Annotated in this window: 55 protein-coding genes and 1 pseudogene (2 of these 56 cut by a window edge); 24 read left to right on the top strand and 32 right to left on the bottom strand. The window is 61.0% G+C overall.

Annotation, left to right across the window (positions count from 1 at the left end; translation table 11 throughout):
- The 13 genes and pseudogenes from ACLKMW_RS08470 to ACLKMW_RS08410 form a co-directional block, all read left to right on the top strand.
- Positions 1–1,040: the 3' portion of an AAA family ATPase gene (locus ACLKMW_RS08470; protein ID WP_415723988.1), read on the top strand. It extends 808 nt beyond the left edge of the window; the window shows 1,040 of its 1,848 coding nt (coding positions 809–1,848); the start codon falls outside the window, past its left edge; the stop codon is at positions 1,038–1,040.
- Positions 1,041–1,053: 13 nt separating this feature from the next.
- Positions 1,054–1,365, top strand: a pseudogene (locus ACLKMW_RS08465) (DUF6634 family protein); the annotation flags it as partial.
- Positions 1,366–1,432: 67 nt separating this feature from the next.
- Positions 1,433–2,206, top strand: a complete 774-nt coding sequence (locus ACLKMW_RS08460; protein ID WP_415723987.1) for an ATP-dependent metallopeptidase FtsH/Yme1/Tma family protein — start codon at positions 1,433–1,435, stop codon at positions 2,204–2,206.
- A 1,398-nt stretch (positions 2,207–3,604) separates the two neighbouring features.
- Positions 3,605–3,805 (top strand): hypothetical protein, encoded by a 201-nt coding sequence (locus ACLKMW_RS08455; RefSeq protein WP_415723986.1) that lies wholly within the window; start codon positions 3,605–3,607, stop codon positions 3,803–3,805.
- A gap of 64 nt (positions 3,806–3,869) precedes the next feature.
- The gene (locus ACLKMW_RS08450; protein ID WP_415723985.1) at positions 3,870–4,127 is read left to right on the top strand and encodes a hypothetical protein; all 258 of its coding nucleotides are present in this window, start codon (positions 3,870–3,872) and stop codon (positions 4,125–4,127) included.
- 437 nt (positions 4,128–4,564) lie between these two features.
- Positions 4,565–4,792 carry a hypothetical protein gene (locus ACLKMW_RS08445; protein ID WP_415723984.1) on the top strand — a complete coding sequence of 76 codons (228 nt, stop codon included), beginning with the start codon at positions 4,565–4,567 and terminating at the stop codon, positions 4,790–4,792.
- A gap of 2,014 nt (positions 4,793–6,806) precedes the next feature.
- The gene (locus ACLKMW_RS08440) at positions 6,807–7,412 is read left to right on the top strand and encodes a hypothetical protein (RefSeq protein WP_415723982.1); all 606 of its coding nucleotides are present in this window, start codon (positions 6,807–6,809) and stop codon (positions 7,410–7,412) included.
- 292 nt (positions 7,413–7,704) lie between these two features.
- Positions 7,705–7,854 carry a hypothetical protein gene (locus ACLKMW_RS08435; protein ID WP_415723980.1) on the top strand — a complete coding sequence of 50 codons (150 nt, stop codon included), beginning with the start codon at positions 7,705–7,707 and terminating at the stop codon, positions 7,852–7,854.
- Positions 7,855–7,907: 53 nt separating this feature from the next.
- Positions 7,908–8,516, top strand: a complete 609-nt coding sequence (locus tag ACLKMW_RS08430) for a hypothetical protein (protein WP_415723979.1) — start codon at positions 7,908–7,910, stop codon at positions 8,514–8,516.
- Between the two features lie 26 nt (positions 8,517–8,542).
- Positions 8,543–10,909: a transposase gene (locus tag ACLKMW_RS08425; RefSeq protein ID WP_415723978.1), complete on the top strand. Its 2,367-nt coding sequence runs from the start codon at positions 8,543–8,545 to the stop codon at positions 10,907–10,909.
- A gap of 3 nt (positions 10,910–10,912) precedes the next feature.
- Positions 10,913–12,028, top strand: coding sequence for an ATP-binding protein (locus ACLKMW_RS08420; RefSeq protein WP_415723977.1), 1,116 nt, complete (start codon positions 10,913–10,915; stop codon positions 12,026–12,028).
- A complete protein-coding gene (locus tag ACLKMW_RS08415; protein ID WP_415723976.1) occupies positions 12,025–13,854 on the top strand; it encodes a TniQ family protein in 1,830 nt (609 codons plus the stop codon). The genes ACLKMW_RS08420 and ACLKMW_RS08415 overlap by 4 nt, the downstream gene beginning before the upstream one ends.
- Positions 13,855–14,217: 363 nt before the next feature.
- Positions 14,218–14,502, top strand: a complete 285-nt coding sequence (locus ACLKMW_RS08410; RefSeq protein WP_415723975.1) for an acylphosphatase — start codon at positions 14,218–14,220, stop codon at positions 14,500–14,502.
- A gap of 129 nt (positions 14,503–14,631) precedes the next feature.
- Here ACLKMW_RS08410 and ACLKMW_RS08405 read toward each other — a convergent pair whose 3' ends face one another.
- Positions 14,632–15,063, bottom strand: a complete 432-nt coding sequence (locus ACLKMW_RS08405; protein ID WP_415724105.1) for a CBS domain-containing protein — start codon at positions 15,061–15,063, stop codon at positions 14,632–14,634.
- A gap of 147 nt (positions 15,064–15,210) precedes the next feature.
- Positions 15,211–15,939 (bottom strand): rhomboid family intramembrane serine protease, encoded by a 729-nt coding sequence (locus ACLKMW_RS08400; RefSeq protein ID WP_415723974.1) that lies wholly within the window; start codon positions 15,937–15,939, stop codon positions 15,211–15,213.
- A 390-nt stretch (positions 15,940–16,329) separates the two neighbouring features.
- Between ACLKMW_RS08400 and ACLKMW_RS08395 the strand changes: the two genes are divergently transcribed.
- The 3 genes from ACLKMW_RS08395 (at position 16,330) to lexA (ending at position 18,569) form a co-directional block, all read left to right on the top strand.
- Entirely contained in the window at positions 16,330–16,968 is a 639-nt protein-coding gene (locus ACLKMW_RS08395) for a PAS domain-containing protein (protein ID WP_415723973.1), read from the top strand.
- A gap of 145 nt (positions 16,969–17,113) precedes the next feature.
- Positions 17,114–17,731, top strand: a complete 618-nt coding sequence (locus ACLKMW_RS08390; protein WP_415723971.1) for a PilZ domain-containing protein — start codon at positions 17,114–17,116, stop codon at positions 17,729–17,731.
- A 118-nt stretch (positions 17,732–17,849) separates the two neighbouring features.
- Positions 17,850–18,569, top strand: a complete 720-nt coding sequence (gene lexA / locus ACLKMW_RS08385; protein ID WP_415723970.1) for a transcriptional repressor LexA — start codon at positions 17,850–17,852, stop codon at positions 18,567–18,569.
- A gap of 285 nt (positions 18,570–18,854) precedes the next feature.
- On the opposite strand, the gene ACLKMW_RS08380 is transcribed toward lexA, so the two are convergent.
- Positions 18,855–21,314, bottom strand: a complete 2,460-nt coding sequence (locus ACLKMW_RS08380; protein WP_415723969.1) for a ComEC/Rec2 family competence protein — start codon at positions 21,312–21,314, stop codon at positions 18,855–18,857.
- Between the two features lie 152 nt (positions 21,315–21,466).
- Here ACLKMW_RS08380 and gltX point away from each other — a divergent pair, with 152 nt between their 5' ends.
- Positions 21,467–22,891 (top strand): glutamate--tRNA ligase, encoded by a 1,425-nt coding sequence (gltX, locus tag ACLKMW_RS08375; protein ID WP_415723968.1) that lies wholly within the window; start codon positions 21,467–21,469, stop codon positions 22,889–22,891.
- 180 nt (positions 22,892–23,071) lie between these two features.
- Positions 23,072–24,361: a citrate synthase gene (gene gltA / locus ACLKMW_RS08370; RefSeq protein ID WP_415723967.1), complete on the top strand. Its 1,290-nt coding sequence runs from the start codon at positions 23,072–23,074 to the stop codon at positions 24,359–24,361.
- Positions 24,362–24,409: 48 nt separating this feature from the next.
- Here gltA and lpxB read toward each other — a convergent pair whose 3' ends face one another.
- The 14 genes from lpxB to ACLKMW_RS08300 all read right to left on the bottom strand — a co-directional run bounded on the left by lpxB (position 24,410) and on the right by ACLKMW_RS08300 (position 38,651).
- Complete coding sequence (gene lpxB, locus ACLKMW_RS08365) at positions 24,410–25,579, bottom strand: lipid-A-disaccharide synthase (RefSeq protein WP_415723966.1); 1,170 nt, start codon at positions 25,577–25,579, stop codon at positions 24,410–24,412.
- Positions 25,576–26,478 carry an LpxI family protein gene (locus ACLKMW_RS08360; RefSeq protein WP_415723965.1) on the bottom strand — a complete coding sequence of 301 codons (903 nt, stop codon included), beginning with the start codon at positions 26,476–26,478 and terminating at the stop codon, positions 25,576–25,578. Before ACLKMW_RS08360 ends, lpxB begins: the two co-directional genes overlap by 4 nt.
- Positions 26,453–27,286 carry an acyl-ACP--UDP-N-acetylglucosamine O-acyltransferase gene (gene lpxA, locus ACLKMW_RS08355; RefSeq protein ID WP_415723964.1) on the bottom strand — a complete coding sequence of 278 codons (834 nt, stop codon included), beginning with the start codon at positions 27,284–27,286 and terminating at the stop codon, positions 26,453–26,455. The genes ACLKMW_RS08360 and lpxA overlap by 26 nt, the downstream gene beginning before the upstream one ends.
- Before the next feature lie 13 nt (positions 27,287–27,299).
- The gene (fabZ, locus tag ACLKMW_RS08350; protein ID WP_415723963.1) at positions 27,300–27,767 is read right to left on the bottom strand and encodes a 3-hydroxyacyl-ACP dehydratase FabZ; all 468 of its coding nucleotides are present in this window, start codon (positions 27,765–27,767) and stop codon (positions 27,300–27,302) included.
- Between the two features lie 5 nt (positions 27,768–27,772).
- Positions 27,773–28,819 carry a UDP-3-O-(3-hydroxymyristoyl)glucosamine N-acyltransferase gene (gene lpxD / locus ACLKMW_RS08345; protein ID WP_415723962.1) on the bottom strand — a complete coding sequence of 349 codons (1,047 nt, stop codon included), beginning with the start codon at positions 28,817–28,819 and terminating at the stop codon, positions 27,773–27,775.
- Between the two features lie 51 nt (positions 28,820–28,870).
- Positions 28,871–31,255: an outer membrane protein assembly factor BamA gene (bamA, locus tag ACLKMW_RS08340; RefSeq protein ID WP_415723961.1), complete on the bottom strand. Its 2,385-nt coding sequence runs from the start codon at positions 31,253–31,255 to the stop codon at positions 28,871–28,873.
- 218 nt (positions 31,256–31,473) lie between these two features.
- Complete coding sequence (locus tag ACLKMW_RS08335) at positions 31,474–32,619, bottom strand: M50 family metallopeptidase (protein ID WP_415723959.1); 1,146 nt, start codon at positions 32,617–32,619, stop codon at positions 31,474–31,476.
- A gap of 65 nt (positions 32,620–32,684) precedes the next feature.
- Positions 32,685–33,500, bottom strand: a complete 816-nt coding sequence (locus ACLKMW_RS08330; protein ID WP_415723958.1) for a phosphatidate cytidylyltransferase — start codon at positions 33,498–33,500, stop codon at positions 32,685–32,687.
- 11 nt (positions 33,501–33,511) lie between these two features.
- Positions 33,512–34,231: an isoprenyl transferase gene (locus ACLKMW_RS08325; RefSeq protein ID WP_415723957.1), complete on the bottom strand. Its 720-nt coding sequence runs from the start codon at positions 34,229–34,231 to the stop codon at positions 33,512–33,514.
- 42 nt (positions 34,232–34,273) lie between these two features.
- Positions 34,274–34,834: a ribosome recycling factor gene (gene frr / locus ACLKMW_RS08320; protein WP_415723956.1), complete on the bottom strand. Its 561-nt coding sequence runs from the start codon at positions 34,832–34,834 to the stop codon at positions 34,274–34,276.
- Positions 34,835–34,879: 45 nt separating this feature from the next.
- Positions 34,880–35,602: a UMP kinase gene (pyrH, locus tag ACLKMW_RS08315; RefSeq protein WP_415723955.1), complete on the bottom strand. Its 723-nt coding sequence runs from the start codon at positions 35,600–35,602 to the stop codon at positions 34,880–34,882.
- Positions 35,603–35,765: 163 nt separating this feature from the next.
- Positions 35,766–36,689: a translation elongation factor Ts gene (gene tsf, locus ACLKMW_RS08310; RefSeq protein WP_415723954.1), complete on the bottom strand. Its 924-nt coding sequence runs from the start codon at positions 36,687–36,689 to the stop codon at positions 35,766–35,768.
- 131 nt (positions 36,690–36,820) lie between these two features.
- Positions 36,821–37,603, bottom strand: a complete 783-nt coding sequence (gene rpsB, locus ACLKMW_RS08305; RefSeq protein ID WP_415723953.1) for a 30S ribosomal protein S2 — start codon at positions 37,601–37,603, stop codon at positions 36,821–36,823.
- A gap of 220 nt (positions 37,604–37,823) precedes the next feature.
- Positions 37,824–38,651: a cell envelope integrity EipB family protein gene (locus tag ACLKMW_RS08300; protein WP_415723952.1), complete on the bottom strand. Its 828-nt coding sequence runs from the start codon at positions 38,649–38,651 to the stop codon at positions 37,824–37,826.
- 137 nt (positions 38,652–38,788) lie between these two features.
- Between ACLKMW_RS08300 and ACLKMW_RS08295 the strand changes: the two genes are divergently transcribed.
- The 3 genes from ACLKMW_RS08295 to ACLKMW_RS08285 are packed head-to-tail and all read left to right on the top strand — an operon-like array spanning position 38,789 to position 41,289.
- Complete coding sequence (locus ACLKMW_RS08295; RefSeq protein ID WP_415723951.1) at positions 38,789–39,253, top strand: RidA family protein; 465 nt, start codon at positions 38,789–38,791, stop codon at positions 39,251–39,253.
- 9 nt (positions 39,254–39,262) lie between these two features.
- Complete coding sequence (locus tag ACLKMW_RS08290; protein WP_415723950.1) at positions 39,263–39,991, top strand: glycerophosphodiester phosphodiesterase; 729 nt, start codon at positions 39,263–39,265, stop codon at positions 39,989–39,991.
- A gap of 53 nt (positions 39,992–40,044) precedes the next feature.
- The gene (locus tag ACLKMW_RS08285) at positions 40,045–41,289 is read left to right on the top strand and encodes a GNAT family N-acetyltransferase (protein WP_415723949.1); all 1,245 of its coding nucleotides are present in this window, start codon (positions 40,045–40,047) and stop codon (positions 41,287–41,289) included.
- Here ACLKMW_RS08285 and ACLKMW_RS08280 read toward each other — a convergent pair.
- Complete coding sequence (locus ACLKMW_RS08280) at positions 41,258–41,593, bottom strand: DMT family transporter (protein WP_415723948.1); 336 nt, start codon at positions 41,591–41,593, stop codon at positions 41,258–41,260. The two genes, ACLKMW_RS08285 and ACLKMW_RS08280, sit on opposite strands and share 32 nt — an antisense overlap.
- Positions 41,594–41,668: 75 nt before the next feature.
- Between ACLKMW_RS08280 and ACLKMW_RS08275 the strand changes: the two genes are divergently transcribed.
- Entirely contained in the window at positions 41,669–42,091 is a 423-nt protein-coding gene (locus ACLKMW_RS08275) for an HIT family protein (protein WP_415723947.1), read from the top strand.
- 80 nt (positions 42,092–42,171) lie between these two features.
- On the opposite strand, the gene clpA is transcribed toward ACLKMW_RS08275, so the two are convergent.
- The 3 genes from clpA to ACLKMW_RS08260 form a co-directional block, all read right to left on the bottom strand.
- On the bottom strand, positions 42,172–44,631 hold the full coding sequence (clpA, locus tag ACLKMW_RS08270) for an ATP-dependent Clp protease ATP-binding subunit ClpA (RefSeq protein ID WP_415723946.1): 2,460 nt from the start codon (positions 44,629–44,631) through the stop codon (positions 42,172–42,174).
- Positions 44,632–44,639: 8 nt separating this feature from the next.
- On the bottom strand, positions 44,640–44,969 hold the full coding sequence (gene clpS / locus ACLKMW_RS08265) for an ATP-dependent Clp protease adapter ClpS (RefSeq protein ID WP_415724104.1): 330 nt from the start codon (positions 44,967–44,969) through the stop codon (positions 44,640–44,642).
- 268 nt (positions 44,970–45,237) lie between these two features.
- Positions 45,238–45,564: a phasin family protein gene (locus ACLKMW_RS08260; RefSeq protein ID WP_415723945.1), complete on the bottom strand. Its 327-nt coding sequence runs from the start codon at positions 45,562–45,564 to the stop codon at positions 45,238–45,240.
- Between the two features lie 260 nt (positions 45,565–45,824).
- Between ACLKMW_RS08260 and ACLKMW_RS08255 the strand changes: the two genes are divergently transcribed.
- Positions 45,825–47,207, top strand: a complete 1,383-nt coding sequence (locus ACLKMW_RS08255; RefSeq protein WP_415723944.1) for a D-alanyl-D-alanine carboxypeptidase — start codon at positions 45,825–45,827, stop codon at positions 47,205–47,207.
- 42 nt (positions 47,208–47,249) lie between these two features.
- Here the strand turns inward: ACLKMW_RS08255 and ACLKMW_RS08250 are convergent, their stop codons facing one another.
- From ACLKMW_RS08250 to ACLKMW_RS08210, 9 genes are all read right to left on the bottom strand, one after another.
- Entirely contained in the window at positions 47,250–47,948 is a 699-nt protein-coding gene (locus ACLKMW_RS08250; protein ID WP_415723943.1) for a DnaJ domain-containing protein, read from the bottom strand.
- Positions 47,945–48,679 (bottom strand): VWA domain-containing protein, encoded by a 735-nt coding sequence (locus ACLKMW_RS08245; protein WP_415723942.1) that lies wholly within the window; start codon positions 48,677–48,679, stop codon positions 47,945–47,947. Before ACLKMW_RS08245 ends, ACLKMW_RS08250 begins: the two co-directional genes overlap by 4 nt.
- 107 nt (positions 48,680–48,786) lie before the next feature.
- Complete coding sequence (locus ACLKMW_RS08240; protein WP_415723941.1) at positions 48,787–49,230, bottom strand: DUF1489 family protein; 444 nt, start codon at positions 49,228–49,230, stop codon at positions 48,787–48,789.
- A 75-nt stretch (positions 49,231–49,305) separates the two neighbouring features.
- Positions 49,306–50,706, bottom strand: coding sequence for an L-serine ammonia-lyase (locus ACLKMW_RS08235; protein ID WP_415723940.1), 1,401 nt, complete (start codon positions 50,704–50,706; stop codon positions 49,306–49,308).
- A 179-nt stretch (positions 50,707–50,885) separates the two neighbouring features.
- Positions 50,886–51,014, bottom strand: a complete 129-nt coding sequence (locus ACLKMW_RS08230) for a hypothetical protein (protein WP_415723939.1) — start codon at positions 51,012–51,014, stop codon at positions 50,886–50,888.
- Between the two features lie 266 nt (positions 51,015–51,280).
- Positions 51,281–52,075 (bottom strand): YdcF family protein, encoded by a 795-nt coding sequence (locus ACLKMW_RS08225; protein WP_415723938.1) that lies wholly within the window; start codon positions 52,073–52,075, stop codon positions 51,281–51,283.
- 32 nt (positions 52,076–52,107) lie between these two features.
- A complete protein-coding gene (gene gatA, locus ACLKMW_RS08220) occupies positions 52,108–53,589 on the bottom strand; it encodes an Asp-tRNA(Asn)/Glu-tRNA(Gln) amidotransferase subunit GatA (protein WP_415723937.1) in 1,482 nt (493 codons plus the stop codon).
- 46 nt (positions 53,590–53,635) lie between these two features.
- Positions 53,636–53,923 carry an Asp-tRNA(Asn)/Glu-tRNA(Gln) amidotransferase subunit GatC gene (gene gatC / locus ACLKMW_RS08215; RefSeq protein ID WP_415723935.1) on the bottom strand — a complete coding sequence of 96 codons (288 nt, stop codon included), beginning with the start codon at positions 53,921–53,923 and terminating at the stop codon, positions 53,636–53,638.
- Between the two features lie 97 nt (positions 53,924–54,020).
- Positions 54,021–54,728 carry a metal-dependent hydrolase gene (locus tag ACLKMW_RS08210; protein WP_415723934.1) on the bottom strand — a complete coding sequence of 236 codons (708 nt, stop codon included), beginning with the start codon at positions 54,726–54,728 and terminating at the stop codon, positions 54,021–54,023.
- A 53-nt stretch (positions 54,729–54,781) separates the two neighbouring features.
- On the opposite strand from ACLKMW_RS08210, the gene ruvX reads away from it, so the two are divergent.
- A complete protein-coding gene (gene ruvX / locus ACLKMW_RS08205) occupies positions 54,782–55,291 on the top strand; it encodes a Holliday junction resolvase RuvX (protein ID WP_415723933.1) in 510 nt (169 codons plus the stop codon).
- On the opposite strand, the gene ACLKMW_RS08200 is transcribed toward ruvX, so the two are convergent.
- Together ACLKMW_RS08200 and ACLKMW_RS08195 are read right to left on the bottom strand one after the other, a co-directional pair.
- On the bottom strand, positions 55,258–55,569 hold the full coding sequence (locus tag ACLKMW_RS08200) for a DUF6105 family protein (protein ID WP_415723932.1): 312 nt from the start codon (positions 55,567–55,569) through the stop codon (positions 55,258–55,260). The two genes, ruvX and ACLKMW_RS08200, sit on opposite strands and share 34 nt — an antisense overlap.
- Positions 55,570–55,845: 276 nt before the next feature.
- Positions 55,846–56,336, bottom strand: partial view of an acyl-CoA dehydrogenase family protein gene (locus ACLKMW_RS08195; protein ID WP_415723931.1) — the end only. 1,135 nt of this gene lie beyond the right edge of the window; the window shows 491 of its 1,626 coding nt (coding positions 1,136–1,626); its start codon lies off the right edge, out of view — the gene reads right to left on this strand; it ends in the stop codon at positions 55,846–55,848.

Here is a 56,336-nt window from a genome sequence, read left to right as displayed (position 1 = left end):
CCATGCGCGCGGTATTGGGTCAGGTGCCTGAAGGCGATATCCCGCACGACCATGCCTCGGCGCTGACGCTCGCCGATCTGGCGCTGGCAATCCGGTCGGGAACATCGGCGAAACGGGCTCTTGCCGTCCTGGATGACCTTGCCCGCATACGAATGGCATTGGCGGCCGAGAACGAGAACGACGACGGCGCTGCGAGCGGGAAGGATTCCGGCCGCAAGGAAACAGGCAGCAAGACTGGCAAGAATTCCGGACGCGGCAATCCCGGTTCGGGAAGCGAGCGGATCGAGCCAGCTGTGCCGACCGGCACCGAGACTGACCGCTTCATTCCCCGCGTCGAGACATTGTCGGGATATGGCAAGGCCGGGGACTGGGCGCTCGACCTGAAGGAAGACCTGGCGCTGTGGCGGGCCGGTTCGCTTCATTGGGAAGACATGAGCACGAAGCTGCTCCTGTCCGGCCCTCCCGGCACGGGCAAGACGACATTCGCCAAGGCGCTCTGCAACACGCTGCGGGTTCCACTGATCGCAACGTCGGTCGCGACCTGGCTGGAGCCGGGCTATCTCGGCGACGTGCTCATCCGCATGAGCGCCACCTTTGCCGAGGCCGAGGCGGCGAAGCCCGCCATCCTGTTCGTCGACGAGATCGACGGCATCAACACGCGTGGCAGCGCAGGCGAATGGACCACTTACTGGGACCAGATCGTTAACAGGCTGCTCGAGCTTCTGGACGGCTCCGCGCGATCGGACGGCGTCGTCATCATTGGCGCCACCAACAATCCCGACCGGATCGACAAGGCGCTGCTGCGCTCCGGCAGGTTGGAAAGGCACATCGTCATTCCAAAGCCCGACACGGAGGCGCTGGTCGGCATCCTGCGCCATCATCTGAAGGGGGATCTCGACGCCGTCATCGCCACGGCTCCGGAACGCGAGACGGGCCGGACGGACACCGCAACCGCCGACAGCACCGAGGCGGACACTGCCTCTATCGCCACAGGAGAGCCAGCCGCAGCCGCACCCCGCCGAAACGAGCCGGCAGAATAAGGACCTTTCCACCATGGTGACGTTCTACCCCCGCAAGACCGACCACGGTGCCAGTTTCGACTATCAGTTGGCACGTCTCATCGCCCTTGCGGACGACATGAAGGAAATCCGCGCGGGCGTGCCGCCCGAGCGCCTTGCCGCCGATCCGCCGATCCTGGAGCGCTGGATAGTGGCCAACAGGCCTGCCCCGTGTCTCGCCGGGCTGTCGTTCGGACACCCCTTGCTACCTGGCCAGGCCCGGCCGATCGCCACCTCCGACCTTTGCCTGATCGCCGACGACCATAGCTGGGCGCGCACGCTGTCGCGCTGGTACCGCCTCGGCCGCCCGGCCGACAGCCCGCTCGGCGATTCATGGCCTGGCACATTACGATGGATACAAGCAGGAGGGTCTCATGGCAATGATCGAGCAGGGCTGTCAGGATGGAGCAGCTGGCGATGCCGTCCTGCGCACCCTGGCGCTGAAAGCGCGCGGCATGAGCGGCGCCGATGTCGAGCGGCTGGTCCGCGAGGCGCGCCAGAAGGCGCGGCGAGAACGCCGGCAACTGGTCTTCTCCGACGTTTTCGACATTTTGGCCTCCGCCCGACCGGAACGGACGCAGGCCTTGCGCTGGTGCATGGCCGTCCACGAGGCCGGGCATGCGGTCGCCAGGCTGGTCCTCGACCTGGGGCACATTACCTCGATCGGCATCGATGGTCCAGCCGGCGGCTATACCGAGGGGAAAACAGCAACCACGGGTGCCGAGACGGAAGCCGTTTTTGATGGGCTGCTTGCCGTCAGTCTTGCCGGGCGCGCGGCCGAGGAAGAACTGCTCGGCTGCGTCAGCGCAGGTGCTGGCGGATCGCCGGACAGCGACATGGGAAAGGCGACAACACTGGCGCTCGCCATGGAGACCGAACTCGGCTTTGCCGGAACATGGCCGCTGCTCTACCGCCATGCCGACAACCAGTCTGCGCTGCTCGCTTACAATCCCCTGCTGGCCGAACAGGTCAATGCTCGGCTTGAAACTGCCTATGCCCGGGCCCGTGACCTGATCCGCCGCAACGAGGATGCCGTCCGGTTATTGGCAGACGCCATGATGCAGCATGACGCGCTCGAAGGGACGGCTCTCGTTGCCGTGCTGCGGGAGGTGAAGGCGCAGATGGCGTCAGAAGAATCCCATCAATGACACTCTCATGGGCAACAGGCAGACAACACGGTGAATCGTCATCAGGCCCCATTAAAAGAGGTGTTACGATGTGTCTCTGCCACATCTTGGCCACATTTCGCTCGCGATCCGTCGTTTTTGGTAGTCCGGAAAAAGGTGACATCGGCAAGGATTCCTGTTCCAGACAGGTTTCAACGCGATACGGGATTGGTTTGCACTTCGCCCTCCTATATCGCGCCAAATGGCAATCCTTGGCGTTCCCGTATTACACCTCTTTTGTTCATATTCTGGTCCTTTCGAGAGGCTACCCGCTCAACGCGCGGCACAAGAATTCCGTTCAAGGATTCCCCAGCCGGCATCATTCTTTTCATTAGGCTCGAATAGCTAAAAGATTAATTCAATCAAATAGCTAACATAATTCAGAATTTGCCGCGCGGGCGGACGGCACCTAAGCTGGCTTCGTTGATCTACCCTAGCGACGACACCGAAAGGATCACATCATCGGCAAACTAGAGGGCAATGGAGCCTCCGAACCGCCTGAATGGTAACTGCCGGTGCGGCGCGCGCACCGCTGGCCGGTGGAAAGGCAATACGCAAGGCATGAAGCCATCGCCGCTGCACAACCCTTCATCTGGAAACAGCGGAGGCGCCCACGGGCGCGAGAAAGAACGTGCAGTTGGGCCGAAAAGCAGAAGTAGGAGTATGGAAATGAGTAAAATACCAGTTCAAACGCCTCACCTAGGGGAGGACGATCTCGCTCCAGACGAGATTCCAAACATCTATCCCGAGGACCTGAAACGGTTGGGAATTCCATGGTGCGCGGAGTATCTTCGTCTTAAAATCAAACGTGGTGAATTCCCCCCACCTTATTACATCTCGCCGCGTAAGCCTTCATGGACGCGGAAAGTGATAAACCGGTTTCTCCGACAGCAAATGGGACATCCCATCCCACCGTCGGAAAACGGGCGGGATGTTTAGCACTCATGACGTTCCTCGAAGCAGGCCCCCATGGGTGCAACACCCCTTGGGCGGTGTCTAAAAAGGTGCCTAGATGAGGGTCGCGATTCGGGAGGCATGAACGCAAGCCTCATAATTCTGGCTAACTTATTGAAAGTGATGGTGGGCCAGGAGGATTTCCGACAATCCCGGTTTTCTGCGGTTTTTAGGTTAAAGTGGGACAACTCCCCTACCCTGCAATCATTAGGTTTTTCGCATCAGATGTCCCACCGGCCAGGCTAATCCGTTGCCCGTTTGAGCCGCACGCCAGGCCCGCCACGACGCCGAGGAGAGACGAGATCGCAATACTCAAGAGCCTGGTGCAGGAGCTGGAGCGGATGGCTGGACCAACTGCCCCGGATTGACGGCCTGGCCTGCCCGGGCAATGGTACGGCACGCTTGGGAGGCCGAGGCAAAGGTAGAATGTGGATCGAAGCTCAATCACGCAGGGGCGAGAAGGTTTTCGTGAACTTCGATAACGTTCTCTATGCCTCCCCCAGCGATACCGGCCACTGGACATTGCATTTCGTGGACGAAGCCAGCCGGAAACCATTGGACATCAAGGCAACGGATTCTGATTTGCGCGGATGGTTGTCGTCGCGCAGTGCTAAGCCGCCATCCTGAACACGTAGTCGAAGGCCGTCGGCTTCGAGCCAGCGGTGTTGTTCGGTGACGTGCCGGATATGGAATGACTCGCTTTGCAGTCAGAAAGGCGCATGATACCGCGATGACCCGAAAAAAGCTGAACGACAAGCTCGATTGCAAAGCCTGCGGAACGATCCAGATGGATATCCCGGAACATGCGGAAGAGCACACGCCAATTCATCGCGCCAATTGTGGAGTCTATCTGGGTCAATGGGGTGAGCTCCAGGATGACCTTGCCAAGCAAATCCGTGACGCTGAGGTTCTCGACCTGGATCAGGGTACGATCACCAAGACGTCATAAGGAGCGTTTTGGCGGCGCCCATCAAAGCCCGAGACGACATCTTCGTTGGACGCTTCGCCACCTCCGCGGATAAAGCTTCTCTGGCGGTCTGCCGCGCTGGCTCAGCTAGCGGGATTTCTTCAGAAGGCGCGCTTCGCGAACGATCGAGCCCCGATCTGTGCCCACCATGTTGATGATCATCCGAATGTCTTCGTCGCTCACGCCTGTTTCCTAAGCGAGTGCGTGAATCCGCTCTGCCTCTGAAGCAAAGCGCTTAGGTGTGTCGGTCATTGTGATACCCCTTCCCTAGTCCCGAATTCGCCTGCGCCGCTATAGTTCCATCGTGACGCCGTTTTTCTGCTTTGACCTGATTTGCGTTATGGACAGCCGGGCGTGGGCCGAATGATTCGACAGCCCTGACAGGTTGAGTCATTCTCCTTTCGGAGGAGGAGCGCGCCATGACCAGCTACCCGAAAGGAAACCTTCTGCCCGATCACGTCCGCAATGCCATCAGAGCATATCTCAGGAAAGCCTCACCAGAGCGGCCAGTGGTCATTTCCAGCGCGATGAGAGAAATCCGCCCTCTTTCGGAACCGGAAGTGCCGGATGACGAATTGAAGATCAGTATTGCCACAGAGGCACTCAAGGCGGGCCTGAACATCCACTTTGACGGGCCCGATAACTGAGCCCTTTACAAACGCACAAAATAGCCCGCCGCCTCAGGCGAAAGAGACGGCGGGCGTCTGCAGGGTCCACGTGGAGGGGATAGACGTGGATGGATTTAAACCGGCATCACAGGCATTCGTTCCTTGGCAAAACAAAAAGCCCACCCAAGAGCGTGACTATTGGGCGGGCAATTGTTCGGCAACCTCCCGGTCGGAGTTGCCATGGCCCAAGCTTAAACTGATTGACGACAGTTTTGTCCCTAAACGCAAAAAGCCCGCCGACTCCCGTGCAGGGGAGACGACGGGTCCGTCTACGGCGTCCACGTTTCGGGGGGCACGCGTGGACGGTCTAATCCTCAGGCCAATGAAGTCGTCCCCCCGGCAGCGACGATGTTCGGCAATAATGGTCATTTGACTCCATGAGCCATCCGCAAGGATGTCTTGGGGTCGAAGATGATTATGCAGGCGCTGCTCGATCCTACCGTCTCGGCTTGAGGAGTTACGACAAGTCGTAGTAATGGCTCCCCGCCGCACTGATCCGGCCCCGCTTCCGCCTCAGACGACAAGCGCGACCCGGATGCTGGACAAAAAAGTTTGCAGGCCAGCGAATATAACGTGACCCACTAATTTTGCCACATTTGGAGAGAACGGCAGCGGCGTACCTATGGGACATATCCGGGGTGGGGAACAATGTACGCGCGAGATGTTCGAACCGGATCCTCAGAACTATTCTGGCTGGAATCCAGCGGGCGTGATGCCAATGGAGCAAGCAAGAACTGCGCGGTAGAGCGGCGCTTCCGGCGGCGTCTCTACCATGACGATCCCGTGGCATCTGTGCCCCGCTAGCGCATTCAGACCGAACGAGTCCTTCCGGACAAGGCAGGCTCGAGCGAAGGAAGGTCTTTGAAGACTCCAGAGGAGTGCGGTGGCTGAAAAAACAATGTCAACAATTACGATGCTGTTTGTGTCGATGACCGAGCAGCATTCTGAACTCGGTTCTGCCAGATCGGCGCTTCCAGCGGCGTCTCTACCATGACGATCCCGTTGCATCTGTGTCGCCGATAGCGCATGCCGAGTCCTTCCGGAGAAGGCAGGCTCTGAGCGAGGGAAGGTCTTTGAAGACTCCAGAGGAGTGCAGTGCTGAGAAACCAGTGTCAACAATTACGGTGCTGTTTGTGCCGATGACCGAGCAGCACTCTGAACTCGGTTCTGCCATACCTCGGCGTCACTCTATCAATCAGCCTCCCAGTCGGGAGCAACACCGGCACAAGTGATGTAGTCCAAGAATCTCCTTCAGTCCGGCCCAAATTCTTAGCGCTGTCAGGTTGGCGGAGAGTGACGCCATGTGAGCCTGCGCCAATCCGTTCTACGGCTATCGCGCGCCTAAAATCGCACAGGGACCCGTGCTTCAACAATGCGGTTGTTTCTCGCCCGCAGTGCTGCCTGTGAGGCCGGGATTCGTTTCATGGGTGATCCTGCCAGTCGAGCCGCCAAACACGCCAAAGGTCTGGATTTCGATTTGCGGTTTGCCCTGCCAACTTCGACTGTGGGCGGCGTATCCGGCCCCCGCGCACACAAACACCGACCAAGAATTAAGATCTTAATCACAATTTTTCGTAGAACTAATATATAAAACAAGGATTCAAATTCAAAGATTCAAGAAAACTCACTAGTTTACGCTAACTTCTATTTCTAATCACGAAGGACACGCAATAACATTTATTAGTTTCAATTTATTTTTATCAGATCTGAATGAAACATACTGTGATTGGCGTGCTACTCTCACTTGCGCTTTCCTCTGGCGACAATGCAGTCCGAGAGAAAGGCCACTACGATGCAATTAGAAAATGGCGCACACCAGTCATCCGTCATCCGCTTTAGCCCTGTTAGGCCATGCTTGACCCCTAGCAAAGAAGAAGGAACCCAAAGCCACGGAATCATCGTCGACGCGACCTCAGTTAGTGAGATCGCGCCATACAAAATTCCAACTCCAGCTCGCGAGTGGATGGAACGGATACCTCGAGAAACCATACTGTTGCCAGAAGCTGTCCTTCAGGTCATCCAACAAGGTATCGATGCCCTTTGGGAGCAAAAGCCAGCCAAGGCCGACGAGCTTAGCCGCTGGAAGGCGTCCATTGCCAGCTCCATGCAGGTCGTTCCTGAAGAAGAGATTCGCGAGACGTTGGATGCAATGATGGCCACCAGGCAGCTCAAGCATCTCTGCATCACTAACCCCAAAACTACGAAACCGAGAATCCCCCATATTCTCCACGTCGCAGCAACCGCCATCATCAAGCAGCTCCCCATAGCGTCGCTAATGACCAACAACGCGTTTGCGACGATCCACCTGCACTTTCCGCTGCCTGGGGTGATTAACCCGGCCACTGCGGAATGGACACTTGGATGCGAGTACATCGTTGGCCGACTGAACAGATGGCGACCGCCCACGCAAAGACCTCGCAGAGCCGTAGTCTGTTCGATACCGTTTCGACCACACTTCCATGGACTACGTACCAGTTCGCATGGCGAGCGCGGCTCAGCATGCAAGCCTGTCCCTGGAGCCGGAACATCGCGGGCCATTCCCTCGAAGAGAAAGGTTCCCTGCGTTGTTGTCCGCTTCGGCGGCTTCGGAGGAGAATGAAGGCACAATCATCGGATGAAGTGGGTACACAGGAAGAACCGCGGGGCGGCCGATCCGCCTCCTCCTTTTGGTGCCAGCCGTTCCCCAGTCGGTTTAAAGCCGCCCTGCAGCTCCCACGGGCAAGGTGCGTACGAAATCACTTTGTTCGCGGCCGTGCTAACAGCTCGCGAGCATGCGAGAACGCCCTGTCGTGCCGACTGTCCACGCGCGATATTCTGCCTGGCCTAGATTATCACCAACATGGCAACCACTTCGGTTTCGGAATGGTCGCCCACGAAAGAAAGAATTCGACATGCGCAAGAAGGTTTCAATCGACCGTTTCATTCCGCTGGCGCCACTGCCTTCGGAACTCCGTCCGGACTGGCTGTCCTCGGCCGCCCCGCTCGACCGCGCGGGGTGTGACGGCAACGCCGCCGAAAGGAGCTTGTCTATAGCGAGCTGAACGCTCGCGCCAGGTCCTGGACTCCACCGGAGCCGAGCCGTGCGTCTCGTCAAATGCCGCTGCGCTCGACTGCTTCGTTCCGGGGCTCCGTCGTGATCGGCAACCGGGAGTACGTCTACGAGAGCAAGCCTGAACGCGGCTTTATCTACATCTCGCTGGCAAGCGATCTCGTGGTGGATTACCTCGATCAGCCACCGTCGGTTACCTTCAGGTGGCCTGACGGGCGGAAGGGCGAGCACACGTTCGATGCGCTTCTGACCCTCAGGGACGCCACTCGCGTTGCGGTTGACGTGAAGCCGAAGAAGAAGATCACCAAGACACAAATCCTCGAGGTGCAGCGGCTCATAAAGGAACAGGTCGGGACGGCGTTCGCCGACATCTACCTGCTCCGCACTGAGGACCACATCCATCCCGATGATGTTTACGACGCACAGCTCCTGCTGCGCGCGCGGCGGCTCGCCTGTGGCGCGTCTGATGCCCTGGTCGCTAAGATTGCGAGCGGCCTCCATGGCTGGTGCCGCCTCCGCGACCTGGTCGCCGCTTCCGGCATCGGCGGAGCCGCCTTCAACGCTGCCGTCCGTTTGGTCGGCGACGGCATGCTCGAGGTCCGCGACGGTGCCCGGGTTTCGTACGAATGCTTCGTGAGGCGCGCCCGCGCCTAGCCTTCATCAAACACAGGGAGATCATCATGACTATCTTCAACGGCAACGCATTCCGCTCTTCGGCTCCGACCACCTACGGGTTCGAGCCGGGCCACGTCTTCGCGATCAGGGAGGGCTTCGACGAGGTCCTCTACAAGTACATCAGCCACGATAGGCATGTGCTTACTGCCAGTCCGTTGGCGAACTCTGAACTTCGTCAGGTCTTCCCCCAGAAAGACCTCCGCGAGCTTGTGCAGGCAGGCAAGCTCGATCCGCGCATCGAGCAGAACAAGGAGTCGCGCCAGAAGCTTCTCGCCCGCTCGCCCGACATCAAGTCGCTCCGGGACTTGCCGGATAACGACCGGGAGGAACTGGCTTTCTACTGGCAGCTTTGCCGCCATGTCGTGCAGATGTACGACGACCGCAAGACCAGCCTGTGCGACAAACCGCTCAGACGGACGATCAGCAAGGTCATGGCGAACCTGGTCTACGGCGTGGACGAGGAAGCGGTCAAAGGCTCCGGATGGGCGCGTCAGGCGTCGGCGGGCGGGTCATCCGACCGGAAAATCAATGCCCGGAAATCCGAAGTAAGCCGGAAGGCGCCGTCTCCCACGACCATCCGCGGCTGGATTCGCGTCCTTGAGCAGCATGAATGGGACATCCTGGCGCTTCGCGACCACCGCAAGGGCCGTGCCGGCTATCATGCTCCGAAGATCACCGACCCGCATTCCGTCGCCCTGATGGCGAAATGGGTGCAGGCGGACCTTGACCGCAGCCGCGGGTCCGGTGCGATGCTGTACAAGCTGATGACGGGTTCGGTCACGCTCGAGGAGGAAAACGCCCGCAGGGAGGCCCAGGGCAAACCTCCGCTCCGTGGAACGGATGCTCCTTCGTTCGCCGCGACCAACGTGGCGCGGGCAGCGCAAGGCCTCCCTCCCCTCCCCATTCCCTCGAAGAGCACCTTCGAACGGGCAATCCGGAAGCTGGACAGTTATGCTGTCGCCGCGGCCCGACGTGGCGAAGCCTACGCACGCCGGACGCACAAGGTGAGCGGCCGCATCCAGTCCGCCATGTTCCCCGGCGAGCGTGTCGCGCTCGACTGCTGGCGCGTGCAGCTCAGGACCTTGAAGCTCCCGCAGGAATTCTGGGAGGGCATGCCGGAGGAACTCGTCGGCAAGCTTGGCAAGGTTAGGCTCGTCTTCTGCGCGGCGGTCGACGAGGCGACGAAGGTGGTATTGGGCGCGCGGCTCAACTGGAACGCGGACGCAGACACCGCGATCCGCACACTGGAGATGGCGTGCCGCGACAAGACCGATGTCGCGATGGCGGCAGGCTGCCGCTCCACCTGGGACCATGCTTGCACGCCCGGCATGGTGCCGACCGACTCCGGCTCCGAGTTTATCGACGCAGGGTTCCGTTGCGCGGTGCGAGACATCGGCTCCGCCAACGAAATCGGCCCGGCTTCCCATCCTGACGCGCGCGGCGTCGTTGAGCGGTTCTTTCAAACCATCGACCTGCAACTGATGCAGTTCTTCCAGGGCCGGACGTTCTCAGGTGTTGACGACAAGGGCGACTATGACGCGGACGCGGTCGCTCACATGGTCACGGAAACGCTTGGGAAGGCGTTGGTGCGCTACATCGTCGATGTCTACCACAACTCGCCGCATGCCGGCTTGGGCGGCCAGACCCCGAACGACGCCTGGGAGGAGCGGGCGGCGCTCTACAAGGTGCTGCCGCCGCCTGCACCGCACGTGATCAGGACTGTGTTCGGCTTCTCGGACAACAGGCGCATCCAGAACCGGGGCGTGCGCTTCCTCGGGCTGTATTACCGCTCCACCGACGTTGCCAACCTTCGCAAGTCCATCGGGCAGGCAGACATCCGGATGAGGGCCGACCTGGAGAACCTTGGCACGATCTGGGTTTCCAGGAACATTCCCGGCGCGGAGTGGTTCGCGGTTCCCTGCGAACTCGACATGGAGGGTGTGTCCGCCGCGCTGTGGATGGAGGCAAGCGCTGCCCTACGCCGCAAGCATGCCAGCGTAGCGAAACTCCGGGAGCATATCGTGCTTGCCGCGCTTCGGGACATCCGCGAGGCGGGCCGGCATTCCGCGGCAGCTGCAGGCATCGGCCCGTCGACGATGTCTAACGACCAGCTGCTGAAGCACGAGAAGGAACTGGTGCAGCATTTCGACTACACTGTCGCTGGGGAGCGGGGGCGCGCATTCGAAGGACTGGAAGGCGACGCGCCTGAAGCGCAGGAGGCCGAAGGCAGCAGTCAGGCAGCCGACGACAGCGCCGATCAGGCGGCAAAAGCCGCACCGGGCAATGACGAAGAAGACGATGGCGACGAGCCGCAGCGTCCCGTGGCGCGCCGCCGGGGTCGCCTGGGCTCGAACTTTCTCAGGAGGGACTGACCGATGAACATGATGAATCCCCCGACTGTAGGCAACATCTCCGCCAAATTCCTCAACCGGATCGTGTCCAACCAGACCGACAAGCGCCGGATGGTGAACGAGGCGGTAGGCCGGGTCCTTTCTGTCTACCTGCCAACCGTTTACGACGAGCAGCTCAACGAGCAGATCGACTGGCTTTTGGACTCGATGTTGCTCGAGCTTGGCCAGCAGCCCGGCGTAGCCGCTGCGGAAGGCATGGTTCGCGGGGGCCGTGCGCTGGTTGTCACCGGGAAGGCGGGGGCGGGCAAAAGCCGGGCGCTCGCACATGCCTTCGCAAGCCGTCCCGAGTTCGAGGGCTTCGGCAAGGCAGGCGAATGGTGCCCGCTGCTGTCTGTAGTGGCACCTTCCCCGTTCACGCTGGGGGCACTCGGCAACGAAATCGCCCGCAAGCTAGGCTATCACGGCCGTCGGGAAATCCAGCACAGCAAGGTCTGGCCTGTCGTTCGCGAGCTGATGGCGGAGTTCGGCCTGCGAATTCTGCACATCGATGAGGCGCAACACGGCGACGAGATCAAGTGCGACAGCATGGCCCAGGAGGTGGAGAACACCTTCAAGCGGATGATGCAGGAAGCGGACTGGCCCATCTGGTTGATCCTGTCCGGCCTGCCGGAGCTGTCGCGCTTCTGCCAAAACGACGCTTCGATGAAACGGCGGGTACGCGTCCTTCCTTTCGAGACCCTCACATTCCCTGAGCACGCGACCGATGTTCTTCAGATGATGAGGGACATAGTGGCTCTTTGCCCTTCCGTCGGCTGTAGCGAGCTTCAGTCCGTAGCGTTCGCGCACCGCCTTCTCCACGCGTCCACCTACCAGTTCGGGATCGCCCTGGAGTACGTGCAGGACGCGATCGCGGAATGCCTGATGGTGGAGGGCGGCGGGGAACTCGGCATCGGCCATTTCGCGGATGTGTACGCCATCCGGACGGGAGTGAGGAACGACGATCTCAATCCGTTCCTCGCCGAAGACTGGACCGCCATCCCTGTCGAGTCCGCCCTCTATGAGGATCTTCTTGACGAGGCCGGTAAACCTACCGGAGCACGCAAGCCGAAGGGGCGCTGCACGAAGGGAGTCACGAAATGAAGCTCTCGCTGACCTTGGACCTCGGGAACCACGAGACCCCGCCGGACTTTGCCTCGCGGCTGGCGACGAGGGCCTACCGGGATGACATGCGCGAGTTCTGCCGCGACTTCGGCATCCACCCGCGCGCTATCATCAACGGCGAACCGGAGGCGGTCCGCGCGCTCGCCGACCTCGCGGGCGTGAACCCAGATCGGCTCCTGCGGGAGTCATTCACCCGTGTCGGCGGCCCGAAGCGGCAGTTCCGGCACAAGGGCCAGGACCTCCTGCAGTCGAGCCTCGTCCGCAACCGCGTTCGGATGTGTCCCGCCTGTATGGCCGAGGACGTGAAGCGCCTCGACTGCCGCGTCGCCGCCCGGCCGCACCGCCGGAGCATGTGGCTCATCCGCGGGGTCCGAACCTGTGCCAAGCACGGAATGGCTCTAGCTGAAGTCGGAAAGCTCGATGGCCCGAACGTCATCCACGACACATCTCGAATAGTTGCGGACGCCGTTCCCCGGTTGCAGTCGTTGCTGGACGCTGCGGTACCGCGCTCGCCGTCGCCGTTCGAACGCTATCTCCTCCGGCGACTGGACGGCAGGACTGCCGGATCGTGGCTTGATGGGTTGCCTATGTATGCGGCCCTGCACCTCCCGTTCGTGGTCGGCGCGGTCGCGGCTCGCGGGCCTGGTGTTGTTCTGGATGACTTGGACGACGACGATGCACGGCGCTGTGAGGCCTCGGGCTTCCACATCGTTGACAAGGGCACCGCGGGGATCAGGGCGTTTCTTAACGAGCTTCAGGCTCCTTTCCAGGACAGCCGCTCGGCCAAGGGGCCCAAGGTTATGTACGGGCGCTTGTACGACTGGCTGGCTCACGAATGCCGCGACAAAGCCTACGATCCGGTACGCGACATCATCGTGGACCACTCCCTGGACACGCTGGCCTTCGGGCCCGGCGACGTTCTGTTCGGCCGTCAGATTGCCGTGCGCCGGAAGCACTCGGTCCGGTCCGCGTCGCAGGAATTCGGGCTGCACCCAAAGCGAATGCGCCGGATGCTCCAGCGGGCAAACCTGACAGACAGCGGTGTCAGCGGCCCCGCCAACAACAAGGTCACGTTCGACGCGGCAGAAGCCGAGGCTCTCCTGAAGGGACTGGCGGAGTCCATGAGCATGGAACGGGCCCGAGACTACCTGAACGTTCCCCGCCCACACGACCGTGGCCTAATGGAGCGGGCCTTCATCAAGCCGATGATGGATGGCGGCCGGGTCAAGGGCGCACATGCGTTCCTCAAGAGCGATCTCGACCACTTTCTCGAGCGGCTGCTGCGCGATGCCGATCCGGCCCTCCACGGCGATCCTGAAATGGTCCCGCTGATCGCAGCCGCCAGGCACTCCTGCTGCGCCGTGATGGATGTCGTCACGCTGGTGCTGGACGGGAAGCTCACCCGGGTGGGCCGCGATCCCGGCCAGGCGGGATTCCTTTCCGTCTTCGTGGATGCAGAGGAGGTCCGGCCGCTCGTAACGGGCCCCGCCTACGAGGGGCACTCCTTGCGCGACCTTGAGAAACTCCTTTCCGCGGGGACCTATGCGGTAAAGGCCCTGGTCGAGAACGGATTGCTGACAGCCGAAACCGTGAAGAATCCCGTGACCGGATGGATGCAGCCGATCGTCCGCGAGGAGGACTTGCAGCGGTTCCGACAGGAGTACGTGTCGCTGCACACGTTGGCGCGGGAACGGGGCGAGCATTTCGCGCGGGTGAAGAAAGCGCTTGTCGCCGCCGGAGTGGTCCCGGTCGGCGATCCTGACGAGCTGAAGCAAACGCTCTACCGCAGGTCCGACATCCCGTAGGCACCAGAACGCATTCCGCAGCCTTCCAACCCCCGTCCCCTCCGGGCCGGGGGTTTTCTTACGTTCGCAAGCAGGTAGTCCCAGCCGAAACAAGGATTCTGAGCAGACTTCGTGCGAGTAAGCGATGAGCAGCGTTGACGTGATGCTATAAAATGTATCGCGATTCCAGCTACTTACCTAGCAAGCTGAGCGAGAATTAATGACGCATCAGGGGACTGGACCTTATGATGCTTGCGAGTCCACCAACCGGACGCGCGGTGGACCGCAAAGTGGAAGCCGTTTTCGGAAGAATCCGATGCTCCAACAAAGAGATAGATCGACAGTATGCGTCCGTCAGGACGCACGTCGATCTAGGAGCTAGCAATGAAGGGTGAACGCAAGGCGATGCTGGTGCGCATCGAGGGCCGGGTGCAGGGCGTCAGTTTCCGCGTCTGGACCCGGGACGAGGCGGAGAGGCTCGGTCTGACCGGATGGGTTCGCAACGAGAATGACGGCTCCGTGGCAGCGCTCATCGCAGGATCGGATGCCGCGGTTTCAACGATGCTGCAACGCTTTCGGCTCGGCCCGCCCGGGGCATCCGTCACCAGCGTTACGTCTGACGAAGCCGATGCCGACCAGGCGCCGACCAGCTTCAGGATCACTGGCTGAAGCGGAGCCATCTGGCTCGCCGCCTCGGGCCACCGGAACGATAAGACCGTGCACCTATCCTTAGCGCCTTGCCGCATTCCGGATTGATCGGGAATGCGGCTAAAGCCGATGCGCTCCTCGCGTTAGGGGCTAAGCAGTTGCGATATACGCCCTGATCTCCTCGGCCTCGCGTTCGACTTCCTCGATACGGCGCTTGACCACGTCGCCGATCGAAACGATGCCATCGAGCAGGCCGTTTTTCTCAACCGGCAGATGCCGAAACCTTCCCTTGGTCATGATCTCCATGACTTCGTTGACGGTATGATGTTCGTTGCAGATGTTGACCTTCGGGGTCATCGCGATGCGAACAGCCTGATCCAGCGCGGCCGCGCCTTCCCTGGCGAGGGTCCGGACGATGTCGCGCTCCGACAGTATACCGACGATCTTATGGTCGCCATTGGTGATCACCAGCGCGCCGACCCGGTGATCGACCATGATTCTTACCGCATCAGCCAACTTCTCGTTGGGACCAAGCGTGAAAACATCGTGGCCTTTCTCTTCCAGAATTGCCTTCACGGTCATGGCGACCATGGCGACCTCCTATTCGTAATCTTCAAAGCCGTCGCGGACATCCGCAAAAGCTTGCCCCGTCGCAACCATGGTGCGCCGGGATCGGGATCATTTCAAGCGGCTCCCAATTTGCGGCGTACCGCAGTACACAGGCTTTCCCTAACGCTGCGACATCCGCTTTGGTTCGAAAAATTGGATGCCGAAGAAACCGACCAGAAAGCCGCCGACATGCGCTTCCCACGCGATGCGGTCCGCCTCGCCGGGCGCAAAGCCCACGATGCCGGTGACCAGGTTGACGATCATCCACACGACCAGAAACGTCACGACGGTGCGTGAACGAAAGACGGCTGCCACCGGCAGCGGCAGGCCGGCGAAAGCCGGCTTCCCGGACGAACGATCGATATGAAAGCCGAATCGCGCGGCAGCCCCCATCATGCCCGAAATCGCGCCGGAGGCGCCGACCAACGGTGCCTGGTCCAGCGGATGCAGGCCGTAGTGCAGCCCGGCGGCGGCAAGCCCCGACACGGCCCAGAACAGCGAAAACCGCAGCGCTCCCAGCCGGTTTGCCAGTGGGGAGCCAAAGGCGGCAAGCCAGATCATGTTGACCAGCAGGTGCGCAACGCCGCCGTGCAGGAACGCATAGGTGAAAGGGCTGGTGAAGGCATAGACGTCGATGATGAACTGCCCCGAATAGCGGATCGGGATAAAGGCCGCACGCAACAGAACCCCGATATCCTGCTCCTGCGTCAGCACGTAGACGCGCAGCAGATGGATGCCGACGCAAAGGCCGATGGCCGCGATCACAATGCCGGGCAAATTGAACATCGGCTCGCCGCGGCGGCGAACCTTATCGGCCCCGTCATATTCATTTGGATTCCGCTCGGTCATCTTGTCTCCAGCTACACGGCAACCCTTCGCAGCATCCAAGTCGGGCGCGGGCGCCTGCAGCCTCTAACCCCGGCATGGGCGAATCACCAAGAAAAAAGCCGCCCAGCGTTTCTGCTGGACGGCCGGTCGAGCCCCCCTGCTCTCCCAAAAACCTTGACTGAAGTGCTGCCGATCGCCGCGAGGCGACCGCTGCTGGAGTGGTTTCAACGTGCCATACAGCTCTCTACTCCGCAACGTATACCAATCATTAACCTTAACACATCCGATCGGTTAACAAGCCGGCATACGCTCTGGCACGCAACCTGCTTCGCCCCGCATGTAGTTCCTCGAACAACGCCTTTCTGTTTGTCGATGGAACACCGGACGGCAGATTGTGCGGAGCGGAGCGGTATGAAACAGAACGGATCGATCGACCTGTTCCATTATTGGAATCGACTGCGGGACGGGCGTCCCGCACCGAGGCGGACAGAGGTCGAGCCGGCCGACATCAAGACGCTGTTGGCCGACACTTTCATTCTGGAGCGCGACACGCGCGGTGAAGCGGTATTCCGCCTCGCCGGCACCCGGCTTTGCGCCACATATGGGCGCGAGCTCAAGGGCTTTTCATTTCCCTCCCTGTGGCGCGAAAAGGACAGGCGGCTGCTCGCGCGGCTGGCCTACGGCGTCTTTCATGCCAAGTCCGTCGTCGTCGTCGTTTTCGAGGGCCGCACGCGGTGCGGCAAATCCAATCCGTTCGAGCTGCTTCTGCTGCCGCTTGAAGGTGGCGTGGAAAGCCCGCGCGCCATCGGCATTGTCACTCCAGGCGAGAGGCCGTTCTGGCTTGGCGCCGACCCCATAACCGATGCGCTGATCGAGTCGGTTCGGGTCGTCGATCCCGACTGTGAGCCGATGTTCCTGAAAAACCGTCCAGCCGTCACCGTGCCGCCGCTCGCCCCCAGCCAGAAAACGCTCTCGGAATCGGCTGATTCTCTCCGTGGTGGCCGACGCATACGTCACCTCGTCGTGCTTCCCGGCGGGCTCGACGAGTAGATCCCTGCCCTTGCAGTCCCCTGGCGTGGCCCAATGACGACGGCACGCTGCCGCCCTCGTGGCTACGGCTCGTTAACCAGTGTGGCGTAATTTAGCGGCTAGAAACTGGCGCAGCCATGCGGGAATTCGAGCGAACAGGGGCATCATGAGGGCGGCGGCGATCCACCAGGCGCCAACTGCGGTAGAAAAGCGCGGCTTTCAACGCGTCCGCGTGAAAATCTATGGCCGCTTCATGCTCGAAGATCGCACGGAACACCCCTGCCAGGTGGTCGATATGTCACCGGGCAATGTCGCGCTGCGTTGCGACCGCATCGGCAACCCCGGCGAAAAAGTCATCGCCTATATCGATCATATCGGCCGCGTCGAGGGGGTCGTGACCCGCACTATGCAAGACGGATTTGCGATGACGATCATCGCCTCCGACCGCAAGAAGGACAAACTCGCCGCACAGTTGACATGGCTTGCCAACAAGCATGAACTCGACCTGCCGGAAGACCGCCGCCATGAGCGTGTCGCACCGCGCAATCCAATGAGCACATTGCAACTCACCGACGGGCGACAATATCAGTGCCGGATCATCGATCTGTCGCTGTCGGGCGCTGCGATCGAAATCAGCGTAAAGCCGGCCCTAGGCGTTCAGGTCACGCTCGGAACGATGCGTGGACAGGTGGTACGCCATTTCGAGGATGGCGTGGCTATCGAATTCGCCGTCATACAGCGGCCGGAATCGCTGGATGCCGAGTTCAGCCGAAGCCTTTCCTGATCTGCGCTCCGAGACGCGTCTCTCTCCCACTTTTCACCGATTTAAACGGTTGCGGAACACAACTGGAACAGATAGTGTTTGTTCCGGGTTTGTTTTTCTTTGATTCTTCGGGGTGGCGATGCTCACGCGCAAACAACACGAGCTTCTCGTCTTCATTCATGAACGCCTGAAGGAGTCGGGCATACCACCCTCCTTCGACGAGATGAAGGAGGCTCTGGATCTTGCTTCGAAATCCGGCATCCATCGGCTGATCACCGCCTTGGAGGAAAGAGGCTTCATCAGGCGCTTGCCCAATCGGGCTCGGGCGCTGGAAGTTCTGCGCCTGCCCGATTCCATCGCGCCCGGTCTTGCGCCGCAACGCGCGAAGTTTTCGCCAAGCGTCATCGAAGGCAGCCTTGGGCGCCGCTCGCCCGAGCCTGCTCGCGGGCCTGTGGCGGAGAACGACGATTCAAACGCCTCCGTTTCGATTCCGGTGATGGGGCGCATCGCCGCCGGCGTGCCGATCGACGCAATCCAGCACAAGACCCATTCCATCTCCGTGCCGCCGGAGATGATCGCCGGCGGCGAACATTACGCTCTGGAGGTCAAGGGCGACTCGATGATCGAGGCCGGCATTTTCGACGGAGATACGGTTATCATTCGCAATGCCAGCACCGCCAATCCTGGCGAGATCATCGTGGCATTGGTGGATGAGGAAGAGGCGACGCTGAAACGGTTTCGCCGCAAGGGCGCGTCAATCGCGCTGGAGGCGGCCAATCCGGCCTATGAGACGCGCATTTTCGGACCGGATCGCGTGAAGGTGCAGGGTAAGCTGGTCGGGTTGATCCGCCGCTACTGAGGGTCTTTCGGCGGCAGGTGCGCCTTCCCTGGTCTCGATTGCGTTGAGGCCAGCCCTTCGCTTCCAGATGACAGGGTGAGATTGCGGGAGCTTCTGCGCCCCAGCTTTTACTCCTTGGAGCGCCATGCGCCCCAATCGACACCCAGGAATTCTTTCGGAAACCGGCTTACACTCTTACGGTCATGCCCTGGCCTCGGCTAATCGCTGGCATCACCGGATACCACTTGAGTGCGTTTACGCGAGACCGGGGCGCTTGGGGTGAGATGTGCTGTTGCTCGTGTCCGTTTATTTGAGCGTCCGACTGTCTCCCGAACTGGTTGTTGCATCTGCATTAGACGCATTTGCCCGCCGAGGCGCCTTTCGGCGGTAGGGCGGCAATCCACGAGCCTCGCGCGAGAAGCGCCGTTGAGTATGCCACGGACGATACGGACGGCTAATGGCAAAGCTGATTTCGGCTCGTGAACCAGTCGCTGCCTCGGATAATTGGATTGCAGCGCTCCCATATCTCGCAAGCTCGCGTTTGGTGACCACCAGCGTCCGACGGTTTTCGCATACATTACTCGCCGTCGCATCATCGACCACTACTACGGCCGCCTGTCCGCATGCAGGTTTGGCTGATGCCGCGTCAAGCGCATGTGCAATCACTGCGCCTGAAACATGACGTACGAGGCAAAGTCCGGCATCGCACACGAAACCGTCCGTGACTGGCGGCAAAGTGCCGGCTGCGCTTGGATTGGCCATCTTAAGAACGTCCGGCTTCAGTATCTTTTCTGCCCGAAGCGCACGCTGCCAGTTTTCGATGGTGAATTCGTTCGGGCGTGCGCGATTAACCGCCAGGCGCTGTTCGCCCACCGGCACTGCGACCAGTCGAGCGTCTTCGGACACCAATATGTCGGGCGGGCGGACATTTGCGACCGTGACGAGGCCGACGAGTGCGAATGGCAACGCCGTGACGCGCAACCGGGTTGTGGCCATAGTGGCGATGACGAGAGCCACGGTCCACAGCACGACGGAATGAACAGAAATGAGCCCCACCGCATCAACGGGCGAGTGTTGCGAGAGCCATCGCGAGACCGCGATCATTGCGGCAAGACCCTTGGCCATGACGAAGAAGAACGGCCCATCGAGACCGAATGGCATGGCAATGGAGCCGGCGACGGCAAACGGCATCACGAAGACAGACACGATGGGCATTACCGCAAGGTTCGCCACGAGGCTGAGCGGCGAGACGCGCTGGAAGTGGTAGGCGCCGAAGACGGCCGTTGCCAGCCCGGCGACGATTGACGTCACCGCGAGTGCGGCCATGAAACCCCAGCTTTTTCTCAACATGGCGCTGGTGAGCGGACGATCGGTTAAGGAGGTTCGATGCAGGCTGGCAGACCGACGCTCGGACCAGATCGCATAGGCTCCGACCAATGCCGCAGTCGCCGCGAACGACATCTGGAAGCTCGGACCGATGACCTCATGCGGCGAGATGACGATGACGATGATTGCCGATGTCGCCAGATTGCGCAGGGTGAGCGCCGCACGGTCGAACAGTAGTGCTATCAGCATGATCGCCAGCATGATGAAACTGCGCTGGGCCGCGACCTCTGCGCCTGAGATGAACAGATAAGCAGCTATCGCCGCCAAGGCTGCGGCAGCCGCATATTTTTTAACCGGCCGACGCGATGCAAATGCCGGAAACAACGCGAAGACGACGCGCAACGTGCCCATTACCGTGCCGGCGACAAGCGCCATATGCAGGCCGGATATCGAAATGATGTGATAAATACCGGTTCGGCGCATCGCCTCGCTGATATCGTCAGGAATGCCGGCTCTTACCCCCACGACAAGGGCTGCGGCGATCTCGCCCTCCGGCCCGTCGATACCGTCGCGGATTCGCTTGGCGATGGCATTTCGCGCGTTTTCCACGTGGATCGAAAAGTTGCTGAGACCCGAAGCCGGCGGCATATCCGGCAATAGCTCGGGTCCGCGCATAAAGTAGCCGCTCGCACCTATGCCGTCGAAATAGCTTTCGAAGGAAAAGTCGTAGCTTCCTGGCCGCACCGGCCCCGATGGTGCAATCAGGCTGACAATCCCCTGCACTTGCGAACCGACCCGGATTTCCGGCGGGACCTTTCGCGCGGAGACGCGAACGCGGTCCGGTGCATAGCGCAATACGGGTCGAGCGGTGCTTTCCACGTCGACGGTCAGCCGAACGCGTCCGCTGGCCATCGCTTCGATGGTGACAACCCGCCCGGTCAACTGCGTGGAGATTTCGCCGCCAATGATCCTGGTGCCGGCGCGCCAGGTTTCGGTCTTGGCGAGCAGCGCCCCGGCAATACACAGAAGCATGGCTGTCGCCGCCAGCCGCAAAGTTACGCGCCGCGATGGCAGCAGGAGCAGGAAAAGCGCCGCTACCGTAGCAGCCCCAAGCAAAGGCAAGAAGCCGGGCTCACGCGGCGCGGCGAAATAGACGATAGCGCCGAGCGCCAGAAACACCGGAACCAGCAGGTAGGCTGTGCCGCGTTCCAGCTCAAGTTCGAGCGCGGCGCGCAGGCCAGCCGCCATTCGCTCACGCGACGTGGCAAGCGCTAGCAGCCGTGCCGGATACGAGGCACGCGAAATCGGGAGAGCACCGGAGGCTGTACCGACCGAAGGCACCGCGGCGGGAGCCAAAGCATCGACCGGCGGATATGCAAACTGCGTTCGCTCATCCGCTTCCGCGACAGCCACGTCCACTTCGGGCGCGTCCCGCCTCATCCGCCCTCCCCAACAAACAGGGGTGAGCGGGCGCGCCTTCGCCCGAGCCTCCCCCTTGCACCCTCAACCCTCTATGCTACATGAAGCCCACCGAATTTCCATGTGCGAGGCGGCTGCTGGCTCCGCGACCGCCCATCCATTCCGGAAAAATCATGTCCAAGACCGTCGTTACCCGTTTTGCTCCCTCGCCCACCGGTTTTCTTCACATCGGCGGCGCGCGCACGGCCCTGTTCAACTGGCTTTATGCGCGCCACACCGGCGGCACCATGCTGCTGCGCATCGAAGATACCGACCGTGAGCGTTCGACCGAAGCGGCGACGGCCGCCATCCTCGACGGCCTTTCCTGGCTGGGTCTGCATTGGGAAGGCGAGCCGGTTTCCCAGTTCGAGCGCGCGGCGCGCCACCGCGAGGTGGCCGAGGAGCTGGTGCGCATGGGCAAGGCTTACTACTGCTATGCCTCTCCCGAGGAGCTGACGGAGATGCGCGAGAAAGCGCGCGCCGAAGGCCGGCCGCCGCGTTATGATGGGCGCTGGCGCGATCGCGATCCGTCGGAGGCCCCGGCCGGCGTCAAGGGAGCGGTGCGCATCAAGGCGCCGACCGAAGGCGAAACGATCGTCCGCGACCGCGTTCAGGGCGACGTGCGCTTTCCGAACAAGGACCTGGACGATTTCATTATCCTGCGCTCGGACGGCAATCCGACCTACATGCATGCGGTGGTGGTGGACGATCATGATATGGGCGTCACCCATATCATCCGCGGCGACGACCACCTGACCAACGCCGCGCGCCAGACCGTCATCTACAATGCGATGGGTTGGGATGTGCCGGTAACGGCGCATATACCGCTGATCCATGGCGCGGACGGTGCCAAGCTTTCGAAACGCCACGGCGCGCTCGGCGTCGAGGCTTATCGCGCCATGGGCTATCTGCCGGCGGCACTCCGGAACTATCTCGTTCGTCTTGGCTGGAGTCATGGCGACGACGAAGTGATGACGCTCGACGAGATGATCCGCTGGTTCGATATAGACGACGTCAACAAGGGTGCGGCGCGCTTCGATTTCCAGAAGCTGGAGGCGCTGAACGGCCTGCATATGCGCAAGATGGCCGATGACGAATTGTCCGACATCTTCATCGCAACCCTGCCCTATCTCGAAAATGGCAAGACGATCGCCGCCGGACTTGACGAAACGCGCAAGCAGCAACTTCGCCAGGCGATGCCAGGACTGAAAGAACGCGCCAAGACCCTGGTCGAACTGGCCGATGGCGCCGCATTCCTTTTCGCCGAACGGCCCCTGGCGATGGAAGAGAAAGCGGCAGCGCTTTTGGGCGAACAGCCGCGCACGATCCTGCGCGGCGCGCATGCGGCCCTTCAGGCCATCGGGGAAGCATGGAATGCGGCTTCGACGGAAGCGGCGATTCGCGACTTTGCGACGCAGGGCAACCTCAAGCTGGGCGCCGTCGCACAACCACTACGCGCGGCACTTACCGGCAAAACCACCTCTCCGGGCGTATTCGATGTGCTGGCCGTGCTGGGTCGGGAAGAAAGCCTCGCACGCATAGAAGATCAAATCGATTAGCGCGTCTGCACCCTATGTATTTCACATTGAAACCCGCTTGTTGCGGTGCAACATTAGGACCATTGCCGAACTTGGCACGCCTTGGGAAATGCGTTAGCAAAAGCGCGCATTACGGGACGCTGGCTAAATTGCATTGAACAATACCGCGTGAACCGCGGGATGAACCGAAGGGAGTTTGCGATGACCGAATCGACTGCGAAACTGGAGTTTGGCGGCAAAACTCATGAGTTGCAGGTACGAAGCGGTTCCGTCGGGCCAGACGTCATCAATATCGCCTCGCTCTACAAGGACACCGGGGCTTTCACCTACGATCCGGGCTTCACGTCCACGGCAAGCTGCGAATCCGGCATCACCTTTATCGATGGCGACGAGGGCGTCCTGCTGCATCGCGGTTATCCGATCGATCAGCTCGCCGAGCACGGAGATTTTCTCGAGGTCTGCTACCTGTTGCTTTACGGCGAATTGCCCACCAAGGCACAGAAGGACGATTTCGACCATCGCGTGACCCGCCACACCATGGTGCATGAGCAAATGTCGCGGTTCTTCACCGGCTTTCGCCGCGACGCGCACCCGATGGCGGTGATGTGCGGCGTGGTCGGCGCACTGTCGGCTTTCTATCATGACTCGACCGATATTTCCGACCCGCACCAGCGCATGGTCGCCTCGATCCGCCTGATCGCCAAAATGCCGACGATCGCGGCGATGACCTACAAGTACCATATCGGCCAGCCCTTCGTTTACCCGAAGAACGAATACAATTTCGCGGCCAATTTCCTGCATATGTGCTTCGCGGTGCCTTGTGAGGAATACAAGGTCAATCCGGTGCTGGCCCGCGCCATGGAACGGATTTTCATCCTCCATGCCGACCACGAACAGAATGCCTCGACCTCCACGGTGCGGCTTGCCGGCTCGTCCGGCGCGAACCCCTTTGCCTGCATCGCAGCCGGCATTGCCTGCCTCTGGGGCCCGGCGCATGGCGGCGCCAATGAGGCGGCGCTGAACATGCTTTCCGAAATCGGACATATCGATCGTATTCCCGAGTTCATCGAGCGCGCAAAGGACAAGAACGATCCATTCCGTCTGATGGGTTTCGGCCACCGCGTGTACAAGAACTACGATCCGCGCGCCAAGATCATGCAGAAGACGACGCACGAGGTTCTGGGCGAACTCGGCATCAAGGACGACCCGATGCTGGACGTGGCCATGGAGCTCGAACGGATCGCCCTGACGGATGAATATTTCATCGAGAAGAAGCTCTATCCGAATATCGACTTCTATTCCGGCATCACCCTGAAGGCACTTGGATTTCCGACCACCATGTTTACCGTTCTGTTTGCGGTTGCACGCACGGTCGGCTGGATTTCGCAATGGAAGGAAATGATCGAGGATCCGCAGCAAAAGATCGGCCGCCCGCGTCAGCTTTACACCGGCGCGCCGCAGCGCGATTACGTCCCGATCGCCAAACGCTGAACCGAATACTACCGCATGCCATGAAGAGCGCCCCCCAAGGGCGCTTTTTCATTTGGCTGCAATGTGGGAAAGCACGACTTCCGCGGCGAGCTCGCCTGAAGGGCGCTGCGTCGCCATGCGCCTTGCCACCTCGGCAAAGCCCTCCTTCTGCCATTGCCGCAGAGCGGTGTCGGCAAACAGCGCTTCCAGATGGCGGGCAAGATTTTCCGGGCGCACATAGCGATCGTAGAATTCAGGCACGATCGGCCGGTCGGCTATCAGATTCGGCAGCAGTGCCGACCAGGCCGTCACCATGCCCGCCGCAAGGCGCGCCACCGGGTCGAGCTTGTAACTCGACACCATCGGCACGCCGGCAAGCGCCAATTCGAGCGAGACCGTTCCGGAAGCAATCAACGCGGCATCCGCTTCGCCAAACGCCTGCCATTTGCGCGCCGGCTCGAGGATGATTTCAGGCTTTTGTTCCCAGCCTGCCACCGAGGCGGCCACGAGGCCGACGGCATGCGGGACAGTGGGCAGCAAAAGCCGCAGCCGGTGGCCGCGCGCCCTCAACACCGAAACGGTTTTGCCAAACGGGTCAAGCAGGCTGCGCACTTCGCCTTTCCGCGAGCCCGGCAGCAGAAGCAGCACCTTTTCGCGCGACGGATCCGAATTGCGGGGCAATTCTTGGCCTTGGGCTGCAACCTCGATGCCTGCGTCGCGGGTCAGGCGATGGCCGACATAAGTTCCTGGCGGGCCGCCCAACCGCGCAAGCTCCGCTGCTTCGAACGGCAGGATGCACAGCACGTGATCGATATGGTTCTTCATCGCCGGCGCCCTGCCCGGCCGCCACGCCCAAACGCTTGGGCAGACATAATGTACGATCGGAATGGAAGAGTCGGCAGCGCGCACCTTCCTTGCGACCCGTAGGGTGAAATCCGGGCTGTCGATGGTGATCAGGCAATCGGGCTTTTCGGCAACGATAGTGCGAGCCGCCTCGCCGATACGGCGGACAAGGCGCGGAAGATCGCGCAATATCGCGGTGAACCCCATCAGCGCGATATCGCTGCCGTCGAAGATCGGCCGCAAGCCGAGCGCCTCGAGATGGCGGCCGCCAACGCCGACCAGTCGAACCTCGCGGCCGGTGATGCGCTGCAAGGCACTGACAATATCGGCCCCAAGCAGATCGCCGGATTCCTCGCCGGCGACGATGGCGATTTTCAGCGGGCGAGCGTCGCTCATTGCGGCTTTCCTGCGTGTAGACCGACAATGAAAAGGCCAAGAGCATCGGCCCGCTCCACCATCGAGCGATAGTCGAGGATCAGCGAACTACCTGCCTCTATGCCAATGCCGGCCAGCCCCGCCGCATGGGCGACGTCCACGGTCAGCGGACCAATGGTCGGAAGGTCGGCACGCAGTTCCTGGCCCGGTTTCGAGCTCTTCACCAGCACGCCGCGCTTCTTGCCGGCAATTCGCCCATGGCCGCGCAACGAAGCGACACGGCCAAGCATCTCATCGGTGCCTTCAATGCCCTCCAGCGCCACCACGCGGCCGCCGATCGAGACCGCGCCCTGCCCGATATCGAGCGCGCCGATCGCACGGGCAGCCTGCAGAGCCGCATCGAGATCGCGCCAGTCGGTCTTCAGCGGCTTCGCATTGGTCATGTTGCCCTCAGCGGCCAGCAGGTCGGGGACAACCTGGTGTGCGCCAATAACCTTGAAGCCATATCCTTCCAGCATCCGCACCAGGGCCCTGAGCAGGCCGTCATCGCCTTTTCCAAGTGCTGCAAGTGCCCGCGGCAGAAGGGTCACCAACGAAAGGCGCGGCCGGAAGGCGCGCCAGTTCGGCCGCCGGCCGATGCCGCCCGCAAGGATGACATGAGTAATGGAATGGCGTTTCAGCAGCGGCACCAGGCCGGCAATATCCTCAAGCGGAAGGCTTTGATGCTCGAATGCCGCCAGGTCGGCCTGCTGATCCACCTCACCAGCGATCATGACGATAAACGGGGAATGAGCCGCCGCCGAAAGGCTCTCGGCAACATTGACGGGAAGTCTTCCGCTACCGGCAACGATCGCTATCCTATCGCCGGGTTTCAGGCTGGTGCGTTGCGCGAATTCAGTCCTGATCGTCGGCGTCGTCATCGACGGCACCCTTCAGCGGCGGCACCGCGTAGTGACGCTTGCCGCGCGCGCTGATGAAATCGACGATTTTCATGGCTGCCGGCGAATCCGCGAATTCGACGCGGGCGATTTCGACATTCTCGCTGACGGGCCGCGCACGGTCGAAAATGGTTTGATAAGCGCGCCGCAACGTCATGATCTCGGCTTTCGACATGCCTGAACGCCGCAGGCCGACGACATTCAGACCGCGCAGTTTCGCACGGTTGCCCATGGCGATGGCATAGGGAATGACATCGCCGACGATCATTGAACCGCCCGCGAGGAATGCATTGTGGCCGACGCGCACGAACTGATGCACCGCACTCAGCCCGCCGATGCCGACATTGTCGCCGATCTCACAATGACCGCCTAGTGTCGCGCCATTGGTCAGCGTGACATTGTTTCCGACCGTGCAATCATGCGCGACGTGCGAATAGGCAAGGAAGGTGCAATTGTCGCCGATGATGGTAGCGCCGCGCGCATTGTCGCTTCCGGTATGCATGGTGACGAACTCCCGGATCGTGCAATTCCTCCCGATCGTTAGCGTCGTGCGGCCACCTTTGTGGCTGAGATTCTGCGGCGGGCCGCCAAGCACAACCTGCGGATAAACGGTGCAGCCTTCACCGATCGTCGTCGCGCTCATGATCGTGACATGGCCGACCAGCCTGACACCCTCCTCGATCACCGCATCCTTGCCTATGTGGCAGAAGGGTCCGATGTGAGCGCTGGCGGCAATGTTTGCGCCTTCTTCGACGACTGACGACGGATGAATAAATGCTTGCGACTGCATACGGTCTCGCTGATCAGGATGTGGGGGGCGACATCATCGCGGAAATTTCCGCTTCCGCAGCCTTTGCGCCGTCCACCTTGGCTTCGCAAGCGAAACGCCAGATATTGCCGCGCTTTTTGAGTTTGTTCACATGGATGTGAAGGCGGTCGCCAGGGACCACCGGGCGCCGGAACTTCGCATTGTCGATGGTCATGAAATAGACCAGCGAGGGGCTTTCGGTTTCCTGGCTCCTGATGCAGATGGCACCCGCGGTCTGCGCCATCGCCTCGATGATGAGCACACCCGGCATTACCGGTTGCTCGGGGAAATGGCCCTGGAAATGCGGCTCGTTGATGGAAACATTCTTGATGCCGATGGCGGAGTTGTCGGCATCGATGTCGATGATGCGATCGACCAGCAGGAATGGATAACGATGCGGCAGGAGCTTCATCAAGCCCATGATGTCCACCGCCTCGAGGGTCGACAGCGTTTCTTCAGCCATTGATCTCACTCTTTCGGCTTTGGCTTGGATGAAAGTTTTCGGATGGCGGCGATGTCGCGCATGAATTCCATCATGGGACGGGCCGGCAATCCGCCCCAGACTTCGCCGGCCGGCACATCGTTCATGAAGCCGCTGGCCGCCGCCAGCCTTGCTCCGCTGCCGATCGTCAGATGGTCGGCCAAGCCGACGCGCCCGCCCATCATGACATTGTCACCGACCACGACGGAGCCGGAAATGCCGCAATGCGCGGCGATGACGCAACCACGCCCGATGCGCACATTGTGCGCGATCTGCACGAGATTATCGATCTTGGTGTTCTCGCCGATAACGGTATCGGCCATCGCGCCGCGGTCCACGGTGGTGTTGGCGCCGATCTCGACATTGTCCTGGATGACGACCCGGCCGATCTGCGGCATGCGTTCGGGCCCGCGCGGGCCCGCGGCGAAGCCGAAGCCGTCCTGTCCGATCCGCGCTCCGGGATGGACGATCACGCCATTGCCCAGCAGCGCGCATTGGATGCTGGCGTTCGGGCCGATATAGCAGCCGCGGCCGATCTGCGAGGACGGCCCTATGACCGCATTTGGCGCTATGATGGTGCCACCGCCAATGGCGACATCGGGACCGATGAAAGCACCGGCTTCCACGATGACCCCCGGCTCAAGGCGCGCACTGGGCTCGACATGAGCGCGCGGCGAAATGCCGGTCTCGTCCGTCATTGGGTAGGGCGTCGCTGCCGCCGGAAAAAGTAACCGGCCGATCTGCGCGAACGCCGCCTGGGGCCTGGGAGTAACCAGAACGGCTATGCCTGCCGGCGCCTGATGGGCGATATCAGGCGTGCAGAGAAGTGCGGCGGCCCGCAACTCGCTCAAGCCGCCCGCATTGCGCTTGCCTTCGATGAAGACAAGCGCCTCATCGCCGCCCTCAGTCGACGAAGCGATGGTCGACACGGTCGCTTCCGCGTGGCTCGGATCAAGCAGTTCGGCACCAGTGAGATTCGCGATCTCAAGCGCCGTGTAACGGCGCGACGGCACGAAAAAAACCGGGTCGGACATATAAACCTTCTCTTTCGGGCGAGGATGGCCCGAAAGTTTCGTGCCCTCAAATCAGAAGCGTGTCGAGATGCCGAAGTTGAAATTCTGCTCCACGTCGCTGTCCTCCTTGACGACGGGAACCGCATAGTCGATGCGCAGCGGGCCGAAAGGCGACGCCCAGATCAACCCCGCGCCAACCGAGGCGCGCCATTCCATGCCGGTTCCGCTGGCGGAAAAGGTCGGATCTGACGGAACACGAACCTTGCTGCCATAAAGTGTCGCGGCATCGGCAAATACTGCACCCTTCAGACCAAAGCTTTCAGGCACGACCGGGAACGGGAATTGCGCCTCGACCGACGCATTGAAATAGGTGGTACCGCCGAGATGGTCGAGAGTATTCGGATCGAACGGACCGATACCGTCGTATTCGAAGCCGCGGATCATCCGATCATTGCTCTTGAAATGATCGAAGATGCGCAGATCGCCGTCGCCAAAGGCGGCTATGTGACCGGCGCCGGCACTAACCAGGCCGACAATGTCCATTTCCTCCGACAGCGTGTGATAATAGCTGCCACGCCCCGTCAGCTTGACGAACTCGGCGTCACCGCCAAGGCCCGCCACTTCGGTGGTGAACGTGGCGTAGATGCCGGAATGCGGGTTCTTCATGTCGTCGATGGTGTTGAAGAGAACGGTGCCCGAAACCGACGACTTCGTCCAGGGGCTTTCGGCGATACCCTCATGAATCGCAGGGGATATGTCCCCCAAACTACATTTCGCCTCATCAAATTGATCGTCGGTCAGGCAGTGATCGCGATAGTCGTATCTTTCCTGCGTGTAGTTGTAAGCGAGCTGCGTCGACAGCGCCTCGGTGATCGGCAGGCCGAAACGCACTGTCGCGCCGTTCAATTCGCTCTCATATTTGTCGAAACGACGCGTCTGACGATAGATATCGAAGCCGGCCGAGATGCGGCGTCCGAGGAAATAAGGCTCGGTGAACGATACCATGAAATCGCGTGAGTTCTTGCCACCGCCAGCCGACAGGCGGATGAACTGGCCGCGCCCGAGGAAGTTACGCTCGGTGATAGAACCTTCAACGGATGGCCCAGGCGTCTGGCCGCCGCTGGTGTAGCCCGCGCCGATCGAGAATTCGCCGGTCGACTTCTCGACCAGATCGACGACGAGAATGACCTGATCCGGCTGCGAACCCGGCGCAGTCGAGATCTCGACACGCTCAAAGAAATCAAGGCGCTCCAGACGCTTCTTGGCGCGCTGGATGAGAACCTGATTGAAGGCGTCGCCCTCGCTCACATCGAATTCGCGACGGATCACATAGTCGCGTGTGCGCGCATTGCCGCGAATTTCGATGCGCTCGACATAGGTCTTCGCGCCCTGATCAATCGTGTAGACGACCGAGATGGTGTGATTTTCGAAATTGCGGTCGCCGCGCGGTGTTACCTGAGCGAAGGCGTACCCCTTGCCGGCAACGTCCTCGGTCAGCGCAATGATGGAATCCTCGACATTCTTCGCGCTATAAGTGTCGCCGGTCTTGGTCTTGACCAGCGACTGAAGCTGCGTCGTATCGACCTCGGGGATGGAGCTTTCCACCGAAACGTCACCGAAGGTGTAGCGATCACCCTCTTCAACCGTGATGGTTACAGTGTAGGCGTTCGCCGCCTCATCCAGTTCGCCAAAAGCGGAGACAACGCGGAAATCGGCATAGCCGCGATTGTAGTAGAAGCGACGGAGCGCTTCCTCGTCAGCGCGAAGGCGCTGCTCGTCATAGACGTCGTCACGCAGCAGGAAGGACAGGATCGTCGACTTCTTCGTCGCGATCACATCCGACAGGCGACGGTCGCTGAACGCGTTGTTGCCGACGAAATTGATCGCGGCAATCTTGGTGCGCTCGCCTTCGGCAATTTCAAACACGACGTTAACGCGATTCTCGCCCAAATCCATGGTGCGGGCATTCACGGTCGCATCGTTGCGGCCGATGCGCCGGTAGGCCTCGCGAATGGCTTCCGCATCCGCTTCCATCGCCGCCGACGAGAATGTGCCGCGCGGCTTCAGCTGGACCGTATTGGAAAGCTGCGCGTCCTTGATTTTCTTGTTGCCCTGGAACAGGACCTGGTTGACGACCTGCAGCTCGGAGACCTGAACGACCAGTGTCGAACCGACCTGGTTGATGCGCACGTCGGAAAACAATCCGGTCGCAAAAAGCCGCTTCACGGCCTCATCAACATCGGCGCCCGAAAAGGACCTGCCGGGTTGAATGGCCACGTACTCGCGAATGGTCGATGCATCGACGCGCTGATTGCCGCGAACCTCGACATTGCTGACCGTGGCAGCGTACGCGGCCGAGACGCCGGCGAACTGCAAAGCGACGACTCCCGGCAGCATCAAGGACGCAGACAGAGCCACCGCCGACGCGGCGTTTAAAAAATTCGATGCTGCCTTCATAGGGCTATATAACCTTTTTCTCGAAGTCCCCACGGCGAGAAAACCGGACGTGCGGCAAATTCCCATACCGTATTAACCGGATTTTCCATACACGCAAGGCTTCTGGTTAATTTGCGTTTACTTAAGCTTTCCGCGTGGCTTTCCCGTCACGCATATTGCCGCTGATGGTAAACGCCTTCTCAATTTACCCTGCGCCGAGCGCAAATTTCTTCATGATTTCAGCATCCAAACAAATCGTTCCAGATAACGAATCCCATGAAACCCAGAACCAGCAACATGCCGACGCGATAAAAAAGTTCAAGCACCTGCTCCGACATCGGGCGCCGTATTACTGCTTCCACGCCGTAAAAAACCAGGTGCCCTCCATCCAGCGGCGGAATCGGCAACAGGTTCAGGAAACCGATGCCGACCGAGAGCATCGCGATCAATTGCACCAACCATTCGAAGCCGAGCTTCGCCGCCTTACCGGACATGTCCGCGATCTTCACTGGACCGCCAAGCTGACATTTGTCCTCGCGACCGACAGCGAAGCGCTGCAGGAACTGCCCGGTGCGCAGAATGATATAGCCGGTCTCATATACTGCCTGACCCAACGCAGCCGGAACACTGTAGGTGATCTGCCGCGGTTGGCCGAGCTCCTCATTGTTGACGACGCCGATCACGCCAACCTTGATGGTGTTTCCGAGCGCATCGGGCTGCTCCATGACCTCCGGCGTGGCGGTCAGCGAAACCTCCTCGTCGCCGCGCAGCACGACGAAGGCGATCGGATCTCCGGCGCGCCCTGAAACAAGGCGTTGCACATCGGCAAAGGTTTCTACGCGCCGGCCATCGACGCTGACGAAACGGTCTCCGGGCTGGAAACCGGCGGCTGCGGCCGGGCTGCCGGCGCGCACTTCCGCCACCATCGGCTCGGACACGTAACGGCCATAGACCGAGAACATCACCGCGAACACGGCGATGGTGAGCAGAAAATTGAATGCCGGACCGGCAAAGACGGTAAGAGCCCGTTTCCAGACCGGCTGAGTATGGAATGCGACCTTCCGCTCGGCGTCGGTCAGTTGCTCGATCCCTTGCGAATCGGGGGCGCTGGTCGCGCTCATGTCGCCAACGAATTTGACATAGCCGCCAAGCGGAATGGCGGAGAGCTTCCAACGCGTGCCGTGGCGGTCCTCGAAGCCGAAAAGCTCCGGCCCGAAACCGATGGAGAACGCCTTGACGCCGATCCCGCACCAGCGGCCGACCAGATAATGGCCCATCTCATGAACGAAGACGACGATCGTCAGCACAAACAGGAATGGAAGAAGCGTGCCAACGAGCAGGCTGTCCGCGCCGAGCACCGAAGGAAATATCTCGCTCAAATTCATGCCCCGCGTGTGTCAACGTATCCGGTCAGACCCGGACGCGCATCGGCCGCGTCCGTGCCAGCGCTTCAGTCGGGGAACAGGCCATGCGCCGGATGGTCGATTCCTCCCAGGATCAGACCGATGACGTATAGGGCAAATGCGGCGGCGACAAGCCCATCGACGCGGTCCATGACACCGCCGTGACCGGGAATGAGGTTGCCGGAATCCTTGACGCCGTGGCGGCGCTTGACCCACGATTCGAAGAGGTCGCCTATCTGCGAGACGACCGAAAGAACAAGCGCGATGGCAACCGCCTGCGGGAGCGCGATGCCGCCGGAAACCTCAACGACCGCGATCCCTACGACAACGCCGCCAATGGTGCCGCCCACCGCGCCGCTCCATGTCTTGCCGGGAGAGATGGACGGCGCAAGCTTCGGCCCACCGATGGCACGACCTACGAAATAGGCCAGAATGTCGGTCGCCCACACCACGGCGAACAAAAACAGCATGGCCATCAATCCGGATCGGTCGCTGTCACGCAGCAATGCCAGCGCTATGGCTGAAAGTCCGGCATAGGCAAGGCCGGCGCTCGACCAGGCGCCCTGCCCGCCAATGAACTCCACCGCGATCGAGGCGACGAGCGCCAATCCGAGCACAAGCAATATGACCGGCGCTGAATATCCAAGAACAAGCGCGGCAAGCACCACGGCCAGAAAGGCCGCGGTCAGCCACTGCCGGGCGGCATGGCCGGCGGTGCGGGCCATCGCGCACCACTCATAAAGGACAGCGCCGGCGATAGCCGCCGAAAGCAGGCGGAACGGAAGCCCACCCAGCCAGGTCAGCCCCAGCACGACAGCAGCCATGACGATGGCCGAAATGACCCGCAGTTGAAGATTGCTCATCGGCGTGCGGCTCAAGATGCGACGCCGCGGGCGGCCAAACCGCCGAACCGCCGTTCCCGAGCGGCAAACTCCCCCAGAGCCTCGACAAGCTGACGCGTGGTGAAATCCGGCCAATAGCAGGGCAGGAACACCAGTTCGCTATAGGCTGCCTGCCAGAGCAGGAAATTCGACAGCCGCATCTCGCCGCTGGTCCGGATGACCAGATCAGGATCAGGAATATCTTTCGTGTCCAACGCGTTGGACACGGTTTCGGAAGTTATTTCCGGCACGTCGATCCGCCCCGCCGCCGCGTCTTCGGCAATTTTGCGAACCGCCCGGACCATCTCGTCGCGTCCGCCATAGTTAAAGGCGATGACCAGATTGAGGGCCTGATTGCCGGCAGTCAGCGTCTCGGCCTCGTCAAGCAGCGCTGCAATGTCCGGCTCGAGGCCGGTGCGCGCGCCAATGATGCGCACACGCACACCGTTCTGGTGCAGTTCGGCCAGATCACGCCGGATGAAAAGCTTCAAGAGACCCATCAGGTCGCTGACCTCGGACTTCGGCCGCGACCAGTTCTCCGACGAAAACGCATAGACGGTCAGCCAGCGAATGCCGAGTTCGGGCGCGGTGCGAACCGTCTGGCGCAGCGCCTCTACGCCGGCCCGATGGCCAGCCAGTCGCGGCAGACCACGCGCCTTCGCCCAGCGGCCATTTCCGTCCATGATGATCGCGACATGCGCGGGCGTTGTCATCGGTTCGCTTTCAGGAGACCGGCGGAAATTGCCGTTCATGCCTCAGACTTGCATGATCTCGGTTTCTTTTCCCGTCAACAGGGCATCGATCGAACTGATCGTATCATCGGTCAGCTTCTGCAGCTTGTCGGACTGGACGCGCTGATCGTCCTCGCTGATATCGCCTTCCTTTTGCGCCTTCTTCAGAGTGTCCATGCCGTCACGGCGTACATGGCGAACCGCGACCCTTGCGTTTTCGGCATAGGTGTGGGCGATCTTGACCAGTTCCTTACGGCGCTGCTCGTTCAGCTCCGGCAGCGGAATGCGCAGCGTCGTCCCATCCATGATCGGGTTGAAGCCGAGATTGGATTCACGAATGGCCCGGTCTACCGCCCCGACCATCTGCTTGTCCCAGACCGAAACGGAAATCATTCGCGGCTCCGGCACCGAGACGGTGGCGACCTGGCTGATCGGCATGGCGGTGCCATAGGCCTGGACCTGGATCGGATCGAGAAGATTGGCCGAAGCGCGGCCGGTCCTGAGCGAAGCAAGATCGTGCTTGAAAGCGTTGATCGCACCATCCATGCGCCGCTGAATATCGTTGAAGTCTGCCCCGTTGCTCATTTCAGTGTCTCCTTGATCTTCGGCGTTCAGGCTGCTGCTGCCGTCTCAAGCGTCCGCCACGACCGTGCAGCGGCCGCCGCCCCTGAGGATGTCTCCAAAGCCGCCCTGCTCATGTATCGAATAAACGATTATCGGGATGTTGTTTTCACGCGCAAGCGCAATTGCAGCCGTATCCATGATCGTCAGCCCCTGCGCGATGACTTCGGCGTGGCTGATGCGTTCGTAGCGGACCGCCGCGGGATCCTTTTTGGGATCGGCGGAATAGACGCCGTCCACCTGCGTGCCCTTGAACAGCGCATCGGCACCGATTTCGGCGGCACGCAAAGCGGCGGCGGAATCGGTGGTGAAGAACGGGTTGCCGGTGCCGCCGGCGAAGATCACGACCTTGCCCGCGTCCATATAGGCCGTCGCCTGACGCTGCGAGAAGCTTTCGCAGAGTTCCGGCATTGCGATTGCCGAGAGCACCACGGCATCAACGCCGAGTTTCACCAGCGAGGTGCGCAGTGCCAGAGAATTGATGACGGTCGCCAGCATGCCCATATGGTCGCCGGTGACGCGATCGCCGCCCTTCGAGGCGACTGCCACGCCTCGGAAAATGTTGCCGCCGCCGATGACAATCCCGACTTCGACGCCGAGCGACCTTGCCTCCGCGATATCCGACGCGATGCGGTCGACCACCGAAACGTCGATCCCGAAATGCTGCTCGCCCATCAGCGCTTCGCCAGACGCCTTCAGCAGCACACGCCGGTAAAGGGGTTTCGCCGTCATCGTTACCTCGTCAGGTTGATTTTTTCGGACGCATGATGCTTGCAGGCGCCTGCCGCATCGTCCACGAAGTTCGCCGCCAATTCGCAGTTGCGATACACGAAGGGCACCGCGTTGTCACGCGATGCCCTGTTCTTAAAACAAGAAGAAAACGGTTGAAGCGCCGTTACTTTTTCGCGGCGGCGGCAACCTCGGCGGCAAAATCGGTTTCTTCCTTTTCGATGCCCTCGCCGAGCGCGAAGCGGACAAAGCCGGTGATCTTCGCCGGAGCGCCGATTTCCTTTTCCGCTTCCTTGAGCGCCGCCTCGACCGTGATGTCGGGATTGAGCACGAAAGCCTGCTTCAGGAGAACGACCTCCTCGTAAAACTTGCGCATGCGGCCTTCCACCATCTTCTCGATGATGTTTTCCGGCTTGCCCGATTCGCGAGCCTGTTCGGCGAAGATCGCCTTCTCACGCGCAACGGCCGCCGGATCGACCTCTTCGGCCGTCAGCGCCAGCGGGTTGGTCGCGGCAACGTGCATGGCAACCTGACGCGCAAAGGTGCGGGCAGTTTCGGCATTGCCGGCTGTCTCGATGGCGACGAGCACGCCGAGCTTGCCGAGATTGTCGGCAACCGCATTGTGGACGTAAGTTGCGACCGCACCCGACGAGACCGAAAGCGCTGCCGAGCGGCGGAACGCCATATTCTCGCCGATCGTGCCGACCGCATCCTTGATCGCTTGAACGACGGTTTCCTGAGAGCCCGGATATTTCGCGTCAGCGACGGCTTCGGTAGCGCCGCCGACCGTCAGTGCCACGGTCGCCACGTTACGGACGATCTGCTGGAAGTTCTCGGCGCGGGCGACGAAGTCCGTCTCCGAGTTCACTTCGACAACAACCGCCTTCGTAGCCTCGGACGCAACGCCGATCAGGCCCTCTGCCGCGGTGCGGCCAGCCTTCTTGTCCGCCTTGGCAATGCCCTTGGCGCGCAGCCAGTCGACCGCAGCGTCCATGTCGCCATTGGTTTCGGCAAGTGCTGCCTTGCAATCCATCATGCCCGCGCCGGTCAGGTCGCGGAGTTGCTTTACCTGTGCTGCAGTAATGCTCATTTCATGCCTCTTTGTTCGAAACGCACGGGGCGTGCGCATCATCGGATGATCGACGATGCGCCTGACGCAAACGCGACAACTCCGCGCCGAATGCCGGAAAAATGAAGGCCGCGTCCGCGGCCTTCGCGCTATTACGCCTCGGGAGCGGCGCTTTCCGGTGCTTCTGCAAGCGTCGGCTCGACAGGCGCTTCGGCCGCGGCGCCGATATCCATGCCGAGAGCGCCCTGCTGGCGGGCAATGCCGTCGATGGCGGCTCTGGCGATGAGGTCGCAATAAAGCTGAATCGCGCGGGCGGCGTCGTCATTACCCGGAATCGGGAAATCGATCTTGTCCGGATCGCAATTGGAATCGACGATAGCAACGACCGGGATGCCGAGGCGCTTGGCCTCGAGAATCGCAATCGCTTCCTTGTTGGTGTCGATGACGAACATCAGGTCGGGCGTCGAGCCCATGTCTTTGATACCGCCGAGCGCCTTGTCGAGCTTCTCACGCTCGCGATCGAGGTTCAGGCGCTCCTTCTTGGTGAAGCCCTGGGCCTCGCCGGCCAAAAGCTCATCGAGCTTGCGCAGGCGCTGGATCGAATTCGAAATCGTCTTCCAGTTGGTCAGCATGCCGCCGAGCCAACGCGAATTGACATAGTACTGAGCCGAACGCTGCGCGGCATCGGCAACGATGTCGGATGCCTGGCGCTTGGTGCCGACGAACAGCACGCGGCCGCCCTTGGCGACGGTGTCCGAAACCTGCTTCAGCGCCTGGTGCAGCAGCGGCACCGTCTGGCTGAGGTCGATAACGTGGATGTTGTTGCGGGCGCCATAGATATAAGGCGCCATTTTCGGGTTCCAGCGGTGAGTCTGGTGGCCGAAGTGAACGCCAGCTTCCAAAAGCTGACGCATGCTGAAATCAGGCAGAGCCATTCTTTTCGTTCCTTTCCGGTTGACCTCCACGGGCATTTGACGTTTCGGAAACGACTGTCCGAAAAAGCTTGCCTTTTCGGGAACTTCCCTCAACGCCACCGGAGGTTTCCGCCGGATTTCTCCCGGTCAGACACCAAAGCCCGTGTGTGGAATGCCGGCGCCTATAGCCTTTGAGCGGCAAAATAGCAAGTGCAAGCCGAACCCCTGGCCTGCGTCCTGCCTACTGGCTGCACTTTTGCGGTGGCTGGTCGAACATTGCCAGGTTGACCAGTTTCCCGGTCATGGAAAAATCGCCGTAGTCCATGACGAGGTCGCGCGTCAGCCCGTTCTCATGCAGCTTGAAGCTGATGCGGTATTCGGGAACCTCCTCACCGCCATCGGTGCTTTCATCGAAATAGGCGATGTCGACCGGCCAGAACTTCTCCTTGGCAAGGTCCTTCAGCGCCGGGACTTCCGGATCGCTCTTTTGCACCGCCGATTTCTTGCCGACGACAACGGTCGTGGTCATCACCCTGTCGGCGTCCTCCGAACCATCGAACAGGCTGGTCGAATAGAACGTCTCGCCCTTGTTCGCCTTGTCGATAAGTTCGACCAGATGCTGCGTCGGAAACTGCGTCTGGGCAAGTTCGAGCTCGTTCTTTTCCGGTTTGTCGATCTCGACCTTCAATCCCGACTTCTCGCGGAACGCAGTACCCTTCATTTCGCGCTCGAGGTTCTGGTCGACGAAAGACTTGGTGACGAAACTGAACGTCCTGCCTTCGCCATCCTCGAAGGTCGTGGTCTGCTGATCGGTAACGCGCGAATTGTCGCCGGTGTCGATCTGGGTGACGAAACGGAACTTCACCGTATAGCCTTCACAAGGCGAGCCGTTGAACTCATAAACCATGCGGCCGGTGATGCCGGTGATTCCCGAACGGTCCGAAGCCTCCTCGAGAACGAGATCATAGACGGCGCGATGCGGGGCAAGCGAAGCGGAGGCGAAAGCCGGGAAGACCATCAACGCCGACTGGGAAAGAAAGGCAACACAGGCAAGGCGCGATGCGCGCATATAAACGCTCCAGTCGGCAAGGCCGCATTGGCCAAACGAAAGATGGCCACTTAGAAAAAAGTCATGGCGGAAGCGAGGCAAAAATAGCAGTTTGCGCTGCACCGCCGTTCCCACTGTGAAAGACATAGGAAAATACCATGAGTGAAACAATCGAAAACCGGCTTAAAAATCTGGGCGTCACCCTGCCGGTGGCCGCAGCGCCCGCCGGAAGCTACGTGCCGTATGCGCAGAGCGGCAAGCTGGTCTTCACAGCCGGACAATTGCCGATAAAGGACGGCAAGCTCGCAGCCACGGGCCTTCTTGGACGAGACCTCGAAACGGCGGCCGGACAGGAAGCAGCGAAACAGTGCGCCATCAATGTTCTGGCTCAGGCCAAGGCGGCCATCGGCGATCTCAGCAGAATCAGCCGACTGGTCAAGATCACGGTTTTCGTCGCATCGGCGCCGAACTTCACCGAACAGCATCTTGTCGCCAATGGCGCATCTGATTTCCTGGTCGAAGTACTGGGCGAGGCGGGCAGGCATGCCCGCTCGGCGGTCGGCGTCGCCGTATTGCCGCTCAACGCTTCGGTCGAAATCGAGGCCGTCATCGAAGTGGAATGACCAGGCGTCATGGCTGACATCTCCTGGCTGACCGCGCGGCCGATAGCGCATCGCGGCTATCATGACCTCAACAAGACAGTGTGGGAAAACACGCTGTCGGCCTTCCGCCGCGCGGTTGACAGGGGCTATGCCATAGAATGCGACGTCCATCTTTCGTCGGACGGAGTGCCGGTGGTTTTTCACGACCACGGACTGCAGCGTCTAGGCGGCACGGAAGGTTATGTCTGGCAGCGAACGGCGGCCGAACTCGCCGCACTTCGGATCGGCGGAACCGCCGATCACGCTCCTTCCCTCAAGGAACTGCTCGATCTGGTGGGCGGGCGTGTCCCGCTCGTCATCGAGCTCAAGGGCACGCCCGGACACGACGCCGGTCTGGTGGAGCGGGTGTGCAACCTGTTGCACGCCTATCGTGGCCGGGCCGCGATCATGTCCTTCGACCATTGGCTGATCCGGGAATTTCGCGCCCATGCACGCGAAATTCCAACCGGCCTTACCGCCTATGGTTCTGCCGACCATGAACTCGAGGCTCATTTTTCGATGCTGGCGCACGGCATCTCCTTCGTCTCATACGGCGTGATGGACTTGCCGAACCGCTTCGTGGGGTTCGTGCGCGAAAAGCTTTCCATGCCGGTCATCACCTGGACCGTGTGCGACGAGCGCGCGGCGGTGAAGACTTTCGCCCATGCCGACCAGATGACGTTCGAAGGTTTCGACCCGGATGCAACCGCCCTGTCGTGAACGGCGACCCGCCGCCTCTTGCGCCTCCTGATCGGCGACGTATCTAAAGGCACATGAGCGACATGAAGGACGGCAGCAGAACGGAGCAGTCACAAGACTATGCCATCCGCGTCGTCGAAAGCCTCGATGCGTTTTCGCGCAAGGAGTGGGACAGTTTCTACGGAACATCACGCGATGAGCCCGGAAGGTCATACAACCCTTTCATTTCGTATGATTTCCTGAAGATCCTCGAAGAGGCCGGTTGCGCCGTTCGGGCCAGCGGCTGGCAGGGCCACCACCTGCGGCTGGAGGCGCCGGACGGAACCGCCCTCGGTGCCGCTCCGTGCTATGTAAAGTGGCATAGCCAAGGCGAATATGTCTTCGATCACGGTTGGGCTGACGCCTTCGAGCGCGCCGGCGGACGCTATTATCCCAAGCTCCAGGTTTCGGTGCCGTTCACCCCGGCAACAGGGCCGCGGCTCCTGGCCGGCAAAGACGCGAATGCAGGCGCGGTAAAAGCCGCCCTCGCCTCCGGACTGAAGCTCGTGACGGAGCGGCTCGACCTGTCGTCGGCTCACGTCACCTTTGCGGCGGGCGACGACATGGCAGCGCTGGAAGGCGCCGGTTTCCTCAGACGCACCGACCAGCAGTTCCACTTCTTCAACGACGTTTTTTCGAGCTACGACGATTTTCTCGCCACCCTTGCCTCGCGCAAGCGAAAGGCGTTGAAGAAGGAACGCCGTGAGGCCCTCGCTTCCGGCATCTCCATCGACTGGCTGACCGGAAGCGATCTGACCGAGCGCGTCTGGGACGACTTCTTCGCCTTCTACATGGACACCGGCGGTCGAAAATGGGGACGTCCCTATCTCAACCGGAAATTCTTCTCGCTGATTGGCGAGCGGATGGCGGATGACACGCTGCTGGTGATGGCGAAGCGCAACGGCCGCTACATCGCCGGCGCAATCAATTTCATCGGCTCGGACACACTGTTCGGCCGCAACTGGGGATGCATTGAAGACCACCCGTTCCTGCATTTCGAAGTCTGCTATCATCAGGCGATCGACTTCGCGATCCACAAGGGCCTGAAAGTGGTCGAGGCGGGTGCTCAGGGCGAGCACAAGCTGGCGCGCGGATATAGGCCGGTGACGACGCACTCGGCGCATTTCATTACCCATCCCGGCTTGCGCAGAGCCGTCGCCGACTATCTGGTTCGCGAACGAGAAGAGGTCGAGCGCGTCAGCGAGTATCTCGCCGATCATGGGCCGTTTCGAAAAAGCACTGACGATGTCAGTGAACGAGCGTCCTCGAAAACAGATTGATGATGGCGACCCCCGCCAGGATGAAGCCCATGCCGACAAGCGCGGGCATATCCAATGATTGCCGGAACCAGAGCCAGCCGATCGCCGTGATGAAAATGATGCCGGCACCGCTCCAGATCGCGTAGACCAAGCCGACAGGAATGGCCCGCAGCGTCAGCGACAGGAAATAGAAGGCCAGGCCGTAGCCAAGGATTGTAAGCAGCGAGGGTAGCGGCCGCGTGAAGCCATGCGTTTCCTTCAACGCCGTGGTGGCGAGGACTTCAAACACAATGGCGACGAGCAAATAGGCGTAGTTCGAGTACATGCGGGTTTCTGCCCTCTTGATTCGGCCCCTGTCACCAGCCGACTATGGCATCAGCATAAAAATCACGAGAGGCAGATGATGACCTACGACGATACCAACATTTTCGCGAAAATCCTGCGCGGCGAATTGCCGGCCCACAAGGTCTATGAGGACGAGGATACTTTCGCGATGATGGATATCATGCCCCGTGGCGACGGCCATTGCCTCGTACTGCCAAAAAAACCCTCACGCAACATTCTCGATATCGAGGCCGAAAGCCTCGCTGCGGTAATGCGCACCACTCAGAAACTGGCACGCGCCGTTGTGAAGGCGTTCCAGGCCGACGGAGTGACCATCCAGCAATTCAATGAGCCCGCCGGCGGCCAAGTGGTGTTTCACCTGCATGTCCATATTCTTCCGCGCTTCGACGGCGTGCCGCTCAAGCCGCATACCGGCGCAATGGAAAAGCCCGACATTCTCGCCGCCAACGCCGAAAAGATCCGCTCGGCACTGGGTTAAGGCTGACTTCCAAAACAAAGCGCCGGCGAAAGTTACGCCGGCGCTTTGTTAACTTGGTTGAAGCGGCCGAGACGCGCTGGTCAGCCTTTGCGCGGCAATTGCGGCACAAGGCTGCGCTTGGCGCCATCGCCTCCCTTAGGGGCAAGCTTGGAAGCGACAGCCTTCTTCGGCGTCGGCTTCTTCGGCGTCTTCTTGGCGGACGGCTTCTTCGGCTCTTCCTTCTTCGGCTTCACCGGTACTTCGTCGGCAATCGATTCGAGTTTCAGGCCGGTTTCACCGCCTTCCTTCTCTTCAACCGTCACGCGCACCGTGCCGCCTTTCTTAAGCTTGCCGAACAGCACTTCCTCGGCCAGAGGCTTCTTGATGTATTCCTGGATGACGCGCCCCAGAGGCCGCGCCCCCATCCGCTCGTCATAACCCTTGTCCGCCAGCCAGGAGATGGCTTCCGGCGAGAGGTCGAAGGTCACGCCACGCTCCGAAAGCTGCGCTTCCAACTGCAGGACAAACTTCTGCACGACCTTGTGGACGACAGGCACCGGCAGCGAGTTGAACGGGATGATCGCATCCAGGCGGTTGCGGAACTCCGGCGAAAATAGCCGGTTGATCGCCTCCATGTCCTCGCCCTCGCGCTTCGACGAGCCGAAGCCGATGGCGGCCTTGGCCATATCGGAAGCACCCGCATTGGTCGTCATGATCAGCACGACATTGCGGAAATCGATCTGCTTACCGTTATGATCGGTCAGCTTGCCGTGATCCATGACCTGCAACAGAATGTTGAATAGATCAGGATGCGCCTTTTCGACCTCGTCCAGCAGCAGCACGCAATGCGGATGCTGGTCGACGCCATCGGTCAGCAGGCCGCCCTGGTCGAAACCGACATAGCCGGGAGGCGCGCCGATCAGCCGCGAGACGGTGTGGCGCTCCATGTATTCGGACATGTCGAAGCGGATCAGCTCGACGCCGAGCGACGATGCAAGCTGCCTTGCAACCTCGGTCTTGCCGACGCCGGTCGGACCGGAGAACAGGTAGGAGCCGATCGGCTTTTCCGGCTCACGCAGGCCGGCGCGAGCCAGCTTGATTGCCGAAGCAAGAGCGGTGATTGCCGTATCCTGACCATAGACGACGCGACGCAGCTCCGTCTCCAGATTGGCCAGGACCTGTTCGTCGTCAGCCGAAACCGTCTTCGGCGGAATACGGGCCATGGTGGCGATCGTCGCCTCTATCTCCTTGATGCCGATCGTCTTCTTGCGCTTGGCCTCGGGCAGCAGCATCTGCGAGGCGCCGGTCTCGTCGATCACGTCGATCGCCTTGTCCGGCAGCTTGCGGTCGTTGATGTAACGCGCCGAAAGCTCCACCGCCGCCTTGATGGCGTCGTTGGTGAACTTCACCTTGTGGAAGTCTTCATAATAGGGCTTCAGGCCCTTCATGATCTCGATCGTATCGTCGACTGTCGGCTCCTTCACGTCGATCTTCTGGAAGCGCCGCACCAGCGCGCGGTCCTTCTCGAAGAACTGCCGGAATTCCTTGTAGGTGGTCGAGCCGATGCAGCGGATCGTGCCGGACGAAAGTGCCGGCTTCAGCAGGTTCGACGCATCCATCGCGCCACCCGAGGTGGCGCCTGCGCCGATTACCGTATGAATTTCGTCGATGAACAGCACCGCGCCCGGGAACTCCTCGAGTTCCTTGACGACCTGTTTCAATCGCTCCTCGAAGTCGCCGCGATAGCGGGTGCCGGCCAGAAGCGTGCCCATATCGAGCGCAAAGATCGTTGCGTCCAGAAGCACGGCAGGCACGTCGCCTTCCACGATGCGCTTGGCGAGGCCTTCGGCGATTGCCGTCTTGCCGACGCCGGGATCGCCCACATACAGCGGATTGTTCTTGGAGCGGCGGCACAGCACCTGGATGGTGCGGTTGATCTCGTCGCTGCGACCGATCAGCGGATCGATCTTGCCGGAGCGTGCTTTCTTGTTGAGATCGACGCAGTAGGCGGACAGCGCATCCTGCTGCTTCTTCTTGCCGCCCTCTTCCGCGGACTCGTTGCCGGGTGCGCCCGGCTGGTCATCCTCGGCACCGCGCGGCGTGCGCGACTCGCTGGAGCCCGGCCGCTTGGCGATGCCGTGCGAGATGTAGTTGACCGCATCATAGCGGGTCATCTGCTGTTCCTGCAGGAAATAGGCGGCGTGGCTTTCACGCTCGGCGAAGATGGCGACCAGAACGTTGGCGCCCGAGACTTCGTCCCTGCCGGACGACTGCACGTGGATCACCGCACGCTGGATGACGCGCTGGAAGCCGGCGGTGGGCTTGGAATCCTCGTCGTAGCCGGTGACCAGATTGTCGAGTTCGGTATCGATATAGGTAAGGACCGTGCGCCGAAGATCATCGAGATCCACGTTGCAGGCGCGCATTACGGCGGCCGCTTCGTTGTCGTCGATCAGCGCCAGCAGCAGATGCTCCAGCGTCGCGTATTCGTGGTGGCGCTCATTGGCGAATGTCAACGCCTGATGAAGTGCCTTTTCCAAGCCCTGGGAGAAAGCCGGCATTCAAGACCTCATTTCTTCTCCATCACGCATTGCAGCGGATGTTGGTTCTGGCGGGCAAAATCCATGACCTGTGACACTTTGGTCTCGGCCACTTCAAATGTATATACCCCGCATTCTCCCACACCATGATTGTGAACATGCAGCATGATGCGAGTGGCGGATTCGCGATCCTTCTGGAAAAATCGCTCCAAAATATGGATAACGAACTCCATCGGAGTGTAATCGTCGTTGAGGATAAGAACCCTGTAGAGGCTCGGCTTCTTGGTGCGGGTTTTCGTCCGCGTGATAACGGCCGTGCCCCGCCCGGCGCCGTTGCGCCCGCCCTCACCGTCCTGCATGCGTGCCACTCGCTTTTTCGTGGCATCCCCGCCATTCGTCACCGGCACCTCGCCTTTTTTAGGATCCTCACCCGAAGCCCGAATGTAGGTAGTCGTCAATGAATTTTAAGCCCTTCTTCGGCCGTGACAATATGGTGCGGGCCGGCACGCGAGGGATTTTATACCAAACGTGAACGGATCAAGGTGCCCGAACATCGAAAACCCGACTGCAAAATGCAGCCGGGCCGCAAATCGGATCGAAAGCCGACCACCCGAGTGATCGGCGACCTTATCTGGACGTCGCCAAAATTGATTCGAAAGGCTTGTACGCTTCCTTGGCGAGATCGGCGTAAAGTTCGCTGAGCCTGGAAGCCTCGGCGACGAAGCTTTCATAGGCCTGCTTTGCATAGCCGGTCTGGATCTCCAGTGCGTCTTCCAGTGAACTGGCTGCGAGAACCTTCTCGACTGCGGCGGCGCCGGTCTCGAACGACTTCCTGGTGTACTCGCCCGCCTCCACGGCGATCGCCTGGGCTCCCTTGGAAACCGAGGCAAAGCTCTTCAGGCTCGTGTCGACAAAATCCTGCCCAAATTTACCGGTGGCTTCGAAAGACTGCATTTCGAAATTTCCTTCATCTGTTTGTGCGCTGCATCAACATATGGTGCGCCGCACAAACAAGTCAAACAAACCCGGTCAGGGCCGAAGCGTTGGGCGGAAAACCCGACGCGGCAATGCCTAAACTGCGTCTAAACCTCGAAGAAAAAGATGAACGCTCTGGTTACCATAAACGGATTGGTAACGCTGGAGCCGTACTGTGGCGGGAAGTGAGGCTGGAGCCTTTGCCGCCTCGGGCGAAACAAAATTCAAAGGGTGTATCAGTGCGTCAAGCGTTTGCCGGCTTTGCCTTCAGACACGTCGTCCTTGTCAGAACCGCCATTGCCGCTCTTATCGCAGTCTCGATGAGCGTGGCCGCGGCAGGTTCGGCGGCGGCCGACTCCAACGATGCGGCGATCGTGATCGACGCGAATACCGGCAAGACGCTGTTTTCGTCGAACGCGGATTCGCGACGCTACCCGGCTTCGCTTACCAAGATGATGACGCTTTATCTGACCTTCGAAGCGCTCGCCAACGGCAAGATCAGCAAACAGACGCAGGTTCCGTTCTCGGCCAATGCCGCAGCTGAACCGCCGACCAAGCTCGGCGTCAAGGCGGGCAAATCCATCAGCGTCGAAACGGCGATCTATTCGCTTGTCACCAAGTCTGCGAACGACGCCTCAACAGCTCTCGGCGAGCTGCTGGCCGGTTCGGAAGAGCGCTTCGCCCGCATGATGACCGCCAAGGCGCGCAGCCTCGGCATGAAGAGCACGGTGTTCCGTAACGCCCACGGACTGCCCAATACCGCGCAATTCACCACGGCCCGCGACATGGCGACGCTCGGCATCGCGCTTCGGGAACACTATCCGCAATATTACGGCTATTTCTCCACGCGCTCCTTCACCTATGGAAGCCGGCGCATCGCCAATCACAACCGGCTTCTCGGCCGGATCAAAGGCGTGGATGGCATCAAGACCGGCTATACGCGCGCTTCGGGCTTCAATCTCGTCTCGTCGGTTTCGGATGGCAACCGCCGCGTCGTAGCCGTGGTGATGGGCGGCTCGAGCGGCGCTGCCCGCGACAACTACATGGCCAGCCTGCTCAAGAAATATGTGCCGAGCGCCTCCAGCCGCGGCAAGAGCGAGCCGCTGATCGCCAGCGCCGGCGGCTCGCCGATCAACGCGCTTACCAAGGTCATCCTGCCTAAGCGCAATGCACCGACGCCCGACGTGCGGCCGGATGCGGAAGTTGTCGTGGCGATGGATGCAAAGGCGCCCCGCGCGCCGATCCCGGCTCCCGCCTCCGAAGCCCCGGTAATCCAGGCTTATGCCGGCCCCACGCCCCGCCCTCAAGTCGGTCTTGAAGCGGCAACCCCGCAGGCCGAAGGCGATGTGGATCCGGTAAGCACAGCTTCCGTAGCCTCGGGCTGGGTGGTGCAGATTGCCTCTTCGCCGAGCCGCGCCGAGGCCGAAGCCTTCCTGTCGAAAGCCTCCCAACAGGCTCCGGCCGTGCTTGCCGACGCATCCGGCTTCACGGTCGAATTCCGCAAAGGCGGAGTGACCTACCACCGCGCCCGCTTTGGCGGTTTCAATTCCAAATCGGCTGCGTGGGACGCCTGCTCGGCGTTGAAGAAGAAGAAAATTTCCTGCTACGCCGTCCAGAACTAGGCGCGGCTCGAACTCTCCCGGTTGTTTGGTGTCGAAGGAGACCTAATCGTGTTTGGCAAGCAAGACGTCCTTGGCTTCGTTGATACGCGCCGCAAGGAAAGACGTGCCTCCGAGATCGGGGTGCAAGCGCTGCATCAGGCGGCGGTGCGCCTGGCGGATATCCGCCGCGGTAGCCCCCGCTTCAAGACCAAGGACCTTGTAGGCCTCCTCCTCAGTCATGGCGCCAGAACCTGGCGAAACTCGCTCCCCGTCGCGACGGTGCGCCTGCGCGTCTTCGCGCCAGACGGGAAACCGGCCATCAAGATAAGTCTCTAGCAACTGGCGGCTCTCCGCGTCGCCGGCGAGATCGTCATGGAGCTCCAGAAGCTCACTGAGCGACATTGCGCTTAGCACTTTCTGCTCGTGACGTCCGGCAAGCACCAGCCCGTCGAGCAAGCCGGTGTCGTGATCAAGTTCCATTTCCAGCGCAGCGGTGCGCACAGTGGAGCGCTGGCCTGGGGTTTTCTTCCGCGACGCGCGACGAAGCCGGCCTGACGCATACCATGCCATCGCCGCTGAAATTAGCATGCCTCCAAGCCCGGCACGGCCGAACAACAGCAGCACCACGCCGAGAATGCCGAGCGCAATGGGACCGGCTGCGGTCAGCAAACCGGCAAGGCGCGCCGGGTCAGCGCGAAGAAACGTCACTGCCACCACCAGCAGCACGGTTACAACAACCAGCGTGCCGAGCAGAACCGTCATCCTCGCCCACCTCGTAGATGTTCAATCATGAGGCGATCCTCCGCCCTGCCCCGCGCCTCAAGCGCCTTCAGGCCGCCGGTGGTAAAGACCGCAACGGCCGAAAGAAGCTTCGCCAGAGTGGCGGCCGCGTCGCGATCGAAACGGAACCATGCGCCCTTCGACAATCGGGCAAGCTCCTTGAACCCGGTTTCGGCGACAGGATCGCGCCCTTCCTGAAAAATGAACATCGGCACGCCGTGCAGCCCCAAAGACCCGGCTTTCGCTGCCAACTCGTCCAGATGTTCTTCCATGGAATCGCCGATATAGACCACCGCGCCGATCTTTCCACGCGCCGTCTCCTTCAACGCATGGGAAAGCACCTTGCCGATCTGGGTCAGACCGCCATGGCACTCGATCTTGGTCATCAACTGCTTCAAGGACGCGGTATCGGCGACGAATTTGGAGGCCCGGCACTCGCCGAAGCCACGAAAATAGACGAGTTGCACGGCGAGCGAGCCATTGTTGCCCACCGCATCGAACATCTGCGCCTGTAGCGTGCAGGCCAGATCCCAGGTCGGCTGCCGGCTCATGGTCGCGTCCAGCGCCAGGATCAGCCGCCCGGAGCCTTCGCCTTTTGCCGTGCTGACGGCGCGCGCCTGACGCAGGAACGCCTCGATTTCGCCCGCACTCGACCGCGACCTCGACGGGAGGCCGGGATTGTCGACCGGCGCGGGTTGTTTCTTGTCGCTCATCTTCACAGGAAGATGTGACAGCGACACACAGCTTGCAAGGGCTGGCTTATCTGTTGCGTTCAAACGATGCTGTAGCGCTGGCGAATGCGACCCGCGGACGGATAGTTTCAAAGAAGGCCGAGATCGGCGAGTTCGCGCCTGAGCTTCGGCGGCATCGCCATCAGGGCGGCGGCTGCGCCATCGCCGAGATCGGCAGGCGCGTCGGCAGCCTTGAGATAGCGCCATCCCTGAAAAGCGCGGCGAGGTTGCCAGTCCGTACGGATGACGGTCGGTTCAAGCACCAGACGGCAGCGCGAAATTCCCTCGCCATCGGTGAATGGGCGGATTTCCAGCAGCCGCTGGCGGCACTGAACGTTGCCCTTGATCACCCAATAGAGCGAGCCGCCGGCAAGCAGTTCGGCGCCGCGGGTCGGCGTCATGCGGGTCGTGTGATAGTCCTCGATCGGCTCGCCGGATCGGCGGCATTCATCGAGACTGGACGCGATCCACGCTTCCAGGTCTTCGACGCTGTCGCATCCGACGCAAAGCTTGACGAGGTTCAGGGTGGCCATGGCCCTTGGTTTAGCGCGAGCGGCGCGACGGTCAACGGACAATCGGTATTTTCCACCGGGCCAGACTAGCTTGCCTCAGCACTCCACGACATTGACGGCAAGGCCGCCGAGGCTGGTTTCCTTGTAGCGCTCGCTCATGTCCATGCCGGTCTGCCGCATGGTTTCGATCGCGGCATCCAGCGGCACGAAATGCGTGCCGTCACCCTTGATCGCCAGGGATGCAGCAGTAACCGCCTTGACCGCACCAAGCGCATTGCGCTCGATGCAAGGCACCTGCACCAATCCGCCGACCGGATCGCAGGTCATGCCGAGATGATGCTCAAGCGCGATCTCGGCGGCATTTTCCACCTGTGCCGGGGTTCCGCCCATGACCGCGCAAAGACCGGCGGCCGCCATTGCCGAGGCCGAGCCGACCTCACCCTGACAACCGACCTCCGCGCCGGAGATCGATGCGTTCGACTTGATGATCCCGCCTATGGCGGCCGAGGTCAGCAGAAAATCGCGGATGCTTGCCTGATCGGCGTCGACATGAAAATGCAGCCAGTAGCGCAGCACCGCCGGCAGCGTGCCGGCCGCGCCATTGGTCGGCGCGGTGACGACGCGCCCGCCGGCAGCGTTTTCCTCGTTGACGGCCATGGCATAGACCGCCAGCCAATCGTTCGCCAGCAGAGGATTCGGCCGGTTCTGACGCCAGTCTTCCTGCAACTTGTCGTGAAGCTGGCGGGCTCGGCGTCGCACTTTCAGCCCGCCGGGCATGATGCCGTCCTTCGAAAGGCCGCGCTCTATGCAACCCTTCATCGCTGCCCAGATGCTGTCGAGGCCAGCATCGAGTTCCTCGCGCGACTGGCGCGTCTCCTCGTTGGCGCGCTTCATTTCAGCAATCGACAGGCCGCTCTTTGCCGCCATTTCCAACATTTCGGCCGCATGTTTGAAGGGATAAGGCACGGCATCGTCGGATTTCGGCGCACCGCGCGACTTCAAGCGCTGAAGCTCTTCTTCCGAAACGACGAAGCCGCCGCCGACCGAATAGTAAATCCGTTTCAGCAGCAGATGATCTTCGCCATCATAGGCATAGAACGCCATGCCGTTGGCGTGGCCGAGCAGCGGCGTCTTCTTGTCAAGAACCAGATCGGTCGCCGGATCGAAACGGTAGGACGGATGGCCGGGTGGGGAAACACGCTTTTCAAGCGTGACCCTTTCGATGATGGCATCCGAAAGGTCCGGATCGACCGTGGTCGGGATCAGTCCGGTGAGACCCAGGATCACAGCCCGGTCGCTGCCGTGGCCGACGCCGGTATAGGCAAGCGAGCCATGCAGGCTCGCGGCGATGCGCTCGACCTTCGCGCCGGCCGGGCGTGGCCAGTCGTCGCCCAGAAGCTCCTCAAGGAAACGGGCAGCCGCCGTCATCGGACCCATCGTATGAGAACTCGACGGACCGATGCCAATCTTGAACAGGTCAAAAACCGACAGGAACACGACGGCCGATCTCCACGGATCTGGAATGGGAATCTTGCACTAAAGTAGATGCTTTACAGGCATTTTCCAGTCAAGGCACGGCATTCGCCGACCTTGGCTGCCTTACCAACGACACCGTCCGAACAAAATAAAAGAGACGCGAAAGCCGCGCCTCTTTCGAATTCAAACAAGCGTCGCGATCAATTGGACGCGAGCATCGTAGCGGTATCGATTCCGCCGACCAGCCAGGTCAAGAGAATAAGCCCCGCAATGCCGATCACCGCCTTGGCGGTAAGACCCCAGCAAGACTTCTGAATGCCATCACCCATGATGTAATTTTTCAATCCCAGAGAGCCTGCGCGAGTGCGACCGTCTGGCCCGCTCGCAATGGGCCGGCTGGATACGCCATCGTGCCATGCTTAGCAACCGGCGAAAGTGGCCAAAGCATGGCCACTTTCGCATAGCTGCCATGCTGGCGCGATCGATTTTCCAATCATATCAGCAGCTTACCGGTCGCAATGCGGTAATGAACCGGTAAGCTTCGTGGCGCGATTGTGTCGGCGCGTGTCCTCGGTTCGACCTTGATGAAGGAACGTCAGGCCGGGCCGGGAAAGGGAGAGTCGATGCGGCCGGAGAGCCAATAGGCGATAAGCCCTATCCATTCACGAATCGCGGTGGTGGTATTGCGAAGCGAATCCTGCGGTGCATCGCGGAAAAATCCCACCCCCTCCACGCCGGATGTACGGTAATCCACTGGCCATGGAGTGACCGCAAACCCCGCCTTGGCGAACAGCGCCATCGAACGGGGCATGTGAAAGGCCGACGTCACCAACAGCCAGGTCTCACCCGGTTTCGGCGACACGAGCTCCTTCGTGAACAGCGCATTCTCATAAGTGTCGCGCGACTTGTTCTCCAGCACCATCCGCTGCCGCTCGACGCCGAGCGCCGAAAGCAGCCGGGGCGCCGTTTCGGCATCCCCCTCTCCATCGAGAACCAACGTGCCTGTGCCGCCGCTGACAACCACCTTCGCCGTCGGGAAGCGGCGAGCCAGAATGGCGGTCTCGACCATGCGGTCGCCACCGGCGTTGAGTTCATAGCCGCCGCGCGCGAGATTGATCGCTCCTTCCAGTCCGCCGCCGAGCACGATTATGCCATCGACCTTCTCCAGCACGGCCGGACGACCGAAGCGTTCCTCCAGCGGCGTCAGCATAAGCGCACCGAGCGAAGTCCAGGTCGCGAAGGCAAGAATCAGGAATGCGCCGGAGCAGCCGGCAATCGCCAGCCGCTTCCACCGGGCGACCAGAGCCACGAGCCCGACCAAAAGCAGGAAAATCGCCAGATTGAGCGGCTGGATGAAAAACCAGAAGACTTTCGATAGGAAGAAGAACATCCGTCACCTCATAAGGGGTGGCGGAAGCCCCCTTACCACCACTTCTGCGGCTCGAACCGGCCGGCCGCCTGCTCAATCACGTGAGCCGTCTGGAACAGCGTCTCCTCCTCGAAGGGACGGCCGATGAGCTGCAATCCGAGCGGCAGGCCGCGCGCGTCAAGCCCCGCAGGCACGGCAATGCCCGGAAGGCCGGCCATGTTCACGGTCACGGTGAAGATGTCGTTGAGATACATTTTCACCGGATCGCTGGCCATATCCTCATCCGCGACGCCGAAGGCGGCGGACGGGGTGGCAGGCGTGAGGATAACATCGACACCGGCGGCAAAGGCGTCCTCGAAATCCTTCTTGATCAGCGTGCGGACCTTCTGCGCCTGAAGGTAGTAGGCGTCGTAGTAGCCGGCCGAAAGCACATAGGTGCCGATCATGATTCGGCGCTTGACCTCGTGACCGAAACCGGCGGCACGGGTCTGCTCATACATGTCGGTGATGTCCTTGCCCGGCACACGCAGCCCGTAGCGCACCCCGTCGTAGCGCGCGAGATTGGAAGAGGCCTCCGCAGGCGCGACGATGTAATAGGCCGGCAGCGCGTATTTCGTGTGAGGCAGCGAGATGTCGACGATCTCGGCCCCGGCATCCTTCAGCCAGGCAACGCCCTTCTGCCACAACGCCTCGATATCTTCGGGCATGCCGTCGACCCGGTATTCCTTCGGAATCCCGACCTTCAGACCTTTGACCGGGCGGCCGATTGCCGCCTCGTAATCCGGCACTGCCCGATCAACCGACGTGGTGTCCTTCCGGTCGACAGAGGCCATGGATTTGAGGAGGATGGCGCCGTCGCGCACGTCGCGGGCGATCGGCCCGGCCTGATCGAGCGACGAGGCAAAGGCAACGACACCCCAGCGCGAGACACGGCCATAGGTCGGCTTTACGCCCACCGTTCCGGTGAAGGCCGCCGGCTGGCGGATCGAGCCGCCGGTGTCGGTCGCTGTCGCGCCCGCGCACAGCCAGGCGGAAACCGCGGCCGCCGAGCCGCCGGACGAGCCGCCCGGCACCAAGTTCTTGTTGGAGCCCTCCGCCCGCCACGGATTGATGACCGCGCCGTAGTGTGAAGTCTCGTTGGACGAGCCCATCGCGAACTCGTCCATGTTGAGCTTGCCGAGCATCACCGCGCCATCAGCCCACAGATTGGCGGTGACGGTCGATTCATAGCGCGGCCTGAAACCGTCGAGAATGTGGCTGGCGGCCTGCGTGTGCACGCCTTCGGTGGCGAACAGATCCTTGACGCCGAGCGGAACGCCTTCGAGCGCGCCCGCCTCGCCCTTGGCCAGTCGCTGGTCGGAAGCTCTCGCCATCTCACGCGCCTTGTCATGGGTGACGGCGACATAGGCGTTGAGCGTCTGGTTTGCGGCGTCGATCGCCCCGAGATAGGCGTCGGTGAGCTCAAGTGCCGAAAACTCTCGTGCCCGAAGTTTGGCGCGTGCCTCGGAAATTGTCAGTTTGGTCAGTTCAGTCATTTTCGTTCCGTTCGGCCTGCATCGGATCTAGGCGTCGGTGGCAGTGCTATTCCACGACCTTGGGGACCAGGAAGAAATTCTCGTCGGTCGCCGGCGCATTGGCGACGATGTCGGGCGCCTTGTCGCCATCGGTGACCACGTCGGCACGCTGCCGCATGGCCAGCGGCATCACCGACGTCATCGGCTCGACGCCCGACACATCGACCTCACCCAACTGCTCGACGAAGCCGAGGATCGCATTCAACTCGCCGGCCATTTGCGCGGCCTCTTCCTCGGTCACGGCAATGCGGGCAAGGCGCGCGACGCGCTTGACGGTCTGCAGGTCAACGGACATCGGAAACTCTCGGGAAAACCGGATTGGTCATGATGTCCGGGCTATAGCGGCGCAGCACGCAGCACGCAACAGCCATGTCGCACGGCAGTGAAGGCGCTCAGATGTTCTTCGTTTCGCCGACCTTGGGCACCACGACATCTACGCCCGATCCCTCCATGCCGGCGACGAACTTTTCCGCCGTCTGGTCGAGCAACGGAAACGTCGCATAGTGACACGGGAAAACGGTCTCGAACTTGAAGTACCGCCGGCAGGCGAGCGCCGCCACCGCGCCGCCCATGGTGAAGCGGTCGCCGATCGGCACGAGGCCGATTTTCGGCTCATGCAGTTCGTTGATCAGGCCCATGTCGGAGAAAATGTCGGTGTCGCCCATATGGTAGAGCGTGCGGTCGTTCGGGAAATGCAGCACCAGGCCGTTGGGATTACCCAGATAGACGTTCGAACCACTGTCCGCGCCGAAGGACGATGAATGCAACGCCTGAACGAAGGTCGTGGTGAAGCCGCCGCAGTCGATCGTGCCGCCATGATTGCCGGGATTGACCTGGCTTGCCGGCACGCCCTGGCCCGCCAGATACATGCAGACTTCAAAGTTGGAGACGAGTATCGCGCCGGTCTTCTTCAGGATTGCCGCGGCGTCGCCGACATGGTCGTTGTGGCCGTGGGTCAGGAGCACATGGGTTACGCCCTCGGCCGGTCCTTCCCAACCCTTTTTCCACAGCGGGTTCTGGGTGAGGAACGGATCGATCAGGATTTTTGAGCCACCGGTCTCGATGCGAAAGGCGGATTGGCCATACCAGGTGATTTTCATGAGCGTCGTCTCCTCGATTTTTTCTCCATCGAAGGATAGAAGGCGACGTATCCATGTCAAAGGAAAGCTCGACCCGCTTGAACATCGTCGCGATCGAAGACCTGCCACCGCTTCTCGTAAACGGGCGCACACTTGCCGGCCTCGACCTTGGCGACAAGACAATCGGCGTTGCCGTGTCGGACCGCGGCCTGTCATTTGCCCATCCGCGCCCGGTTATCATCCGCAAGAAGTTTTCGATCGACGCGGCAACCCTGCTCGACCTGCTTGCGAGGGAGAATTGCGCTGCAGTCGTCATCGGCCTGCCGGTCAACATGGACGGCAGCGAGGGCCCGCGCGCACAGGCCTCGCGCGCCTTCGTCCGCAACATCGCGCGGCTGACCGATCTGCCCTTCGCCTTCTGGGATGAGCGCCTGTCAACAGTGGCTGCCGAACGCAGCCTGATCGAAATGGATTTTTCGCGGGCGAAGCGAAAGACGAAGATCGATTCGGCGGCCGCCGCCTTCATTCTCCAAGGCGTGCTGGACCGACTTCACATCCTCGGCGAGGAAGCCGTGCCAAGATAACGTGCACGCTGCGCCCTCACCCATGCCGCGATGGTGCGGCGGCGGCGAAAGGCGACAATCGCCAGGACGATCAGCCCATCGAATATGCAGGCTTTGACAATCATCATCGGGATGATCGCGGGGTCGATGCCGAGGACCTCGCCGTAAAGCTGGAAAATGAGGTCATGCGCCTGCCGCGTCAGCAGGACGTAGCCAAAATTCACGTCGTAGAATGACAGGCCGAACCATCCCCAGAACAGTACCAGCGGCGCCAGCCAGAGCGCGATGAGATAACGCATCAGCAGCCCTCGCTGCATAGGTGATCGCAACCGACTTGCTCTCTGGACGAGGCGCAAGAGTTGGAGGCTATGATGCGATTCTTATTCATGAGCGGTCCTGCTGGTAGCTTGTAACAGTGGAACCCACAGGCAAGCGCTGCAACGTAAACCATTTATTAAGGTTAACAGACAGGAGCCGACTGTTAATAAACGGCCCGGCATGGGATGCCAGCGTTGAACCAACAAGCGACCGCAAGTGTTTGTTCAAAAAAAGCTAATCGATCGTAGGATGGCCGGTCAGCCTGCCGGATAGAGCGTATCGACGATCATGCGCGCATCGTGGCGAGCATCGAGCATGCCATAGGTTCCGCGCCATTGACCGGCAAGCCGCGTCTCGATGAAGGCGTCGGCTATGCGCCCTGCCCCAAGCCGCTTCAGTTCGGCGGCGGCGGCCGACAACGCCAGTTGTTCTGTCAGGATGCGCGCCGAGCCCTCGTCGGACGACGCCACCTGCATGGCTGCACGCAACACCCCGATGGTGCCGGGGCCACCCGTCCCCAGGTCTCGTTCTATGCCGGCCAGTACATCGTCGAACAGCGCCGGCGCACGGCCAAGAACGCGTAAGACGTCGAGCGCCATGACGTTGCCCGAGCCCTCCCAGATCGCGTTGACGGGTGCTTCCCTGTAATAGCGGGCGAGCGGCGCTTCCTCGACATAGCCGTTGCCACCTAGGCACTCCATCGCCTCATAGAGCAGCGCCGGCGCGATCTTGCAGACCCAATATTTGA

It is taken from the genome of Borborobacter xinjiangensis (assembly GCF_047739745.1).
GTDB lineage: Bacteria > Pseudomonadota > Alphaproteobacteria > Rhizobiales > Rhizobiaceae > Pseudaminobacter.
The sequence above is the reverse complement of the archived record's forward strand: the minus strand, read 5'-3'. Positions and strand labels throughout refer to the sequence as shown.

What these genes read in the sequence shown, in the direction of transcription:
- pyrH (WP_415723955.1), bottom strand. Translation starts at nt 35,602, where the DNA reads ATGACGGCGAAACCCCTTTACCGGCGTGTGCTGCTGAAGGCGTCTGGC.
- fabZ (WP_415723963.1), bottom strand. Translation starts at nt 27,767, where the DNA reads ATGGCTGAAGAAACGCTGTCGACCCTCGAGGCGGTGGACATCATGGGC.
- lpxD (WP_415723962.1), bottom strand. Translation starts at nt 28,819, where the DNA reads ATGTCCGACCCGGTTTTTTTCGTGCCGTCGCGCCGTTACACGGCGCTT.
- ruvX (WP_415723933.1), top strand. Translation starts at nt 54,782, where the DNA reads ATGTCAAAGGAAAGCTCGACCCGCTTGAACATCGTCGCGATCGAAGAC.
- ACLKMW_RS08390 (WP_415723971.1), top strand. Translation starts at nt 17,114, where the DNA reads ATGAGGGCGGCGGCGATCCACCAGGCGCCAACTGCGGTAGAAAAGCGC.
- ACLKMW_RS08280 (WP_415723948.1), bottom strand. Translation starts at nt 41,593, where the DNA reads ATGTACTCGAACTACGCCTATTTGCTCGTCGCCATTGTGTTTGAAGTC.
- ACLKMW_RS08425 (WP_415723978.1), top strand. Translation starts at nt 8,543, where the DNA reads ATGACTATCTTCAACGGCAACGCATTCCGCTCTTCGGCTCCGACCACC.
- ACLKMW_RS08200 (WP_415723932.1), bottom strand. Translation starts at nt 55,569, where the DNA reads ATGCGTTATCTCATCGCGCTCTGGCTGGCGCCGCTGGTACTGTTCTGG.
- ACLKMW_RS08410 (WP_415723975.1), top strand. Translation starts at nt 14,218, where the DNA reads ATGAAGGGTGAACGCAAGGCGATGCTGGTGCGCATCGAGGGCCGGGTG.
- clpS (WP_415724104.1), bottom strand. Translation starts at nt 44,969, where the DNA reads ATGCAGGACGGTGAGGGCGGGCGCAACGGCGCCGGGCGGGGCACGGCC.
- ACLKMW_RS08240 (WP_415723941.1), bottom strand. Translation starts at nt 49,230, where the DNA reads ATGGCCACCCTGAACCTCGTCAAGCTTTGCGTCGGATGCGACAGCGTC.
- gltX (WP_415723968.1), top strand. Translation starts at nt 21,467, where the DNA reads ATGTCCAAGACCGTCGTTACCCGTTTTGCTCCCTCGCCCACCGGTTTT.
- ACLKMW_RS08460 (WP_415723987.1), top strand. Translation starts at nt 1,433, where the DNA reads ATGGCAATGATCGAGCAGGGCTGTCAGGATGGAGCAGCTGGCGATGCC.
- ACLKMW_RS08420 (WP_415723977.1), top strand. Translation starts at nt 10,913, where the DNA reads ATGAACATGATGAATCCCCCGACTGTAGGCAACATCTCCGCCAAATTC.
- frr (WP_415723956.1), bottom strand. Translation starts at nt 34,834, where the DNA reads ATGAGCAACGGGGCAGACTTCAACGATATTCAGCGGCGCATGGATGGT.
- ACLKMW_RS08225 (WP_415723938.1), bottom strand. Translation starts at nt 52,075, where the DNA reads ATGTTCTTCTTCCTATCGAAAGTCTTCTGGTTTTTCATCCAGCCGCTC.
- ACLKMW_RS08400 (WP_415723974.1), bottom strand. Translation starts at nt 15,939, where the DNA reads ATGACCGAGCGGAATCCAAATGAATATGACGGGGCCGATAAGGTTCGC.
- ACLKMW_RS08405 (WP_415724105.1), bottom strand. Translation starts at nt 15,063, where the DNA reads ATGACCGTGAAGGCAATTCTGGAAGAGAAAGGCCACGATGTTTTCACG.
- ACLKMW_RS08285 (WP_415723949.1), top strand. Translation starts at nt 40,045, where the DNA reads ATGAGCGACATGAAGGACGGCAGCAGAACGGAGCAGTCACAAGACTAT.
- rpsB (WP_415723953.1), bottom strand. Translation starts at nt 37,603, where the DNA reads ATGGCTCTGCCTGATTTCAGCATGCGTCAGCTTTTGGAAGCTGGCGTT.
- clpA (WP_415723946.1), bottom strand. Translation starts at nt 44,631, where the DNA reads ATGCCGGCTTTCTCCCAGGGCTTGGAAAAGGCACTTCATCAGGCGTTG.
- ACLKMW_RS08360 (WP_415723965.1), bottom strand. Translation starts at nt 26,478, where the DNA reads ATGACGACGCCGACGATCAGGACTGAATTCGCGCAACGCACCAGCCTG.
- ACLKMW_RS08450 (WP_415723985.1), top strand. Translation starts at nt 3,870, where the DNA reads ATGACTCGCTTTGCAGTCAGAAAGGCGCATGATACCGCGATGACCCGA.
- ACLKMW_RS08210 (WP_415723934.1), bottom strand. Translation starts at nt 54,728, where the DNA reads ATGAAAATCACCTGGTATGGCCAATCCGCCTTTCGCATCGAGACCGGT.
- gltA (WP_415723967.1), top strand. Translation starts at nt 23,072, where the DNA reads ATGACCGAATCGACTGCGAAACTGGAGTTTGGCGGCAAAACTCATGAG.
- tsf (WP_415723954.1), bottom strand. Translation starts at nt 36,689, where the DNA reads ATGAGCATTACTGCAGCACAGGTAAAGCAACTCCGCGACCTGACCGGC.
- ACLKMW_RS08300 (WP_415723952.1), bottom strand. Translation starts at nt 38,651, where the DNA reads ATGCGCGCATCGCGCCTTGCCTGTGTTGCCTTTCTTTCCCAGTCGGCG.
- gatA (WP_415723937.1), bottom strand. Translation starts at nt 53,589, where the DNA reads ATGACTGAACTGACCAAACTGACAATTTCCGAGGCACGCGCCAAACTT.
- lpxB (WP_415723966.1), bottom strand. Translation starts at nt 25,579, where the DNA reads ATGAGCGACGCTCGCCCGCTGAAAATCGCCATCGTCGCCGGCGAGGAA.
- ACLKMW_RS08435 (WP_415723980.1), top strand. Translation starts at nt 7,705, where the DNA reads ATGCGCAAGAAGGTTTCAATCGACCGTTTCATTCCGCTGGCGCCACTG.
- ACLKMW_RS08250 (WP_415723943.1), bottom strand. Translation starts at nt 47,948, where the DNA reads ATGACGGTTCTGCTCGGCACGCTGGTTGTTGTAACCGTGCTGCTGGTG.
- ACLKMW_RS08415 (WP_415723976.1), top strand. Translation starts at nt 12,025, where the DNA reads ATGAAGCTCTCGCTGACCTTGGACCTCGGGAACCACGAGACCCCGCCG.
- ACLKMW_RS08430 (WP_415723979.1), top strand. Translation starts at nt 7,908, where the DNA reads ATGCCGCTGCGCTCGACTGCTTCGTTCCGGGGCTCCGTCGTGATCGGC.
- ACLKMW_RS08380 (WP_415723969.1), bottom strand. Translation starts at nt 21,314, where the DNA reads ATGAGGCGGGACGCGCCCGAAGTGGACGTGGCTGTCGCGGAAGCGGAT.
- ACLKMW_RS08330 (WP_415723958.1), bottom strand. Translation starts at nt 33,500, where the DNA reads ATGAGCAATCTTCAACTGCGGGTCATTTCGGCCATCGTCATGGCTGCT.
- lexA (WP_415723970.1), top strand. Translation starts at nt 17,850, where the DNA reads ATGCTCACGCGCAAACAACACGAGCTTCTCGTCTTCATTCATGAACGC.
- ACLKMW_RS08325 (WP_415723957.1), bottom strand. Translation starts at nt 34,231, where the DNA reads ATGACAACGCCCGCGCATGTCGCGATCATCATGGACGGAAATGGCCGC.
- ACLKMW_RS08455 (WP_415723986.1), top strand. Translation starts at nt 3,605, where the DNA reads ATGTGGATCGAAGCTCAATCACGCAGGGGCGAGAAGGTTTTCGTGAAC.
- ACLKMW_RS08395 (WP_415723973.1), top strand. Translation starts at nt 16,330, where the DNA reads ATGAAACAGAACGGATCGATCGACCTGTTCCATTATTGGAATCGACTG.
- gatC (WP_415723935.1), bottom strand. Translation starts at nt 53,923, where the DNA reads ATGTCCGTTGACCTGCAGACCGTCAAGCGCGTCGCGCGCCTTGCCCGC.
- ACLKMW_RS08275 (WP_415723947.1), top strand. Translation starts at nt 41,669, where the DNA reads ATGATGACCTACGACGATACCAACATTTTCGCGAAAATCCTGCGCGGC.
- ACLKMW_RS08290 (WP_415723950.1), top strand. Translation starts at nt 39,263, where the DNA reads ATGGCTGACATCTCCTGGCTGACCGCGCGGCCGATAGCGCATCGCGGC.
- ACLKMW_RS08295 (WP_415723951.1), top strand. Translation starts at nt 38,789, where the DNA reads ATGAGTGAAACAATCGAAAACCGGCTTAAAAATCTGGGCGTCACCCTG.
- ACLKMW_RS08245 (WP_415723942.1), bottom strand. Translation starts at nt 48,679, where the DNA reads ATGAGCGACAAGAAACAACCCGCGCCGGTCGACAATCCCGGCCTCCCG.
- ACLKMW_RS08335 (WP_415723959.1), bottom strand. Translation starts at nt 32,619, where the DNA reads ATGAATTTGAGCGAGATATTTCCTTCGGTGCTCGGCGCGGACAGCCTG.
- ACLKMW_RS08445 (WP_415723984.1), top strand. Translation starts at nt 4,565, where the DNA reads ATGACCAGCTACCCGAAAGGAAACCTTCTGCCCGATCACGTCCGCAAT.
- ACLKMW_RS08260 (WP_415723945.1), bottom strand. Translation starts at nt 45,564, where the DNA reads ATGCAGTCTTTCGAAGCCACCGGTAAATTTGGGCAGGATTTTGTCGAC.
- lpxA (WP_415723964.1), bottom strand. Translation starts at nt 27,286, where the DNA reads ATGCAGTCGCAAGCATTTATTCATCCGTCGTCAGTCGTCGAAGAAGGC.
- ACLKMW_RS08230 (WP_415723939.1), bottom strand. Translation starts at nt 51,014, where the DNA reads ATGGGTGATGGCATTCAGAAGTCTTGCTGGGGTCTTACCGCCAAGGCG.
- bamA (WP_415723961.1), bottom strand. Translation starts at nt 31,255, where the DNA reads ATGAAGGCAGCATCGAATTTTTTAAACGCCGCGTCGGCGGTGGCTCTG.